Source organism: Lysobacter sp. (assembly GCA_013141175.1).
GTDB lineage: Bacteria > Pseudomonadota > Gammaproteobacteria > Xanthomonadales > Xanthomonadaceae > Lysobacter_I.
On record JABFRN010000001.1, the window covers coordinates 1313149 to 1369173 of the forward strand.

Here is a 56025-nt window from a genome sequence, read left to right on the forward strand (position 1 = left end):
CGCAAGTGGCGTTCGCCGTTGGGGAACAATCTCCAGCCAGCTTCCGACAGCGTGGTGTGGTGACGGATCGCGGTCAGCGTGTCCTGCAACGCTCGACGTCGGCGGACATGCATATGGACATCACCCGTGGCGACCAGCGGCAGCCCATGCCGATGGCCGAACGCACGCAGTATGGCCAATCGCTCTGCATCATCTTCGGCGCGGTGAAGTTCGACGGCGATCCACAGCCGATCTGGGAACAGACTGCGTAGCCAGTGAGCGTCGGCATCCGAAGGCGTGCGCTCAGGCAGCCATAGCGCCAGCAATCCAAGCGGCAGATCGATCAGAACCTCGCGCAGCAGCCGGTACTCGCCTTTGCCAGCGCGTCGACGCGCCACGGTGATGAGCCGGCACAGCGCGATATAGCCTTCGAGGTCTGCGGCGATCAGCACCAGTTTCGGCGCGTCTTCGATCTGCATCTCGCTGCCAATGATCAGCGGCAAATCGAACTCGCGGGCGGCCTCATAGGCACGCACGATCCCGGCCATTGAGCACTCGTCGGTGATTGCGAGCGCACGGTAGCCCAACCGCTTCGCGCGCTCGAACAGTTCCTTCGCCACCGATGCGCCGCGCTGGAAACTGAAGGCCGAGAGGCAATGCAGTTCGGCGTACTCGGGCCATCGCACGTCATCGCTCATGCGAACCAGCCGTGCAACAGGAACGGGCCGTCATTGCCCGGCGCACAGAACACCCAGGCACGTTGGCCTTGCGACGTGCGGATCACGTAGTAGTCGCGCCGCGCGTCGCCTTCGTCCCACCAGCCCGACTCGATCCGCTCCGGCCCGGACAGGATCTCGAAGCGCATGTCGCGCAGTGGAATGGGGCGTTCAAGCAGCCAGCCGGGGCGCTGCGGCAGATCCGGAGGCGTCTGGCGCGGCGTGTCACGCCCCGTGGCGCGTTCGGGGCGATGGTCGGCGTGTAGGCCGATCCCGTGGACCGCATCGTCGCCGAGCCGGGCGCGCAGTCGTTCGCGAAGCTGTTCCCATGGGATTGCGTGCTCCGGCCGGGTGTCGAAAAGATCGCGTCCGGCCGGCACGAACGACGGCAAATCGTCCGCGACGAGGCGCAGCGCGCGCGTTGCCGCCGGCAGCCGGATCTGATCGAGCCGACTGCGTGCGATCTCGAACAGTACGCGGGCGTCGCGCTCGGCGGACAGCAGCCCGATCGCGATGACCGTCGTCGGGTGGAACTCATGGACGAAGTGCAGCGCGAACCGCTGGACGCCGCCGTCGCGACTGGACAGGAATGCGGACAGATCCGATGTGAGCCGACGCAGTGGAAACAAAAGGCCTTGGCTGGTCTCGACCTCGTGGTCGAACTCGATCAACGCCTCGAAACGATCGGGCGGCTGGAAGTAGCGCAGCGGCGGTGCTTCGCGCCCACGGATGGCATCCAGGTGCGGCAGGACCGACTTCGGAAAGCGGCGCGTGATTGTCTCGCGTGGCAGCTCGAACACTGACCGCAGCTGGCGCATGCCCATACGGGAGAACGCGGTGGCGACCTCACCCGGCAGACCGCTGCGCTCAATCGGCATCTGGCCCAGCGCCTGCAACAGGTGCGGCTCATCGATACCGATCTCCTCGTGCGCATTGGCCAGCACGCGCGCGGCGTGCGGGTTGGGTGCGGCCACGATCCGGTGCCTGAAACCGAGGTCGGTCATCTCGGCCCGAAGACGACGGGACAGTGCCGGCCAATCGCCAAACAGCGAGCGGCTCGCTCCGATCTCCAGCACCAGCGCGTGCGCGAAATCCAGACTGACCTGCGAGCTGAAGCTGTAGGCCCAAGTCGCGAGCAGGTCGCGGGCCTGTGCTTCGAGCTTCGGGTCGAACTCGTGGGGAATGAAGGCGCCGGTCAGCGCCTGTGCCGCCGAGACCAGCATGCCGCGACGCAGTCCGAGTGCTGCCGCCGCCGGGCTGACGGAGTGCAGCATGCGGCGCTGCGCCGGCCCCGTGATCAGGACCAACGGACACGTCGGATCCGCATGCGTGCGCAAGACGGCATCCATCGCCAAGTACGGCAGCAGCAGACAGACCCAGCGCATGTGCCGCCACCTCAGCGCGCGGTGGCGGTGAGTGCGATCGCGCGCGCAGGTGGCGTCCCGCCCCGGCACTTCAGCACCCGCACCGACCTGTCGCTGGGTTCGATCGCCAGCCGCAGCGCTGCCGGGGACGGGTTCGCCGCTTCGCGCAGCGGACGGAACGCGATGCCGAGGCACTGCCCGTCGCCAGCAGCGGTCGAGAGACGACGCAGGGTGCGGTCATCGACTTTGTTTGGCCAGCACAGCACCGCACTGCAGGCACCGGAGCGCAGGCACTGTTCGGCGGCCCACATCGCATCGCGCGCTGCCGTCTCGACCACCTGCAGATGCCGCAGCTCCAACCCGGCGGAGTGCCAGGCCGGCGCGTGCGGACGGTAGGGAGGCGCGATCAGGGCCACCCGCTGCCCGGCCCGGGTGAGGCGGCTCAGCGTTGGCCAGACCAGCGCCAGTTCGCCCATGCCGTCGGCCGGCAACAACACCTCGCTCAGGGCGTGTTCGGGCCAGCCACCCGTGGGAAGCGCCAGATCCAGCGCAGCATGGCCGGTCGGCTCGGCCGCCGACACAGGCCGGCCGACTGGCTGGCCACGCCAAACCTGGCGGCTCGCCAGCAAGCCGTCGAGGGCCACCACGGCCCCCATCAGTCCGCTCCTCCCTGAGCGCAACACTGGGTTTGGGAAGATGAACAGGCAGGCATGGATCGGAGTCTCGGGGCAGGACGTATCACGTCGTGAGACAGGCCATGCTACCCGGAATTAGTAGAATTACTAAAACACCAGTCCTGCCCGGGACTTGCCGCAACAACCTCGCGCCAGCGATGCACAATGACTAACGGAAATGACAAACGGATTCGACAGGGGGCAGACGTCGATGTGCTATTCGGCTCAGGTCTGGCAGGCCTACCAGGACTACGTGCGCAAGTTCGGCGCCGAGCTGAGCATCCGCGAGTTCGTGGAGTTGTACGCCAGTCGCGACAAGGGCGCGAAGGTCAAGACGACGAAGGCGATGGACGATGCCTTCCTGCGCGCCAGCGCGCCCGAAACCCGCGCGATCGCCGACCGTATCGAGGCCTGGAACACGCGACAGGCGATTGAGCTGGAACAGCTTCTGTTCCGACAACGCAAGCGCCTCGCCGACGCCGAGCGCACGCTGCACACGAAATCGACGAAAAAGGCGCTCGACGACCAGCGCATCGCCACGAACAAGATCGACTGGGCCAAAAGCAAACTCGCCGACCTGCGACGCACCACACCCGAGGATCGTGATCGCAGGATGTTCCCCGGCGTCTATTCACCCGTCATGGTGATGGAGCAAGGCAGGCGCGTGATCAAACCAATGCGGTATCAATGCCGCCCCGCCGGCAAACCCGCCTTCTACGACACCAAATATCCCGGCACCTACAACGCCCGTCGCGACAACCTCGAAGGCTTTTGGAAAGGTCAGTTCGGCCACACCCATGGCGTCATCGTCTGCGACGCGTTCTACGAGAACGTCAGTCGGCACAAGGTGGAAGGCCGCGAGCTCGCCGACGGCGAGGTCGATGAGAACGTGGTGCTGGAGTTCAGGCCGCAACCGCGGCAGGAGATGCTGGTTGCGTGCCTCTACTCGCACTGGCAGAGTGATGGCGAGGAGTTGTGGTCATTCGCCGCGATCACCGACGAGCCGCCACAGGAAGTCGCCGCTGCAGGACACGATCGCTGCATCATTCCAATCAAGGAGGAACATCTGAATGCATGGCTCGACCCAAGTCCGAAGAAGCTCACTGCGCTGTACGCGATACTCGACGATCGACAAAGGCCACATTACGAATTCAGGATGGCGGCGTGAGGAATTGCGGATATGCCCAATTCGACCCAAAGCGGACAGTAGGAATACGCAAACCTGATCGGTGCTTCAGCTTGTCGGCTAACAATCTGGCCAAGAATTGATTCGATGGCGTTGCGAGTGGGGCTCTATTACTTACAATTCATTCCTAATCGAGGGAATGACTACGGGGGGCGGGATGATTCTCACGGATAATGAGACCAAGATTGATCTCCTGAACAATGAGGCAATCGCAAAAACTATTATTGAGCTGCTGCGCGAAAAGCCAGAGCGTGCTGTGACCATAGGTGTTCACGGAGATTGGGGTGCGGGGAAGTCCAGTATCTTGGAGATGATCGAAAGCGGTGTCGGTTCGGATGAAGACGTCCTCTGCATCAAATTCAATGGCTGGCGCTTTCAAGGGTTTGAAGATGCCAAGATCGCACTGATTGAGGGTATCGTTACCGGCCTTATTGAAAAGCGCCCCTTGCTTACTCGGGCCGGCTTGGCCGTAAAGGATATTTTCAAGCGCATTGATTGGCTGAAGGTCGCGCGTCACGGGGGCGGTCTCGCTTTCACTGCGTTCAGCGGCATTCCCACAGCGGATCAGATCGGCGCGGTAGTCGGCACCTTGAAGGGAATTTTCTCCGATCCAAAACTCGCCACGAAGGAGAATTATGACAAAGCGATCGACGGTGTGCAGGGTCTGCTGAAACCGGGAGAGTCGAAAAATGTGCCGGAAGAGATCGAGGCGTTCCGGAAAGCTTTTGACGATCTACTCAAGCAGGCGGGCATAAAGCAACTGATAGTCCTCATCGATGACCTCGACCGCTGCTTGCCTGATACGGCGATCGAAACGCTCGAAGCCGTTCGGCTATTCGTCTTCACTGAGCGCACCGCATTCATCGTCGCGGCCGACGAGGCGATGATTGAATATTCGGTGCGCAAGCATTTCCCCGAGCTGCCGGACACGACCGGCCCGCGAGACTATGCGCGGAACTATCTCGAAAAGCTGATCCAGATCCCATTCCGGATTCCGGCTTTGGGCGAGACGGAAACCCGTATCTATGTCACCCTGTTGCTCATCGGCGCCGAGCTGGGCGAGGACGATCCCGCTTACTCGGCGCTCATCACCGTCGCGCGTGAATTGCTCAGACGGCCCTGGAAGACCGCAGGGCTCGACGCGCAGACGGTAAAGACCGCCTTGGGCGACAAAGCCGGCCAAGTCCAGAACGCGCTCACCTTGAGCGATCAGATCGGTCCGATCCTGGCCAGCGGCACTCAGGGCAATCCGCGGCAGATCAAGCGCTTCCTGAACACCCTGCTGCTGCGCCATCAGACCGCGCTCGCTCGCGGCTTCGGAGAAGAGGTGAAGCTGCCCGTCCTGGCGAAGCTCATGCTGGCCGAACGGTTCCTCTCCAGATTGTTTGACCAGATCGCAAGCGCGGCTGCCCGCGATCCGGACGGCCGTTGCGTAGATTTGGCGGCGCTTGAAACCGCTGCGTCCGAGGAAAAGCCGGCCCCCAAGGCGAAGCTGGCCGGGCCTAAGATCAGTCCCTCTCATGACGCCAAGCCGACGGCTGTACCGGAGTCCAAGGACAGCGCCATTCTGACGGAATGGAAGGCCGCCGACGCGATACGGGCTTGGGCGCGGCTGTCACCGGCGTTGGCCGAAGTCGATCTGCGCCCCTATCTGTTCGTGACCAAGGATCGAAAGGACTACTTCGGCGCGGCCTCCGTCCTCGGGCGTCTCGCAGCAGTTGTCGAAAAGCTGCTCGGCCCGAAACTCGCTGTCCAGGCGTTCGAAGGTGAACTCAAGCAGCTCGCTCTGGCCGAGGCCGCGCAGGTCTTCGAGGAGCTGCGCGGACGCGTCATGGGCGGAGACGCCTTTGATACTGTGCCGCCCGGTATCGACGGGCTCGCTGTGCTGGTTCGTGCGCATCCGACGCTTCAAGCCAATCTTCTCGACCTGCTCGAAGCCCTACCGGCCAATCGGTGCGGGCCGTGGCCTGCGTCGGGTTGGGAGGGTGTCGTCAAGGATTCCGACGCCGTGGCGCGCTTCGAGAAGCTACTCCAAGGATGGTCCATCTCCGGATCTTCCTTCTTAAAGCCGACGGCGAGCGCCGCGCTTCGCACGCGGAAGGGCGGGCGCTGATGGGCACATCGACCGCATATGGGGGTGCTGGCGGCGGCACGCCGCTCATTCCGAGTTGGTTACAGGGTGATGGCGACGGCGGGAACGGAGCAGGCGCGGGTGATGGCGACGGGGCACAACCCTCGTCGCCTGATGGATCGCCCCCCGCAGTTCCTCCCGCGCCAGGGCCGCGGCCGACCGCGCCGGCAGGGGCGTCGGATCGCTACACATCTGCCCGAAACAATTTCACACGCTTTGTAAGCTCGGGCGGCGGCGACCGTAAGAGTCTCGGCCGCGCTGTCTCGCAATATGTGTCCAAGTCGGCGGGCGGCTCGCGCCAGGCCGCGCAGCGCATGGGCTCATCGCGGGGCGCTGGTGCCGGTCTCGTCCGATTCCTCAACGACGCCAGCGTCAATGGCGTTCGCGAAGCGCTGCGAACGCTAAACCTCGAAAGCCTTGCCGGGCGCCCGATTGAGGAAGTGTTCGCGGGGCTCGCCGATTACATCTGCCCTGAAGGCGGATCGATCGATGAGGGGATCGCGCGAGACGCTTTCGTCGAGACCATTGCCGATCTCGCCGGCGCCGGCATTACCGACATTGATGCGCTGACACCGGGCCAGATCCAAACCGTCTTCGAACTATATGCGACACACGCGATCGAGGCGCGCATCTGCAACGACATCGGCACGAAGGTAGTGACATTGCCTGCCGATCAGCGCGTGGCCGAGAGGGTTCAGGCGCAACTGCGTGATTTCATCCAGCGCGGTGTCAGCGACGCGATCAATGCCGCAGGTGTCAACATCCAGTCGCTGACCCCTGATGCAGTGATGGGCTTCGTGACCAACGTTTATCAATCTGCCTTTGACGTGTTGCAGACGATGGGCGACGGGGAGGCAGCGAAATGAGGCGCCATGTCATCATCGGCCGTTTCGGGCCGGACGATAAGACCCGCACCCCGAAGGCGCGCGACGAGGTTGCTTCGACCTTGCAGTTGGTGGCGGGCAAGCGTCTCGATCATGGGATCGGCCGCGCCTTGGCAGACCTCAAGGCGTTGCACCTGACCCCGAGCGAGATCGGCGCGGACATGCTCGTCGTCGCGGCCCATGTTCACGCAGCGGACACCCGCATCTCTCGTGCCACGGAATCGCAGGACGCCTGGACGCGCGAGATTCGGCTGGTCATCCCCGTAAGCGATCCGGTGCGATGGATGGCCGCGGCGCCCATACTGGTCCGCGCCCTGAACTTCCTGACGGGCGATAGATGGGATGTGGGCTTCCGCAAGCGGGCCAAGGGCTATGCGAAACTCGTTACCGCCGCGGAACCCACCCTTATTCCCGCATCGTTCGATGGAGTGAGTTTGTTCTCCGGTGGCTTAGACAGTCTGATCGGCGCCATGGACAGCTTGAATGCTGGCGAGACGCCGCTCCTAGTGAGCCACGCGGGCGAAGGGCTGGTAAGTAAGTCGCAGGAGCAGTGCTTCGAAGGTTTGAAAGCCGCTTACAAATCATCCGCCTTTGATCGGCTGCGGGTGTGGATGAGCTTCGATAGCGGGCTGGTCGAGGATGTTGGATCGGAAGACACCACGCGCGGGCGCTCGTTTCTGTTCTTCTCTCTGGGCGTCGCCGCCGGCACAGCGCTCGGCCGCGATTTCGTGCTCAAGGTTCCGGAGAACGGCCTGATCGCGCTCAATGTACCGCTCGATCGGCTTCGGCTCGGCGCGCTTAGCACACGAACGACGCATCCTTTTTATATGGCCCGATGGAATGAATTGCTGCAAGCTCTAGGAGTTGGAGGCAAAGTCGAGAATCCTTATTGGAACAAGACCAAAGGGGAGATGGTAGCGAAATGCGCCGACCCTGCCTTGCTAAAACAGCTCGCACCCTTATCGTTATCCTGTTCGTCACCAGCGAAGGGGCGTTGGACGAAGAAGCCGCAGGGGCACTGTGGGTACTGTCTGCCATGCCTTATTCGGCGTGCCTCTTTGAGCGGCATGGATGCAACTGTTTACGGCCTGCCCGACCTGAGAGCTGCGATTTTGGACACTAGGCAGGCCGAAGGTCAGCAGGTTCGATCCTTCCAGATCGCAATCGAGAGGCTTGCTAAGCGCCCGGGAATCGCCAAGGCCCTCATCCACAAGCCAGGTCCGCTCTATGACGATCCCTCCCGCCACGACGACCTGGCCGATGTATACCGCCGCGGTTTGGAGGAGGTTGGGCGTCTACTGACTGGCGTTCGCGCCGCGCCGTTGTAAGGGCTGCTATGCAATCGGGTCTCGTCGATTTCCATTGCCACCTTGATCTCTACCCGGACCACGCAGCCGCGGTGGAGCGTTGCGAGCGCGATGGCATATTTACGCTCGCAGTAACCACTACGCCCAAGGCTTGGCCACGAAACCATGAATTGGCGTCAACAACCCGTCATGTTCGGGCGGCTCTCGGTCTGCACCCCCAATTGGTCGCCGAGCGCGCACATGAGATTGGGCTATGGGAAGAGTTGCTGCCGCGAACGCGGTATGTAGGCGAGGTAGGGCTGGATGCCAGCCCGCGATTCTACAAATCGTTCGAGGCTCAGAAGGAGATATTCGCTCGTGTGTTGTCGCTCTGCGCTGCGGCGGGGAACAAGATCGTCACAGTGCATAGCACCCGTGCGACCAAGATAGTGCTCGATATGCTCGAAAGGCACATGCCACCTGCACGTGGCAAGATAGTTCTACATTGGTTTACAGGAACCGCCGCGGAGACAAAAAGAGCGGTCGACCTAGGCTGCTTTTTTTCAGTAAACATAGAGATGCTCGCGAATGAAAAGCGCGCAGCCATTACAAAGAAAATTCCGTTAGATCGCATACTGACGGAAACAGATGGGCCTTTCGTTCAAATCGATGCACGCCCCGTCACACCAAGCGATGTCTGGATGGCTATCGAAGAATTGGCTCGTATGCACGGAATTCTGCCGGCTGAAATGTCCGTCACTGTAATGCGGAATCTTAGAAGCCTACTCGCAGAACAGCTATAGAATAAGCACTGCTCACTCGTCCCAATGCATAGAACCTTAGGCCCCAAAAACGGGGCTAGGTTCGAATGGCATTTATTTAAGCGCCGCACTCCAACTTTCGTCATCCGTCATCGCCACCTACGCGGGGAAGACGGGACTTAAAGTAAGTGCCATTCAATGTCTGCCCCTGTTCGGTAGAGAACAACCCTTCCGCAAATACCCGCACATTCCCGTTACGCGAAGCGAATACGGGCTGCACGCTTGCGGATGTTTTCCATCCCGTCCGCCCCCCATGCCAGTGCGCAAACCATGCCCCACTTCGACACACGAACAACACCCCAACGAAAGGGGTCAGGTTCAAGTGCCAGCGTCCGCTTCTAGCATTAAGAACCCGTGTCTTCTCGCTGAAGCGTGGTCCCTGCCGGAAATTGAACTAGTCCTTCTTGAGTGCAACATCCCGGCCAGCTATCGAAGCGAATGAGTCAGGCAGTGCGCGATCAAACTATCCGTTGCGCTCGAACCGATTCTTCCTGCGTGGGCTGATTCTGTTGCTGAGCCAGTAGCTGCGTCTGCTGCTGTGTAAACGCATCAACCTTCTGCAGCGACTGTTCGACCGGACGCTCGACGGCTTGCGCCACATCGGTCACGGAACGGCGTGCTGCTGGATCGGATGGGTCCTGTCCTTGCACGACGAATAGCAGGGTTCCGGCTGCGATTTGTGAGCCGTCCTGCTGTCGCTTGCCGGTCTCGTTGATCGCGATATGGTCGGCCGACGTGATGCCAGCGGCCTTGGTATCGCAGAAAGTACACATCATCAATCGCTCGCTGGACTGATCGAATACGCGCCCCTTCTCGGCATCAATACGGGCTACTCCGGTTTCGATCTGTTTGTAGAGGCGATGATCGGTGTGATTCGGATCGCGTGGGTCGGCCAAGCTCAAGGGAGCAGGCGCGGGTGCTGCAGGAGAGACCGCATCGTTGGCAGGCGCGTTCGGTGCATTGGTTGGCGCTTGCGGCGCTGGCGTTGCGGGGGCGGGTTGGCCAGGCGTTGCTGGCTCGGAAGTGCCCTGTTGTTGGCTCTGCACGCGCGGCGCGGGGCCAATATTGAACTCGCCGAAACTACCATCGCGGACCAGCCGATTGAGGCTGACCGTAATCTCCGGGTTACTCGCGTTCCAACTCGCGCCGATGTTTTGATTGCCTTCCCCGACAGCTCGATTGGTGCCATACGGATTGCGCAGTGTGATCAGGGCATCATTGGTTTGCGGGTCGCGCGACACCCCTACCACCATGTGAGCATGGCTTTCCATCAAGCCGTCCCGCACATCTCGGCCCTGCGTGGCCATCGAGACCGGCCGGCCGGTCGCCAGCGCCTGTTCGACTTCGGTATAGGCTTCCTCCACTCCCACCCTGGCGCCGCGAGACACCGCTCGGAACGGCGGCGGCTCCGGGCGCGTGACATGGTCGGGGCCGGTCGGCACCATTGGCGGTGCGTCGGGGTTTCGGATCTGCAGATTGCGGCCTGAGTCTCCGGTCAAAGCGTAGATGCCATCGGACAAGGAGCCGCCGCGAGTCACGCTACCAATGGTCTCGTAGCCCCGGTCAAGGTTGACTCGCCCCTGCGCGTCACGGCCATACAGTTCGGCGAATCCGGCTTCGATAACGGTCGGCCACAAGGGGCCAGTGCGCTCGCGATTGTTGTCGACCGTACCTCCACCTTCTTTGCTGATGTTGTGGCGAATATCCTCTTGGGACACCGTGATCGATTGCTGGATCGGGGTGCTCTGCCCTTGGCTTCTCTCCTGCGCATTCGGTGGGCGATAGAGCGTGACCGTGAAGTCGCCAGCCTCGGGATTGAACCGGATAGCGTCGCGAATACGATCTGGCTGCTGTTCACCCAGCACACCCATCGGTGCCAGGAAATAGCAGTTGTAAATCTCATCCTGACGGATATCCGAAACGCGCGGCCTACCATCCGCACCATACAAATCTGCAGCGACATACTGCCTGTGATCTCTACTCATACCTGATCTTCTATTCCGTAGATGGGTGTCAATTCAAAGCTTCCAAAAAAGCGAATTCTGCACAGGCAGGTTGGAAAAACACTGCTCGGTAGAGCGACCGAGTCAATCTTTGCGTCATTGACAGCACACGATGACCGGCGGTAGCTGGTCACTGGGTATCAGCTCAAGAAACCCCACTAAACGCTGCCCATCCATCTCGGGGAGGGCGTCGCGGGCTATCACAAAGGCGATATACGTCGGCGAGCCATTCGCGCCTCTCTCCTGCTTCCATAGCAGGAGTTGATATTTGCCTTCAGACCATGTGTCCGGCTGCGGTACACCACCCAAGGTTTGTTCGACGTATTGGCCGGCTTTGGCGCCCATCGCTGCCCCATCGGTGAACCCAGGTTTGGCCCAAACGAACTCCCCATAGATCACGTGGTACTCGCTATTCAGATACTTCTCCAGCCACTCCGTCATGGCTAACTTTGCTGGTTGTTGCTCACTCTCTGGCGAAAAGCGGTGAGGTGGCGCAGGCGCAGCCCACTGCTGAAGACGGTCTAGCATGCCGCCTCGCGGCTTGACCGTCTGACAGCCCGCCAGCATGAAACACACCAGCAGAGCCATACACGCCGCATGAGTAGTCGTGAGCGTTGTGCTTTTCCGTGTTCCGTTCATGTTGGTTCTCGTGTCCTTGAATGGCGTGCTTCGCTTCACAGACGTTCGGACGACCCGAACGCGAAGAAGAGCGGGGCAGTACCTTGGCTTCTGATCGAAGGCGTTGACCCAATCCTATCGTCCGCAAGGTGGGAGGCAAGGAGGGCGCCAACGGAGCCGGTAGCTAAAAATTGCGTTTTCTTTCAATACGTTAACGGCTGGAAAATAAAAAGTCCATTTTCCAGCCGCCCTTCCACCTGCTTTCCAGCCGTTCGATGAATAGTGTGTGTCTCGCCCGCTGCCATCGCAGCCTGTCGAGGAACACACCATGCAAGAGCGCAACACAGCGCAGGCCGTCGCCGACGAGCCTCGCGCCTTCGATGAGACCCAACTCGCCCGACGCTGGGACATCTCCGTCCGCACCCTGCAGCAGTGGCGGCGGATGGGAATTGGGCCGATCTACCTGAAGCTCGGCAATCGGGTCAGTTATCGCCGCGAAGACATCGAGCAGTACGAGCGTCAGGCTCTGCGTCGCGGCACCGGCGAGCGTGCGTTCACATGAGCGCAACGTCGATGAGTGAGTCGATGCGCGCGTTGTCGGCATTGGCGGACCTGTCCGTCGCTGAGCTGACGACGCTGACGCCGCTGCAGACACTCCACGCCGTCGAGCACCTTGAGGCGGCGACTGCGGGGCTCGATGCCCTTCGTCGCAAACTCGACGCGGCGCTGAACACGACTTACGGCGAACACGTTCGCCGCGCGTGCGCGGAGGCGTGTCAGGACGTGGGCCTCGTCCACATCGATGCGGGCGAGGTGCGCATTCGCGTGGAGATCACCAATCAGGTGGTGTGGGATCAGACGCAGCTGGCCGCGATGGCCGCGCGCATAGCCAAAGGCGGCGAGCGCGTCGAGGCGTATCTCGACATCACGTACCACATTCCCGAGACGCGTTGGTCGCACTGGCCGCCCACGTTGCGCACGTCGTTCGCCCGCGCGCGTCTCGCAATGCCTGGCGCACCGACGTATCGACTGAGTCCACGCGAGTCCGTCTGACGCGCGTGTGCAGGTTCGCCGATGCGGTCAGCTTTTCCCTCCGTCGCATCTTTTTCCCTCTGCTCGACGACTGGCGCTGCTGACGGCGCCGGCGCTGGAGATCCTCATGTCTCAAGACCCCGTGCATATGCCTGCAGAACCGATGGTTGATGCACGCACCGCGCATCAGACGCTGTGCATTCCGCTGCAGTGGCTCAACGACAAAGCCCAGCGCCGAGCGCGCGGAATCCCGGCGTATCGGATCGGCCATCTGCTCCGATTTCGGCTGAGCGAGTTGGAACGATGGCGTGATCGCACCGCCACGGTGATCGCGCCTGGTCACGCGCAGCCTTCGGAGGCGGACTATGGCCGAGCCTGACTGGACCGACCGCAGTGCGCCCACTACGAGGATGAATGCCTCTGACGCCGACGACACGACAAACGCGCTCCGCCTCGCGTTGCTCGAGCGCTTGGAGACGGTGCTGACGACCCTGTTTCCAGAAGGAAAGACACGTCGCGGCACATTCCTGATCGGCGACGTGCTGGGAAGCGTTGGCGACAGCCTAGAGGTCGTGCTAACGGGCGAGAAAGCGGGGCTGTGGATCGATCGCGCCGAAGGGACTGGCGGTGATGTGTTCGATCTCATCGCCGCGCACCACCGGCTCGATGCGCGGTCCGAATTTCCGCGTGTGTTGGAGGAGGTGCGTCGCCTGCTTGGGCGCGCGCCATCGCAGCCACTGCAGAGGAACAAACCGCAGAAACGACCGCCGGTGGAACCTCTCGGTCCAGCGACGGCGCAATGGGAGTATCGCGACATCGCCGGCCACGTCCTCGCGGTGGTGTATCGCTACGATCCGCCCGGCGGCAAGAAACAGTTCCGGCCGTGGGATGCGATGCGCCGCAAGTGGGCCGCGCCGGTGCCGCGGCCGCTGTATCACCAGGCGTGCATCGCGACCACGGACACCATCTTGCTGGTCGAAGGCGAGAAGTGCGCGCAAGCGCTGATCGAGGCGGGTTTCGTCGCCACCACGGCGATGCACGGCGCAAATGCGCCGGTCGAGAAGACCGACTGGTCGCCGTTGATCGGCAAGGCGCTGTTGATCTGGCCTGATCGCGATCGACCCGGTTGGGAGTACGCGATGGCGGTGGCGCAGGCGGCGTTGGCCGTGGGCGCGACGGCCTGCGACGTGTTGCTGCCGCCGGAGGACAAGCCCGAGGGTTGGGACGCCGCCGACGCGCTGGCGGACGGATTCGATGTCGCCGGTTTCATCGCCAGCGGCCCGCGCATGAGCATCAAACCCGCGACCGCGACGCCGACGCAGGAAGCCTCGGTGTGGGCGACCGACGATGCGCTCGCGCTGTCGTTCACCACCCGCTACGCCGAGGACTGGCGCTACTGTGCCGCCTGGGGCAAGTGGCTGCTGTGGGACGGCCGCCGCTGGCAGGCCGACGAAACCCTCCTGGTCCAGCACCTCGTCCGGGCGGTGTGTCGCGAAGCGGCGCTGAAGGCAGATTCGCACCGCCTCGCGGCAAAACTCGCCGCCAGCGGCACGGTCGGCGGCGTGGAACGGCTCTCGCGGACCGACCGCCGGCACGCGGTGACGGCCGAGGTGTGGGATGCCAACCCCTACGCCCTCAACACCACCTGCGGCATCGTCGATCTGCGCAGCGGCCAGGTCCAACCGCACGACCGCGGCGACCATCACACGCGACTGGCGACGGCGACACCACGCGGCGACTGCGCCCGCTGGCGCGCATTCCTCGGCGATGTCACCGGCGGCGACGCCGCACTGCAGGCGTATCTGCAACGCATGGCTGGCTACTGCCTCACCGGCGCGACGAGCGCACACGCGCTGTTCTTCCTCTACGGCACCGGCGCGAACGGCAAGTCGGTGTTCGTGAACGTGCTGGCGACGATCCTCGGCGATTACGCGACCAACGCACCGATGGACACGTTCATGGAAGCGCGCGGCGATCGCCACCCAACGGATCTGGCCGGATTGCGCGGCGCGCGCTTCGTCGCATCGATCGAGACCGAACAGGGCCGGCGCTGGAACGAATCGAAAGTCAAAGCGATCACCGGCGGCGACAAGGTCTCGGCACGGTTCATGCGCCAGGACTTCTTCGAGTACACCCCGCAGTTCAAGCTCGTCATCGCCGGCAACCACAAGCCCGCCATCCGCAACGTCGACGAAGCGATGAAGCGGCGCATGCACCTGATCCCGTTCACGGTGACGATCCCGCCCGAGCGTCGCGACCTGACGTTGACCGACAAGCTGCTGGCCGAGCGTGACGGCATCCTCGCCTGGGCGTTGGCTGGATGTCTGCAATGGCAGCGCACGGGCCTGCAGCCCCCCGCGATCGTAGTGTCGGCGACCGAGGAGTATTTCGAGGCCGAAGACGCGCTGGGACGCTGGCTCGACGAACGCTGCGTCCGCGAGGCCAACGCCAAGGCGCTGACCGGCGAGCTGTTCAACGATTGGAAGACCTGGGCCGAGGCTGCGGGCGAGTTCGTCGGCTCGCAGCGTCGCTTCTCCGATCTGCTGATCACCCGAGGCATCGAGAAGTGGCGCAATCCGCTCGGTGTACGGGGATTCCGGGGCATCGGACTCAAGGCCGCACCCCGGACCGGCTACACCCCCTATGCCGACGACTGAGCCCTTCACCGCACCCCGTCTGACGCAGACGCCACAGTCCATGATTAAACCCTACGCGTGCGCGCACGCACACATGGGAGATAACCACGCACTGTGGCGACTGCGTCAGGCCCGACTCCCACAGGACCGCACCATGACGCCCACCCTCCCCGCACGCGACCTCGGCACCAAGAATTGCTGGGCCTTGCTCGCCTCCAATCACCACGTCGTGAGCGACACTCAATCGTTCAAGCTCCAACGCCTCATGAGCGGCGGCATGCGCCTTCTGCACGCGGCCATCGGACAGGACGGCGCGGCATGACCGTGTGGACGTTCGATGAGGTCGAGTACCGCTTCCACGAGGCGGCCGTGACCTCGCACCGCCTTCCGCCGGCCCGCGTCGCCGGCTACGTCACGATGTGGCCCGAGATCGCCCGCCAGTCGTGGGAAGGCTATGCAGACGAGCTGACGATCCTGCGCATGCCGGCGACGCCTGTGGCCATCGACCACCTGATCGAAACCACACGCTGGCTGCTGTGGCTCGACGAGTCGCAGCGTCGTCTGGTGTGGGCACGCGCACGCTACGTGCCGTGGAAAGTGATCTGCAAGCAACTCGGCTGCGCGCGGCCCACTGCGTGGCGTCGTTGGCGTCATGCACTGACGTTGATCGTGGTCGAACTCAATGGCCAGCCACCACGCATCGCAGACGAAACCGCAGCGTCGCGCAACGTGACGCAAGCGGTCGCAAGTGAAGGGGCAGGATCGCAAAACCCCTGCGAGACGCATGCAACAACACCCCCGTGATCGGAGTACTTTATCCCCCATGCTGACGCGACGACCCTCAGGCACCCATCAACGCTTGCCGATGGTGCTTGCGGAGAGGATGGATGCATCGCACGAAATCGTAGCGCGTCGTAGCGTGACGCGACGTGGCGAAACCAGCCGCATTGCAGCGTGTTTCGATGCGGATTTGCAGGCTGTTTTCGCATCGCCACCGATGTAGTCTTTGCACCATCACATCGCTGACCCACGAGGACAGATGTAGCCCCACAAGGTCTACGGGTCCTTCCTGCGCCCCTGCCTGAGCGGGGGGCAGCGCCGCAGAACCCCGCTACCGTCAGCACACGAATTGAGGTTTGCAGGGTTTGCAGGGTTTGCGGTTTGCACCCGCCGGTTTGCACTTCGCGGTTTGCACCGCGCAATTTGAATACCACCTTTTTCCAGCCCATCGGCCATTGCGTTCGCGTACCCCCCTGTTCCCGGGCGCGATGGTCGGTGGGCTTCTTTTCGAGTCCACGATGCCCAACGCCCTCACCGTCGAGACCCGCCGGGTCGAGGCGCTGATTCCCTACGCGAGGAATCCAAGAACGCACAGCGACACGCAGATTGCGCAGCTCGCGGCCAGCATCGTGGAGTTCGGCTGGACCAATCCGATCCTGGTTGATGGCGACAACGGCGTGATCGCCGGCCACGGCCGGTTGCTCGCCGCGCGCAAGCTCGGCATGACCGAGGTGCCGGTGATCGAACTGGCGCATCTATCGTCTGCACAGAAACGCGCGCTGGTGATCGCTGACAATCGTCTCGCACTCGATGCCGGTTGGGACGAAGCGATGCTGGTGCTGGAACTGGCGGAGCTTGCGGATATCGGATTCGAGCTGGATCTGACCGGCTTCTCGGCAAACGAAATCGAACGCCTGCTCGATGCAGTCGAAACAACCGAACCGGCTGAACCGGCCGACGGCACAGACAAAGACGCAGACACTAATTCCAGCGAAGACGACGACGTTGGCGATGACGACGATTCGCTGCCGCCCGCAGACCCGGTCTCCCGCATCGGAGATGTGTGGATGATCGGCAAGCACCGGCTGATCTGCGGCGACGCCGCCGATCCGGCCGTCGTCGCGGCGCTGATGCGCGGCGAGACCGCGCACCTGTGCATTACCTCACCGCCTTATGGCCAGCAGCGCCATTACGCCAGCGGCGGCATCGGCGACTGGGATGCGCTGATGCGCGGCGTGTTCGGTGCGGCGCGCGCTGCGCTGCACGACGACGCGCAGTTGCTGGTCAATCTGGGCCTCGTCCACGACGACAATGAAGTCCAGACGTATTGGGACAGCTGGACCACGTGGATCCGTGCGCAGGGTTGGCGGCGTTTCGGCTGGTACGTCTGGGACCAAGGGCCCGGCTTGCCGGGCGACTGGCGCGGTCGTCTCGCCCCGAGCTTCGAGTTCGTCTTTCACTTCAATCGCAATAACCGCAAGCCGAACAAGATCGTGCCGTGCAAGTTCGCGGGGCAGGATATTCACCTGCGCGCGGATGGCTCCTCCACCGCACTGCGGGGCAAGGATGGCGGCGCGCTGGACTGGGCGCATGCGAACCAGCCGACACAGGACATGCGGATTCCCGATTCGGTGATCCGGGTGATGCGCCACAAAGGCAAGCTCGGACGCGGCATCGACCATCCGGCGGTGTTCCCGATTGCGTTACCCCAGTTCGTGATCGAGACGTACTCGAATTCGGGAGAGTTGGTGTACGAACCCTTTGGCGGCAGCGGCACCACGCTACTGGCGTGCGAGCGCACCGGCAGGATTTGTCGCGCGGTGGAGATCGCCGCCGACTATGTCGATGTCGCGATCGAGCGCGTTCGCCAGCAACTGCCGGGACTGCCGATCACGCTCGAAGCGACCGGGCAATCCTTCGACGCGGTCGCGTCCGAACGCCGCAGTGATGCGCGGGCGGCGGCATGAGCTGGGTCGCCGAACGCATCGAGCACTGGCCGCTGTCGCGGCTGTTGCCATACGCGAAGAACGCGCGCACGCACTCGGACGAACAGATCGCACAGATCGCGGCATCGATCGTCGAGTTTGGATTCACGAACCCGATCCTGGTCGGCAGCGATGGCGTCATCGTCGCCGGCCACGGCCGACTGGCTGCTGCCCGGAAACTCGGTCTCGATGGTGTGCCGGTGGTGGTGCTCGATCACCTCTCGCCGACACAGCGCCGCGCACTGGTGATCGCCGATAACCGGCTTGCGGAGAACGCCGGCTGGGACGACGCCATGCTTCGCACCGAACTGGAGGCATTGCAGGACGATGGTTTCGATCTGGACCTGACCGGCTTCGATCCGGACGCGCTCGCCGAGCTGATGGCGGGCGAAGAAACCGACCAATCCGGAGAAGTCGACGACGACGCAATGCCAGACGACGAGGCCATCCCGGTCTCTCGACCGGGCGATCTGTGGCAGCTCGGCGAACACCGCGTCCTGTGCGGCGACGCCACCGACGCAGCGAACTACGTGCGATTGCTGGCAGGCGAAACGGCGGACATGGTCTTCATCGATCCGCCGTACAACGTGAACTACGCCAACAGCGCCAAAGACAAATTGCGCGGCAAGGACCGCGCGATCCTCAACGACAATCTCGGTGAGGGCTTCTACGATTTCTTGCTCGCGGCACTGACACCGACGTTAGCGCATTGTCGCGGCGCGATCTACATCGCGATGTCATCGAGCGAACTCGATGTGCTGCAGGCCGCTTTCCGCGCCGCAGGCGGTCACTGGTCGACGTTCGTGATTTGGGCGAAGAACACGTTCACGCTTGGCCGTGCCGACTACCAGCGCCAGTACGAACCGCTCCTCTATGGCTGGCCAGAAGGCACGCAGCGCCACTGGTGCGGCGACCGCGACCAGGGCGATGTGTGGCAGATCAAAAAGCCGCAGCGCAACGATCTGCACCCGACGATGAAGCCGGTCGAGTTGGTGGAGCGGTGCATCCGCAATTCGAGCCGGCCCGGCGACGTGGTGCTGGATGGTTTCGGCGGATCGGGTACGACTCTGATCGCGGCACACAAAAGCGGTCGACGCGCGCGGCTGATGGAACTCGATCCGAAATACGTCGATGTGATCGTGCGGCGCTGGCAGATCTGGAGCGGCGAGCAGGCGGTGCGCGAGGATGACGGCGTGGCGTTCGACGATCTGGCGGATGCCTGAACGGCTGGGCGACGGGGTTCCCATGGCTGGCCTTGACTGTATCGCAATTGAGATACACGATAGTCGCCAGGAGGACCCCCTATGGCCAGCCAGACCTCAATGCTTCACGTCCGCGTGGACGATGCGCTCAAGACACAAGCGACCGAAGTGCTCGCAGGCGTTGGGCTGACCCTCTCCGATGCGGTTCGCATTCTGCTGACCCGCGTTACCAAGGAGGGCGGTCTGCCAGCGGGCCTGACGGTCGACGCCGATGCCTACGATGCGTGGTTCCGGGCCAAGGTGCAGGAGGCCCTCGCCGATCCGCATCCGCCGATCGCACACCAGCAGGTCATGGATGAGGCGCAGGCCATGATCGACAGGAAGCGTCGTGCTCGCACTTGAGTGGCGATCGACAGCACGTGCCGATCTCCTGGCGATCATCGACTACATCTCCGACGACAATCCCGACGCGGCGCAAGCGTTGAAAGATGAGATCGAAACGAAGGTCGCGATGCTGCTGACCCACCCGAAGGCGTTCCGAGAGGGGCGCGTAGATGGCACCCGCGAGTTGGTCGTTCGACCGAACTACGTGGCGGTTTACCTTGAGGGCCCACACGCCGTTACCGTTCTTCGGGTGCTGCACGCGGCACAGCAGTGGCCGCAGGCCTGAGGGCGCGATCAGATTATGAAGAAGACCGGGCGAGCCCCGGTCCGGATGTCGTCATTCGTCGTCGGCAAACATGAAGCTGCCGGGGCCGTTGCCCTCGTCGTCGCAAAGCAGGATGAGCGTACGCTCCTTGCCGTCACGACACTTGATGACGAAGCCGTAAAGCTCGTCGTCGAGAGGATCGTCGCTCGCGCCGGTGCGGGCGAGCGCGGCGATGGTGCCGCCGACCAAGGGCTGCAGTTGTTTGAGATAAAAATCGGTGGGTGTGGGCATGCGGCACTCCGGTGTTGTCGTGGTGGGTATTCGATTGTCGGCGTGCAATGCCACGCGACGGCGTGACATTGCGTCAGGCTGCGTTGCGCTGCGCTTTCAATCTGCCGACGCGGCCTCGGCGATGCGGTAGATGCGTTCGCCGCCTTCGACCTTGTCGGAGGTGATCGTCAGGCCGAGCTTCTTCTTGAAGGCGCCGGCGAAGGTGCCGCGCACGGTGTGGGCCTGCCACTCGGTCGCTTCGCAGACCTGCTGGATCGTGGCGCCCTCGGGTCGCTTGAGCATGGCGATGACCTGCGCTTGTTTGCTGTTCTCGCGGGTGCGCGGTGCGGATGTCTCGCCATCGCCGGATGCGGCGGCGTCCGGCGTCGGCTTCGCGGCTTTGCGTTCGGTCTTGCGTGCGGCTTTGGGCGTCTTCTTACCCGTCGGCGTCGGCGTCTCGTTCGTTTCGTGTTGGCCGGGACGTTCGCGACCCAGTGCGCCATAGGCTTCAGCGGTGACCATCCAGTCGCCGTCGCTGCCGATGATCATCGCGCGCTTGAACAAGGCTTCGATGACCTTTTGGCGTGCGCCGCCTTTGATGTTCTCGGGGAACCATTCGATCTTGCCTAGCGTGTGATCGATGGCGTGGGTCAGCACGGCGGTCTGGGTCGGGTTCAACGCGATTAGCTTGGTGTTCGTTTCGGTGTTCATGGTGTGTGTGCTCCTGAGTGGGTGTGCGGTGTTGGATGTGGTTGGCGCGACGTGATGAACGCGCTGTTCCAAACCAAAGCCAAGCGGTGTTCCGCACAAGCGCAGCGCGTTAAGCACACAGATGGGATGACGTCGGCGCATGCGCTGTGCGCGTGCGAAGTCAAGTCGATCGTCATACAGAGCAATCATCCGAATGGGACTTTCGATCCGCGCCTATGCGCGTCATCGCGGCGTGACCGACACTGCGGTTCACAAGGCGATTCGCGCGGGGCGCATCACGCCGGAGGCCGACGGCACCATCGATTCGGCAAAGGCTGACGCCGAGTGGACGCGCAACTCGGCGCCTGCGCGCACAGGAACGCAGACGCGCGCAGCACGCGTAGCGGTGCCGGAAACGGTCGAGGCGACGCGCGAAAGCGGCACCACGGCGCTGCCTGCGGGCGGCGCGTCGCTCTTGCAGGCGCGCACCGTCAACGAAGTCGTGAAGGCGCAGACGAACAAGGTGCGGTTGGCGCGGCTCAAGGGCGAGCTGGTCGAACGCTCGCAGGTCGTAGCGCACGTCTTCAAGTTGGCGCGCGACGAACGAGATGCGTGGCTCAACTGGCCGGCGCGCGTGTCGGCGCAGATGGCAGCGACACTGGAGGTCGACCCGCATGCGATGCACCTGGCGCTGGAAGCAGCGGTACGTGATCACTTGCGAGAACTGGGCGAGCTGCGCCCACGGATCGATTGACGATGTTCGATTACGAAGGCGCGGATGCCATCGAGCGCGCTTGGCATGAAGGACTAACGCCAGATCCCCTGCTGTCGGTGTCCGCGTGGGCCGACCAGCATCGGATGCTGTCGAGCAAGGCGTCTGCGGAACCGGGACGTTGGCGCACGTCGCGCACGCCGTATCTGCGCGAGATCATGGATTGCCTCTCGCCGGCATCGCCGATCGAGCGCGTCGTCTTCATGAAGGGCGCGCAGATCGGCGGCACCGAAGCGGGAAGCTGCTGGATTGGTTACGTAATCCACCACGCGCCCGGGCCGATGATGGCGGTCTGGCCGACGGTGGAGATGGCCAAGCGCAACTCCAAGCAGCGGATCGATCCGCTGATCGAGGAGTCGCCGGCACTGGCCGAGTTGATCGCACCGGCGCGATCACGCGATGCGGGCAACACCATCCTCGCCAAGGAGTTCCGCGGCGGGGTGCTGGTGATGACCGGCGCCAACAGCGCAGTCGGTCTGCGCTCGATGCCGGTGCGGTACTTGTTCCTCGACGAGGTGGATGGCTATCCGCTCGATGTTGAGGGCGAAGGCGATGCGATCTCGCTTGCGGAGGCGCGGACGCGAACCTTCACCCGGCGCAAGATCTTCATCGTCTCCACGCCGACCATCGCGGGCGCCAGCAGCATCGAGCGCGAGTACGAGGCGTCCGACCAGCGTCGGTACTTTGTGCCGTGTCCGCACTGCGCGCATGCGCAGTGGTTGCGCTTCGAGCAATTGAGGTGGGAGCGCAGGCGACCTGAGACTGTGGCTTACATCTGCGAGTCTTGCGAGATGCCCATCGCCGAGCACCACAAGACGTCGATGTTGGAGCAGGGCCAGTGGCGGGCGACGGCACCAGGGAACGGCCGAACGGCCGGGTTCCACCTGTCGTCGCTGTACAGCCCGGTGGGCTGGCGCACGTGGCGCGAGATCGCGGCGGCGTGGGAGAGCGCGATCGACAAGACCACGGGCTCCGCGTCCGCGATCAAGACCTTCAAGAACACCGAGCTGGGCGAGACCTGGGTCGAGGACGGCGAAGCGCCGGACTGGCAGCAGTTGCTGGAGCGACGCGAGGACTATCGGATCGGCAGCGTGCCGCGCGGCGGCCTGCTGCTGGTCGGTGGCGCCGACGTGCAGAAGGACCGTATCGAGGTCTCGGTCTGGGCCTTCGGTCGAGGCAAGGAAGCGTGGCTCATCGAACATCGCGTGTTGATGGGCGATACCGCGCGCGAGGGCGTGTGGAAGCAACTCGCCGCGATGACCGGTGAGACCTGGACGCACGCCTGTGGTGCGCAGTTGCCGCTCGCGCGTTTCGCGATCGACACCGGCTTCGCGACGCAGGAGGCGTATGCCTTCGTGCGCGCCTGCCGCGACAGCCGGGTGATGGCGGTCAAGGGTGCGGCGCGTGGCGCGGCGCTGATCGGCACGCCGACAGCGGTGGATGTCTCGGTCGGTGGTAAGAAGCTGCGCCGGGGACTGAAGCTGTACACGGTTGCGGTCGGCCTCGCCAAGCAGGAGTTTTACAACCACCTGCGCAAGCAGGTGTCGGTCGGCGAGGACGGCACCACGCTGGTGTATCCGCCCGGTTACATCCACTTGCCGAAAATCGACGCCGAGTTCCTACAGCAGCTGTGCGCGGAGCAGTTGGTCACACGGCGCGACCGTAACGGCTATGCGGTGCGCGAGTGGCAGAAGCTGCGCGAGCGCAACGAAGCGTTGGACTGCGCGAACTACGCACGCGCCGCAGCGGCAGCGGCGGGACTGGATCGTTTCGAGGAGCGCCACTGGCGCGAGCTAGAACGATCGCTGGGACTGCCGCCACCCGACGCACCGACGCCGATGTCGGGTCCTTCCACCAACGAGGCCACCGATTCCGGTGGCCTTTCCACATCTGCGCGCCCGACCCGTCGGCGCGTGGTCAAGAGCCGCTGGCTCCACCGCTGAACCCCATCGAGTCAATGCCGCATGGCCTACACCCCCGAACAGCTCGCCGCGCTGGAACGTGCGCTTGCAACCGGCGAGCAGCGCGTCACCTTCGGCGATCGCACCGTCGAGTACCGCTCGGTCGACGAATTGATCGCCGCCATCGGCGTCGTGCGACGCGGATTGGAGGAGCAAGCGATTGCGGCAGGCACCGCACGCCGTCGACCGCGCCGTGTCGTCGTGAACACCGACAAGGCGACGTGACCGGATGAGTTGGTTCACTCGGCTGCGTGCACGTGTGTTTGGCGCGTCGCCGACTTACGACGGTGTCGGCGGCGGACGACGCGCGCGTTTCTGGCAGGTCGGCAATCCCGGTGCAGTCGCCGCGCTTGCCTATGCGCAGGACGAGTTGCGCGCCAAAAGCCGCGATCTGGTCCGTCGCAACGCCTGGGCGGCGACCGGCGTCGAGGCGTTTGTCGCCAATGCCATCGGCACCGGCATCAAGCCGCAGTCGATGCTCGAGGATCTCGCGCAGCGCGAAGCCGTGCAGGCGCTGTGGCGCGACTGGTGCGAGGACGCGGATGCGGCGGGCCTGACAGACTTCTACGGCCTCCAGGCACTCGCCTGCCGGGCGATGCTCGAAGGCGGCGAGTGTCTCGTGCGCTTGCGCTACCGACGCCCGGAGGATCGGCTCGCGGTCGGCCTGCAACTGCAGTTGCTCGAACCCGAGCACCTGCCATCGACGCTGCACCGCGAGCTGCCGAACGGCAACGTCATCCGCGCCGGCATCGAGTTCAGCGCGCTCGGCAAGCGCGTGGCGTATCACCTCTACAAGAGCCATCCGGGTGACGGCATGCTCGCGCCGATGTCCGCGCATGGCGGCCTGGACACCGCACGGGTTCCGGCCGATGAAGTGCTGCATCTGTTCCGGCCCCTCCGTCCGGGCCAGATCCGCGGCGAGCCGTGGCTGGCGCGGGCGCTGGTGAAGCTGCACGAACTCGACCAGTACGACGATGCCGAGCTGGTGCGCAAGAAGACTGCGGCTATGTTCGCCGGCTTCATCACCCGCAGTGCGCCAGAAGACCCGCTGCTGGGTGAGGGCGAGGCGGACGCGCAGGGTGTGTCCATGGCGAGCCTAGAGCCAGGGACGATGCAGTTCCTGGAGCCGGGCGAGGACGTGACGTTCTCGCAGCCGGCCGATGTCGGCTCGAGCTACGACGCCTTCATGCGTCAGCAGTTCCGCGCCGTCGCGGCGGCGATGGGCATCACCTACGAGATGCTCACCGGCGATCTGACGCAGGTGAACTACTCCTCCATTCGCGCCGGCCTGCTGGAGTTCCGCCGCCGCTGCGAGGCGATCCAGCACGGCGTGATCGTCCACCAGTTGTGCCGCCCGCTGTGGCGCGCATGGATGACGCAGGCGGTGCTCGAAGGCGCGCTGGTGCTATCGGGTTACGCGCGCGGTGGCGTTGCGCGTCGCCGCGCCTACCTCGCAGTGAAGTGGATCGCGCAGGGCTGGCAGTGGGTCGATCCGAAGAAGGAGTTCGACGCGATGATCGCGGCGATTCGTGGTGGCCTGCTCTCACGCAGTGAGGCGATTTCCAGCTTCGGCTACGACGCCGAAGACATTGATCGCGAGATCGCCGCCGACAACGCCCGCGCCGATGCGCTCGGGCTGGTGTTCGACTCCGACCCTCGCCACGACAGCGGCCCAGCGCAGGCCGCAAACGCACCCTCTCCACAGGCCTCCTGATGACGTCTCTTGTCCACCTGGCGTCCCGTCTCTACGGGACACCGCTGCTGATTGCGCGCGCCAAACTCGACACAATCCTCGCCGTGCTCGGCCCGCGCATCGGGCTGATGCACACCGAGCTTGCGGTGCCGATCACCGTGCCGACGCACTCCGAAGCGATGCCGTCGATGCCGGGCATCGCGGTGATCCCGATTCACGGCACGCTGGTGCGGCGCGCAGTTGGATTGGACGCGGCATCGGGTCTGACCTCCTATGCACGGATCGCGGCGGACATTGACGCGGCGCTCGCAGCACCCGAGGTCGCAGGAATTCTGCTCGATATCGACTCGCCCGGCGGCGAGGCCGGCGGGGTGTTCGAGTTGGGCGCGCACATACGTGCGGCGAACGCCATCAAGCCGATCTGGGCGCATGCCGGTGACAGCGCGTTCTCGGCGGCTTACGCCATCGCGTCCGCCACCCAGCGCGTAAGCGTGTCGGCTACCGGCGGCGTCGGCTCGATCGGCGTGATCGCGCTGCACATCGACCAGTCGGTGCGCAACGCACAGGCGGGATTGAGCGTCACCGCGCTGACGGCCGGCGCGCACAAGAACGATGGCACCCCGCACGCGCCGCTGACCCCGCAAGCGACGACCGCGCTGCAAGCGGAGATTGATCGTTTGTATGACCTGTTCGTCGATCACGTCGCACAGATGCGCGGACTCGACGCCGAGCGCGTGCGTGCGACCGAAGCGGCGCTGTTCTTCGGCGACGACGCGGTGGCATCGGGGCTCGCCGATGCCATCGCGCCCTTCACCACCGCGCTCACCGACTTTTCCGCCGCCCTCAGGCGCGGGCGTTCGCCCGGTTCCAACACACCGCTCGCTCTGTCGACGCGGCTTGCCCATCCCCCCACCCCGGAGTCCTCCATGACCTTGCCCACCGAGGCTGCGCCCGCGCAGCCGACGCCGACTGCTGCACAACCGGCGGCAGCGATCGTCACCCCGCCGACGGTGACCCCGCCGACAGCCGCACCGCTCGCGTCCCCCGCGCTCGCGGCCGCACCGAACGCCGATGTCCACGCCGAAGCGACGGCCATCGCCGAGCTGTGCCTGCTCGCCGGCTGCCCTGAGCGCACCACCGAGTTCCTCGCTGCGCGCATGACCGCCGCCCAGGTCCGACAGGTGTTACTGCAGGCGCGCGCCGACCAGGTCGAGATCGCCTCGCACCACCTCGGGGATGCCGCGCCAGCCGCTGCGGCGACCGCCGCCAATCCCGTCCTCGACGCCGTGCGCAAGCGCATCGGCGCCACGCGCCCGCAGGGAGCCTGAGCCATGACCGTCCTCCACGAACCGGTCCACCTGAGCGATCTGCTCAAGTACGAGGCGCCGAACCTGTACTCGCGTGACGAAGTCGTCGTGGCATCCGGTCAGAGCCTTGCACTCGGCGCCGTGGTCGGTCGCGTCACCGCGAACCACGAGATCGTCGCACTTGATCCAACCGCCAACGACGGCCGCGAGACCGTCGCCGGTGTGCTGATCGAAGCGGTCGTCACCGCTGCTACCGAACGCAAGCGGAGCGTGATCGTGTCTCGCCACGCAATCGTCCTCGGCGGCTCGCTCGTTCTGCCGACCACCCTTACCTCCGAGCAGACCACGGCCGCCCTCGCGCAGCTGACCGCGCTCGGCGTCCTCGTCCGCCAGTTCCCCCAGAGCACGACCAATGCTGAATCCATTCTCTAATTCCGCCTTCTCGATGGCGGCGCTCACCGCCGCGATCAATCTCATCCCCAACCGCTATGGCCGGCTGCAGGAGCTGGGCCTGTTCCCCGACAAGCCGGTGCGCCTGCGTCAGCTGCTGGTCGAAGAGCGTGCGGGCGTACTGACCCTGCTGCCGACCCGGCCGCCGGGTGCGCCGGGCACGGTCAGTGCCAGCGCCAAGCGCCGCATGCGCTCGTTCGTGGTCCCGCACATTCCGCATGACGACGTGATCCTGCCCGAGGACGTCAACGGCCTGCGCGCGTTCGGCTCGGAGACCGAACTCGAATCGGTCGCCAGCGTCGTCGCCGAACGCCTGGAGACGATGCGCAACAAGCACGCGATCACCCTGGAGCACCTGCGGATGGGTGCGCTCAAGGGTCAGATCCTCGATGCAGACGGCAGCATTCTCTACGACCTGTTCGAGGAGTTCCGGATCGCGCAGCAGACCGTCGTCTTCGACATCGACAACCCGAGCAACGGTACCGATGTGAAGCAGAAGTGCATCGAGACCCTGGCGCTGATCGAGGAAGGCCTGCTTGGCGAGTTCATGACCGGCGCCCGCGTGCTGTGCTCGCAGGAGTTCTTCGCCGCACTCACCTCGCACAAGGACGTCAAAACGGCCTATGCGCAGTGGCAGCAGGGCGCGGTGCTGATCAACGACGTGCGCAAGGGCTTCAACTTCGGCGGACTGGTGTTCGAGGAGTATCGCGGCAAGGCCTCGGATCTCGACGGCACCGTTCGGCGTTTCATCGCGCCGGGTGAAGCGCACGCCTTCCCCCTGGGCACGATCAACAGTTTCGCGACCCACAACGCCCCGGCGGATTTCAACGAGACCGTGAACACGCTCGGTCAGCCGCTGTACGCCAAGCAAGAACCGCGCAAGTTCGAGCGCGGCACCGACCTGCACACCCAGTCCAACCCGCTGCCGCTGTGTCTGCGCCCTAGCGTGCTGGTGAAGCTCTCGATCAACTGAGTCAAATCCATGACCAATACCAACAAGCCGGCGGCGTCGCCGCCGGCCGGGGACCGCTTTGCCCGCGCGATCGAGCGCGTGCTCGAACACGAAGGCGGCGATGCGGACGATCCGCGCGATCCCGGCGGCAAGACGCGCTGGGGCATCAGCCAGCGCGCCTATCCGTTCTTGGACCTATCCACGCTCACCCGCGAGGGGGCGATCGCGCTTTATCGCCGAGATACGTGGACGCCGATCCGCGGCGATGCGCTGCCGGAAGCCATTGCCTTCCAGGTGCTCGACGCGGCCGTGAACCACGGCGTCCTGCGCGCGGTTGGCTGGCTGCAGCAGGTGCTCGGCGTGCGCGTGGATGGCGTCGTCGGGCCGCTCACGCGGGCTGCAGCAAGCGAGGCCGATCCCGTCACCCTGATCCTCGCCTACAACGCGGCGCGGCTGGACTTCTACGTGCGGCTTCGGACGTTTCCGACGTTCGGTCGCGGCTGGACGCGCCGGATCGCCGCCAACTTGCGCTTCGCGGCGCAAGACCTCGCATGAGCCGGAGTGATCCCGCCTTCGAGGCCGCACACGATGCCTTGTTCGCCGTGTTCGGTGAGCCTGCACAGGTGCGTCGCAAGCGCAGTCGCACGGTGCCGGTGCGCGTGGTCGTCACCTACAACGTGCGCGAGCTGGGCGACTACAGCCAGGGCCAATCGCGAGTGACCACCGTGAAGTTCCTCAATCGCGAGTGGCGCCCGCGCGCGGGCGACCGATTGCAACTGCCCGCAGGCGCGTTCCTGATCGAACGCATCATGGTTGACGACGGCATCGTGACCGAAACGGTGCTGCATGGGTGAGACGCCGATTCCGTGGGCGATTCTGGAGCTGGTGCAGACGCGATTGCGCACCGTGCGCAAGGCCGGCGGATATCGCACAGATGCCGGCCGCGATGTGCGTGTGGAACCTGCGCCTTTCGATCCGAACGACACCGCGCGCCTGACGCTGTATCCGTTGACGACGCTCTATCCCGACGATGCGCGCAGTGCCAGCGAGCGCGGCTACACCTTCGTCGTCGAAGCCCTGGTGCCAGTAAAACTCGACAACGCGCAGCAGCGCATCGTCGAGACGATCGCCGATATCGAGGACGCGCTCGACGGTTTTGTGCAGGCGCCGCTGGCGCTGCCGCTGCAGTTCCAGGAATCGGTGCTGCTCGATCGCCCCGATGGCGTCGCCGCGATGGCGGCGCAACTGCTGTTCGGCACGCGTTATCGCCGGAGCGTGCCGCGATGACGTTGCTGCACGCCGATCTCGATGGCGTGTTGGCCGCCTCGCGCAATCTCAGCGCGCTGGCCTCGCGACTGCCGACCCTGCACACGCGCGCCATCGGCACGTTGCGTCGCCGTCTGCCGGTGGAAGCCCGACGCGATATCCAGGCCGAGTACCAGATCGGCGCACGTCGGCTAGCGCAAGACCTGCAATCGCGCGCCACCGATGACGGTGTGCGCCTCGTCGGCCGTTTCCGTGGGATCGGCTTGCGGAACTTCGCGGCACGTCAGACCCGGCGCGGCGTCACCGCCGCCGTCCTGCGCGGCAAGCGGAGCCTGCGTGAGCACGCCTTCCTTGGCGTCGGCGTCAATCGCAATGCGCAGGTGTTCCGCCGTGAAGGCGCCAAACGCGAGATGCAGCAGGGGCGCTATGCCGGCAAGAAACGCCAACCACTGGTGGCCGAGTACGGCGCCACCGCCGCACAAATGCTCGCCAAGGGCCGCCGCCCCGAACGCCTCATCGATTACGCGCGCGGCGTGCTCGCCGCCGAGTCCGAACGTCTCCTGCGGCTCGCTGCCGCGTCATCCACCAATTCTTCCGCCACTGGACCCTCGTCGTGAACACGATCCGTCTCTATCACCCGCACACCCACGAGGGTGTGGCCTACACGCCGCCGCCCGAAGGGGTCGAACTGACCGTCAACGACGCCGATGCCGCCTTCCTCAAGGCGCTCGGCCTGACCACGCCACCGCCCACGCTTGTCGATGCGCCCACCGCGTCGACGCAGACCGACACGCACACCACCGACACCGACGACCACACGCACGTCGATGTCGCCGACAGCGAGGACACCGTCGCATGAAAGATTTTTCCTTCCAGGGCGGGCTGTATCTGGGCACTCGTCTGCCGGGTGGCCGTCCCGGCGCGCTGCGCTGGGTCGGCGATGCGCCCAAGTGCGACCTGACCCTCAAGACCGAGACCGAGACGCGCAAGGAATCGTACTCGGGCAATCGACTGACCTCGGCGGTGCTGCAGAAAGGCAAAGAAGCCGAACTGTCGATCGCGATCAACTGGGCCGATATCGACAACCTGCTGCTCGGCCTGTACGCGACCAAGGCCTCGATCGCCGCGGGCACGCTCACGGGCGAGGCCTTGCCGGTGCCGCTGGCCGCCAACGATCTGATCGCGCTCGATCACAGCACGATCAGCCAACTCGTGATCACCGACAGCAACGCCGCGCCGGTGACGCTTGCGGCGAACACGCACTACCGCATCCAGAGCGCACGCGCCGGCCTGATCAAGCTGCTCAACCTCGCGGCCTTCACCATGCCGCTGCGCGCGGCCTATCGCTACGGCGCACGCGTCAGCGTGGCGATGCTCACCACGTCCGCGCCCGAACGCTTCCTGTTCCTGGATGGCACCAACACCATCGACGGATCGCCCGTGCAGGTGCGTCTGTACCGCGTGCAGTTCAATCCGGTCAGCAACCTTGGCCTGATCCACGAGAGCTTCGGGCAGTTCGAGATGACCGCCTCGGTGCTGTTCGATCCAGAAGCCGCCGCCGATCCTCTGCTCGGCGGATTTGGGCGACTCGATCTGCCGGAGGTGGCGTGATGGCCACGAGAATTCCCGCTGCGCTAGCGGACGAGGCGACTTCAACGGCCGACGATCTCGCGGTATTGCATCCCGATCGCACGCTCACCATCGGCGGACGCGACGTGACGATCCGCGAGTACGGCTTCTTCGAGGGACTGGACGTCGCGGATCGTGCGGCGGCCTTCATCGCCGATCTGGTCGCCGCAAGCGAAGACGGCACCCTGCGCTACACGCAGGTCCGTCGCCTGTTCGGTCGCCACCGTTCGGTGGTGCCATCGATCGCAGCGCAGGCGGGCGATGTCGAGGTCGCATGGTTGGAAGCGTTGGCACCCGACGACCTGGAGATCTATCTCGCCACATGGTTCGCGGTCAACGCCGCTTTTTTCGTGCGCGAGGCGCTGGCGGAACTGCGCGAGACCGGGCTGCGCGAGACGCACGCCCTCGCGGCCGGCGCCTCGGCTGGAGCGAGTGTTTCCTCCGACTTGCCGGGGCCGGACTCGGCGATCTCGATCGGCTCGGACGCATGACCGAGCGCCAACTCAACCTCGCCTTCGATGCGCTGGAACGCGACGACCGTCGCCGCCGCGCCGACTTCATCGAGGACGTGGCCACTGCCGTGTGGGGCGGCGATGCGGCCGAGGCGCGCGTGAAGGTCCTGCGCGGCCCCGACTGAGTCCACCGATCGCACCATGAACCAGGACACCGTTCTTAACCTCAAGGTCCGCGGCGACTCCACGCAGGCCGAAGCGAGCCTTGCGCGCGTCGAAGGCGCGCTCGGCCGCGCCGACCGTGCGGTCGCCCAGCTCAATGCGACCAGCACGACGGCCGCGCGCACCAGTGCGACCCAAGCGCAGACGCAGGACGCCGTCGCGGGCGCACATCGCCGCAGCGCGAGGGCGACCGATATCGGTGCGCGTGCGGTCAATGAATACGGCGTCTCCGTCGGCCAGACCCGGCAGGCGATGCGGATGCTGCCGGCGCAGATCACCGACATTTTTACGTCGCTCGCGGGTGGACAAAAACCATGGCTGGTCGCGATCCAGCAAGGTGGTCAATTGAAGGATTCCTTTGGCGGCATCGTGCCCGCCGCACGCGCGCTGCTCGGCGCGATTACGCCGCTCGCCGTCGGCATCGGATTGACCGCCGTCGTGATCGGTGGGTTCGCGGTCGCGACGGTGTCCGGCTATCGCGAGACGCAGGCCTACGAGCGTGCATTGATCGCCAGCGGCAATGCTGCGGCAACCACAGCCGGGCAACTCGGTGTCATCAAGGACACGGTCGGCGCGGCGACGGGCGAGTATGGCGATGCGCAGGTCGCGCTGACCGCGCTCGCCGCCGCAGGCACCGTCGCAGGCGACACGCTTGCGCTGGCCGCCAGCGCGGCGGTCAATCTCGCGACGTTGACCGGCGCGTCCGTCGAGGAGACGACGCAGAAAGTCATCGCGCTGGCGCGCGCGCCGTCCGCGCAACTGATCGAACTCAACCAGCAGTACCGCTTCCTCTCGGTCGAGGTCTACCAGCATGTGCGCGCGCTCGAAGCGCAGGGGCGTGCGCAGGACGCCGCGCGCCTGGCGATCGAGACCTTCGCCCGTGTCCACGAGCAGCGGGTGCAGGAGGCGTATGCACGCGCCGGCTCGCTGGAGCGGGCGTGGATCGCACTGGGCAAGGTCATCGGCGGCGTCTGGCAAACGATCAAGAACATCGGCCGCGACGATCTTGCCTTCCGGCTGTCGAAAACCACCGACGAACTGGAGCGCATCGGCAACGAGTGGAAGCAACTCGGCGGGATCAACTCGCTCGATGCCGTGCTCGCCAGTCGCGATGTCGACGCCGGCACCAAGGACCGCATCCGGGCGTTGCGTCAGGAACAGGCCGCGCTGCAACGCGAGGCCAACGCCGAGCAGGCGAAGGCAGGCGCGCAGGCCGCCACGCAGGCGACGCAGACGAACGCGATCAACGCCCTTGGCCGCGCACAGGCAGCACTCGGCCAGGACCGCGCCGTCGCCAAAGCACAGCAGTTGCGCGCACTTGAGCGCGATATCGCAGCACTGCGGGCGGGCGGCGTGAAAACGGTGGAGGGCATCGGTATCGATGCCTTCGAAAAATCGCGCCGGGCGCAGATCGACGAGCAGTTCAAGCCGGCGAAGGGGCCGCGTCCGTCGAAGCCGAAAGCCACCGATGCAGACCGTGCGCGCGAGGCCGCCGAACGCGAACTCGAGTCGCTGCGTCGCGAGATCGCGCTACTCGGCGAAGTCGAAGCTGGCCAGACCCGCGCGGGCGAAGCGGCGCGGATTCGGTATGAGACCACGCAGGGCGCGCTGAAGACGCTGGCGCCTGCACTGAAGGCGCAACTCGTCAATGAGGCCGAAGCCCTCGACAAGGCCCGCGCCGCTGCGGAAGCCGAGCGCGAGCGCAAGGCCGAGATCGAGAAGACGACGCGCGCCTATGAAGCGCTCCGCGCCGGACTGCGCACGCCGACCGAAGTCGCGCTGGAAGACGCGCGCGAACAGGTCCAGTTGCTCAACGATGCGCTGCGCGACGGGATCGCAACCAAGGATGCGTTCGATGCGGCGATGGCGCGCGTGGCGCAAACCTCGTTCCGTAAACCCGACGCCGTGCCCGGCGCCGCGCCAGACCTTGGCGACACCGGCGACGAGCTGGCGCAGATTGAACAGTCGCGCGTGAGGTTGCAGGCGTGGCACGCCGAACAACTGGCGTTGCTCGCACAATTCCGCTCACAACGCGCCGATCTGAATGCGCAGTGGGATGCGCAAGAGGAGACGATTGAACGCCAGCATCAAGCCGCGCTCGCACAACTGCAGTCGGCGCAGACGCAAGTGCTGCTCGCGGGCGCGTCCGCGACCTTCGGCCAGCTCGCCGAGATCGCCAAGTCCTTCGGCGGCGAGCAGAGCGCGACCTATCGCGCGCTGTTTGCGCTATCGAAGGCGTTCGCCATCGCCCAGGCCGCACTCGCGCTCGCCAACAACGTCGCCGAAGCGAGCAAATACGGGTTCCCGCAGAACATCCCCTTCATTGCCGGTGCCATCGCGCAGGGCGCGACTATCGCTGGCCTGATCGCGCAGGCCACGTTCAACGGTGGCGGCGGTTACGCGACCGGCGGCCACGTGCGTGGGCCGGGCACGGCCACCTCCGACAGCATCCCGGCGTGGCTGTCGGATTTCGAGTTCGTGACCCGCGCGGCCGTCGTGCGTCAGCCCGGTGCGCTTCCGTTCTTGGAGGACTTCAATCGGCGCGGTATGCCGGCCGTGGAGGCGTGGCAGGCACGTCGCTTCGCCAGCGCCGGGCCACCATCCGTCTCGCTGCCGCGCGCCCCGCGCGTGAACTTTGCCGAAGGCGGCCTCGCTCGCGCCGCCGCAGGCCTGAACCCGCAACTCAACCTGCGCCTGATCAACGCGATCAACACCGATGCGCTCGCCGATTCGATGGCGCAGAGCCGGGGCATGGAGCAGACCATTCTCAACGTGATCGACCGCAACGGCAGTTTCCTGCGCCAGCGCCTCGGTGGTGGCTGATGGCCTATGCGATCGACACCCTCGTGAAGGCCGGTGGCGACGATGCCCACTATCGTTTGCTTGGGGCGATTCAAACGCTCGCAGAAAGTGTCGGCTGGACGACGCTGCGCTTCGACACATCAATGTCCGAACGCGAACTGATCCTGCGCTCCACCGGCACCACCGGCGAGGAAGAGATCACCGTCGGCTTCAAGGCATACCAGAACCTCGCGGCGGATTACTACAACCTGCTCGCCGCGACGATGGTCGGCTACGTGCCGGCGGCGCCGTTCGAGGCACAGCCCGGCATCAAGACCAGCGGCGTGCCGGGCCACAACCAGGCCGTGACGTACTTCTTGACCGCGAATCCGCGCCGGATCGTCGGCGCGTTCAAGGTCGGCTCACCGATCTATGCGCACGTTTACGTCGGCAAGGCGCTGGCGTATGCGCGGCCGAAGGAGTTTCCATCGCCGCTGATCGTGGCCGGGCACTTTGATGGCCGCGAAGCGAAGCGCTACAGCGATCTGCACTGGTTTCCGTACAAGGGCCGCAAGGGCAGCGGCGACGCGAACTACAACGATGGACATCTCTATCTTCGCGATGCCGGCGGCACCTGGAAGAAGGTGCAGATCTCGCCCTTCGGCAACGGCCACGCGAACGAGGTCACGTATGCGAGCCTCGCCGGCGAGTACGTCGGCCGTAACGGCAGCGGCAATCGTTGTCTCGTCCCCGCCGGCACCCTGCACCAGCCGCAGCCGCTCGAACTGTATGACATGCAGTTCGGCGCCTACGACAACGACGTGCGCGGCTATCCGAGCAGCGGCAATCTCTACGGCGTGCTCGATGGGGTGAGCTTCGTCTCCGGTTTCAACAACGCCTCCGAGAACGTGCTCCAGCTCGAAGGCAGCGCGGTCATCGACCAGACCGGCCTGAGCGTGCGTCAGGCGGTCGATGCGATCCGTGCGGTGAACGGCCGGGCGTTCGTGGTGCTGCAGGACGGCGCACGCACGACGTGGCGCGATTACGTCGCGGTGGAGATGAGCTGATGGCGACGTTCACGGGACAGGTCGCGAGTTTTGCAGCGCTCAAGACCACCATTGAGACCACACTTTCGGCACGCGGCTGGACCTTGGAGAACGGTATCCTGAGCAAGAGCATTGCGTTCGTACAACTGATCGCAACCGCGACGGAACTGCGCCTGCAGGCCGGTACCGGCCAAGCGGCCGCAGCGCTCACTGGCGCGTGTCCGCAGTCGGTGAAACTGCTGTCGTTCACCAACGCACCGATCCAGTGGCCGGCGGTGTACCTGCTGCACGTGTTCGATACGCCCGACGAGATCTACGTGGTGCTGCGCTACAACGTCGATCGTCATCAACACCTCAATTGGGGCGTGTCGTCGATGCTGCAGATCGGCGGGTCAGGCCTGTGGTGCTCGGGCACGTTCCGCGGCGATGTCGACGGCACGCGCGCGGGCGTCAAGGTGTACATCGACACCAATACCGGCACCCAGCTCGGCGCAGCGCCCTACGACGGCTTCGGACTCGGGTTCTTCTTCGCCAGCATCGCGGGCACGTATCACTCGTCCTTCATTCACTGCGGGCTCGAAGGCGCGCCCGCGTGGCGCACCAACGTCGGCGGCAACACCGGCGATCTGCTCGGTGTCTCGCACAAGGCCGGCCTGCTGCATGCGCTGCCCTCGCAGTTCAACCAGGCCACCGTCCTGCTGCCGATCGACGTGTTGATGGCGCGTCAGGCGCAGGGCCAGACGATCGTCGCCACGCTCGCGCACGCCCGCTACTGCCGGCTCGATCACCTCGATCTGAACGCTCCGCTGATCTACGGCCCCGAACGCTGGATGGCGTATCCGCTGCATGCGCTCCATCCGGTGCAGCGCAACGGCGTCGGCTGGCCCATCGGCGGGCAGCACACCGGCACCTTCGGCATTGCCCTGCGGGAGTCGCCCTGATGGCCGCGCTGCTGGGCATCGCGCCCACACCGCGCCTCTTCGGCGCGATCAACTCGGCGCTCTCGGTCGAACTGAACGCCCTCGGCGAGGGGGCGTTCGCCCAAGCGACCTATGCGCGCGAACGTCTCACCGCGCGCGCGGGTGCGTTTCGCCCATCCGACGCGCTGCGCTGGCCCGCGACCGGGCGGCTGGCGCACCGTTTCGCCGAGGATCTCTTCGACCGCATCCATGTCCTGCCGACCGCACTCTCGCTGGGCAACGTCGTCTCGGAGCTGACCCGCGAGATTGCGGTGTGGAACGCCTGGCGCGCGACACCGCAAACCCTGACAGCCCTGCGCCTGATTGGCGATGCCGGCAGCACGCTCGCCGCACCCGTTGCGCTGCCGATGTCGCTGCGACCGATGCAGGAGCGGGTGCTGACGCTCACCGTCGGTCTCGACGGGCCGCCGGTGATCGATGCGGCAGCGGTGCTGTCCTTCGCGGACGGATCAACCTGGTCGATCCGCATCGATGGCCTGCGTCTGATCGCATGGTCGCTGCCGCCGGACTGGACGGAACCCGTGATCGAGACGCTGGCGTGGCTCACCGATGTGCAAATCGCCGTGGCCGGCACCGTCACCCGCACGCCGCTGCGCGATGCGCCGCGTCGGTCGTGGGAGTTCGCCGTCCTCGCCGATCGCCGCGAACGGCGCTGGGTCGAGCACGCGTTGTTCGACTGGACCGGCCGCGTCTGGGCGCTGCCGGTGTTCGTGGACACGACGTGGTGTCGTGCAGCGGTGCCAGCAGGCGCGACCGAGATCCCGGTCGCAACCGTAGGGCTAGACTTCGCGGTCGGCAGCCTCGCCATGCTCTGGCGCGACGTGGCGACCTACGAACTCGTGGAAGTTGCGCAGATCGCGAGCGATCGCATTGGTCTGCGCGCGCCAACCCGTCGCGCATGGTCGATCGGCACCCGCCTGTTCCCTTGCCGCACTGCGCGCCTGACCGACGCGCCAGAACTGCGACGGCACAACGACCGGCTGATGCAGACGCAACTGCGCTTCGAGGCGACGGAATCCTGCGACTGGCGAGCGGCGTTGCCGGCCACGCGCTATCGCGGATTCCCGGTGCTCGAACACCGTTCGGATGAGAACCGCGATCCTTCCGCGAGCTTCGCGCGGCGCTTCGATCTGCTCGATGGCGAGGTCGGGCGATCGCACCTGGATGATCTGTCGGGGCTGGCGTGGACGACGCAGTCACACGCGTGGCGGCTGATGGGCCGCGCCGAACGTGCTAGCCACCGCAGTCTGCTGTACGGGCTGCAGGGGCGTGCGGAGGCCCTGTGGTTGCCGACCTGGACCGATGACCTGGAGGTGATCGAAACCATTGGCGAGAGCGCAGTGACGCTCACCGTCGCCGCCTGCGGCATCAGCCGCAGCCTGCGCCAGCAGGCGGGCCGCCGCCACATCCGCATCGAACTGCTCGATGGAAGCGTCTTCTATCGCGCCATCGAAGCCTCGTCTGAAATCGCACTCGCCAATGGCGAAACAGGCGAACGCCTGCGGATGGATGCGGCGTTGGGTCGATTCGTCGCACCCGAACGGGTGAGACTCGCCTGCTGGATGGCGCTGGTCACGCTCGCGGGCGACACGGTCGAACTGCAGCACCACGCCGACAGCGAGGGCCTGCTCGATTGCGCGGTGACCTTCGCGGGCGTTCCCGCCGAGGAGCCGTAACCGTGGGCCTGCTCTCGCGCGAGATCGAGCTATACGACTTCTCGATCGGGTTGCACCACTGGCGCTACACCGATGCCGGCCGCGAGGCGATCGTCGAGGGCCAGCGCCACGCGCCGGTTGCGCTCACGCGCGGGCGCATTGCGCAGTCGGCGGAAGAGGCGAAGAACACGCTCGAGATCACCGCGCCGCTCGATCTGCCGTTGCTGAACCTGTTCCGGCCGGTGCCGCCGGGCCTGCGCGTGCGTCTGGACCTCAAGCGTGTGCGGGTGCGTGATGGGCTCGTGCGCTTGGGCTGGACCGGGCACGTCGCGGACCTCGACGAAACCCACAGTGTCGCCAAGCTGCGCTGCCAGTCGCTTGCCGCCGCAGTCGAGACCCTCGGGCTGCGCCGCAGCTGGCAGTCCTCTTGTCCGCTGGTGCTCTACGGCCAAGGACCGGGCCTGTGCAATGCCGATCCGGATGCACACGCCGTCGCCGCGGTGCTGAGCGACGCGACCGGCTACACCGTCGCCTCGGCAGCGTTCGATGCGTTCGATGACGGCCACTTCGATGGCGGCGTGCTGCAGTGGACGGCCAGCCTCGGCATCGAACGCCGCTTCATCGTCAGCCACAGCGGCGCCACCTTGCGCCTGCTCACCCCGGCCGCGCTCGCACCCGGCGCAGGCGTAACGGCGCTGCCCGGCTGCGATCGCACGATGGGGCCGCGCGGCTGCGCGAAATTCCGCAATGAACTCAACTACGGCGGTCAGCCGACCTTGAAGGGCCTGCGCAATCCCTTCGGCAGCGACCCGCTCTTCTGATGCCGCTCCCTCGTCCACCCGCTCGGTGCGCTTCGCGTGCCGGCATCACCGTGCCTCCGCCATGTGGCTCTACGTCATCGTCCTCATTCTTGCCATCGCGATCAGCGTCGCGATGCGCCCCAAACCGCAATCGCAGAAACCACCCTCGCTCGCCGACTTCTCGGTGCCGACCGCCGAAGAAGGGCGCGAGGTGCTGGTGATCTTCGGCGAGGTCTGGATCGACGATCCCAACGTGCTCGCCTTCGGCGATCTGCGCACGACGCCGATCAAGGCCAAAGGTGGCAAGTGATGGATGGCTTGCGCATCCATTTGCGTCACGTGCGCGCCGTCGATCCGGCCGCCGGCCCGCTGTGTACACCCAGCATTCGCGCGTGGTGCCGCCAGCACGGCATCGATCTTCGCACGCTGTGCGAGGACGGCATCGTCAGCGATGACCACCCGCACTTGCACGACGATCCCTTCGTCGCACGCGCGATCGTGATCGCGCGTGCCGAGGCGGAGACGCAAGCAACCGAGAACTTCGATGCGTCGTGAGGTTGTGTATCGCGGTTGGATCGTCTTCGCCTGCGTCTTTTCGATCCTTTCCGGCGGCATGCTGTGGATGTCAGGCGAACGCCTGTTCGCCGTGTTCGGCATTGCGGCCGGCATCTTCCACGCGCTGTGGGGGCTCGATGCCCACGCACTCGTGCGGGGTCGCTGGCGGCGACGCGCGATCGTGATCCCGCAGTTGCGTCCGATGGTAGTCTCGCCGCCGAAAAGAAGCCTAGCACAGCGCCTGTGCGCGTGGTGGAGGCGGCATGGGTAAGTCGAGCAAGCCAACCATCGGCTACCGGCACTTCATGTACCTCTACATGGGCGAGAGCATCGGCCCGAACGACTATCTCGCCGGCATCAAGGTCGGCGGACAACATGTCTTCGAGGGCGAGCTCGCCGGCAGTCGCACGCTGCTGATCAACCTGCCGCAGTTGTTCGGCGGCGACAAGAAAGAAGGCGGCCTCGTCGGCAACCTGCAGATCCGTATGGGCGAGGCGACGCAGCTCCCCGATCCGTATCTGCAGCAGCAAGTGCCGGGACCGTGGCCGGCGGGGCGTGGGCTTTGCACCACGCTCTATCGCGGCATGGTCGGGGCGATGAACCCCTACCTGAAGCTGTGGGCGAAACGGTGGGGGCGCTTCACGCAAGGCTGGTCGACGCCGGTGTGGCAACCATCGCTCGCGCGCATCGGTCGCGGCATGAACGCAGCGCACATCCACTACCAGTGCTTCACCGACACTGTTTGGGGTGTTGGCCTCGACCCGGCGCTGATCGATGCGGACAGTTTCCTGCGCGCGGCGCAGCGATTGCACGATGAGCAGTTCGGGCTGTGTCTGGGCTGGCGACGCGGCGACTCCATCGGCAGTTTCCTGCAGATGGTCAACAACCACGTCGGCGGGCTGTGGGCCTTCGATCCGATGCTCGGCAAGTTCGTCTACCGGCTGTTCCGGCCGGACTACGACGTCGCGACGCTGCCGCTGCTTGATGAGACCAGCGTGCTGGAACTGGAAAGCTGGCAGACGCCGCTGCTCGACGGCAGCGTCAACGAGGTCACCGTGCTCGGCCGCGACTGCGTCACCAACCTCGACATCGCCGCCACCTTCCAGAACATGGCCAATGTCCAGGCGCAAGGCCGTGTCGTCGCTGACCGGCGCTCCCTGCCGGGCCTATGGAACCGCAGTCTGTGCGAGCGCGTGGCCGCGCGCGAGACCGGCGCCGCGAGCAGCCTGCTGCAGCGGATCAAGCTCACCGTCGACCGCCGCTGGTGGGGCGTGAAGCGTGGCGACGTGCTCGCCCTATCCTGGCGGCGCAAGGGCGTGCAGCGGATGCCGGTGCGGGTGCTGGAGGTCGACGAAGGCACGCGCACCGACGGCGCGCTCGCACTGCTGCTGATGCAGGACCTCGATGGCATGGCGGCGACCACCTACCTGCGGCCGGTGATCGGGCCGTGGACGCCGCCGGACACCCGCCCGCAGCCGCTTCCGGCGCAGCGGCTCGTGGAGGCGACTTACCGCGATCTCGCCGGCCGCCTGCGCCCGGCCGATCTGGCGCTCGTCGAGGACGACGCCGGTTTCGTGGTCGCGCTCGGCGCGCGACCAAATGGGCCGGCCTACGGGTACACGCTCACCACGCGGACGACTGGGGGCACGTTCGAGGAGGTCGCCAGCGGCGATTTCTCCGCAGTCGCCACGCTCGCGGGCGCACTGGGTCCGACCGATACCCGCGTCCAGCTCGCCGACATGCGCGATCTGGATCTGGTCGTCGTCGGCACTGAGGCGCTGATCGACGAAGAACTGGTGCGGGTCGATGCGATCGACGTCGTTGCCGGAACGCTCACGATCGCGCGCGGCTGCGTGGACACCGTGCCGGCAGCGCACGCCGAAGGTGCGCGAGTCTGGTGTACAGACACTTACGTCGGCGCCGATCCCACCGAATATCTGGCCGGCGAAACCGTCGAAGCAAAACTGCTCACCCGCACCCAGCAGGGCTCGCTCGATGCCGCACTCGCGCCCATCGCACAGGTGCGCCTCGATGCGCGTCACGCGCGTCCCTATCCGCCAGGGCGGGTGCGGATCAACGGCAGCGCTTGGCCGCCGACCAGCTTCGCGCGACTGGCGATCGCGTGGGCGCACCGCGACCGCGTGCTGCAGGCCGACCGCCTGATCGAACATGAGGCCGGCAGCATTGGCCCGGAGCCGGGGACGACGACAACGGTGCGCATCGTCCACGCGCTCAACGGTGCAGTGCTGCACGAAACCACAGGCATCGCCGGCACCAGTCACACCCACGATCTGCTGCTTGCGAACGACGCAACGATCCGCGTTGAGATCGAGACCCGGCGCGGGGCGCTCTCCAGTCGCCAAAAGCACGTCCGTGTCCTCAATTGCGAGTGCGGCGAAAAACTGGCGAACGCTGACTTCGACACACAGGCGGCCTGGACGCTCGGCACCGGCTGGTCGATCGTCGGTGGCGCCGCAATCAAGGCCGCAGGCATCGTCTCCGATCTCGAACAGCCGTTCGCGTTCGTCGATGGTGGTCTCTACCGCATCGAAGTCGCGTTGAGCCAGGTCACCGCCGGCAGCGTGCGCGTCCGCCTTGCCGGTACCACGCCCATTGACGGCGTGGCACCCAACGCCAACGGCACCTCCATCGACACGCTCACCGCCGCTGGACACACCGCACTGCGCATCACGGCGGACGCGGCGTTCGCCGGTCGCATTGAGCGCGTGAGTCTGCGCCGATTGGCGTAGTCCGGGCACGACGTCAACGCTTGTTTTGAAGCCTGTACGACAGGTGTCTGCTTGTCGCAGCGCGACATCGAACAGTGCTTGGCTTCCATCGCGCACAGCGCGTTCATGTCCTCGTCGGATCGACGACGCCAACACACAGGAAAGCACATGCCCACCATGACCCTCACCATTGAGCGAACACCGCGCACCGTGAAGTTCCGAGGACAAACTCTTCACGTCGAGCAACTCGGCGTGCGACTGCCCTTCGCGTGCAAACCCGATCGACTGCGCGATATGTGCGCCACTGGCGAGCACCGCATCTATGTCACCGAAACGATCGAAATGACCATCGCGGAGTTTGATGACTTCACGACGGACATGACCCGGCCGCAACCGTGGCTCGCGGGCAAAGGCGGCAACGTCGCCGATGGCTGTCTGTGCATCGAGGTCCACGCGCCCGGCCGCCCTTTCCTCTACGTCGATCCATCGGGCTACGACTACGCGCGTTATGTCGCACGTCTCGGATAGACGAATCCATCGCGAACAGAAGTCAAGCATCCGCTTGGCTTCCTCCCCGGAAGCGCGTTCATGCGATCCGCGACAAGGAAATCGACGACTCATGCAACCCAAGAACTCCAGAAAGCAACCCAAGCGAGTCAAGGAATTTTTCCTCGCTTCGCTCCTCGTGCGCATCTCCGGCAAACGCGGTCGCCATGCCTGGCGACGCGACGTGCTGCGGGCCGCCACACCGCGCGCATTGTTGCGCCGCATCGACGGGCGGAAGCACATCGCCTACGCCAGCAACGGCATTGATGTCATCCGCATCGAGCTGATCGACGTCGGCAGCACGATTCTCGCACCTATCGCGGATGGCGCGCAGGCCGAACCGCTGCGAGATTTGATCGAACGCATCCACGCCCGACCCACCGGTCTGGTGTGGTGGGCCTGAGCGCGTCACGAACTCGCACGCCTTCCGCGCAATCACGATACCCATTCGCGCATCGCACGCGACCGCGTCGCCGCAAAGGCTGTACGTCGTCTGTCTCCGCGCCACAGCACGGCCATGTCGTCGCTTGGCTTCACTTGCGAACAGCGCGTTCATGGATGCACACCCACGCACTAGGACAATTCGCATGAATACTGAAATCAACCGACTCGATCTTGAAACGCACCTCGCCTTGCGCAACGGCGCAGATGCCCTGCAGTGCATGCGCGAAGCGATCGAACGTGCTGCGCAGGAGATCGCACGTTATGAGGCGCATTTTCAGAATGCCGACGGCCTCGACCAGAAAGCAAAGGTGCTGAACTGGGCGATCAACCACGTCTGCACCAGCATCATGGGAAACGCGCGCATCGACCTCGCCGCCGGTGCGCAGGCCGAGTTGCACGCCCTCGCCAAGCGAGCGGAAGCACCATGAGCGCAATCCGCACCTCGACGGACAACGCGCGCGATCCGCTTGAAGCGATCCGCGCGATCGATTCTCGGCTACCGCATGCCATGCAATGCGCAGATCTTCAATTGCTGGACGCTGTTCGCTGCGACCTCGCGCAACGCTGGGGCGACGGCGACACAGCGGACGGAACAGACCGCCGACCCTAGTCCGTGCGCCTGAGACTGCCACACGGCGCTCACTGTCGCGACGTGTGTGACGTGTGCGCATCTAGCAGGGAAACGTGCGGTCATCGGCCTAGCGCGCCACTGACGCAACGTCTGCTGCGAGCGCACCGTTTGCCGAATCCGTACCGAACCTGTCAGTCCTTCAATCCTCGAAGCGAACGCTTGGCTTCGGTGCCGAACAGCGCGTTCATGCGGACATCATCCACACCACCGCAGGACATAAAATGAACAAGGTCGATGCACTACTGACTCAAATTGCACAGCGCATATTACGTATCGAAACGCTCGAGTCCCGCCGCCGGGATAGTCTGGACTTCCACGATGTTTCCGTGTTGGAACTGCGAGATGCGCTTGAGGCGGCCTACAACGCCGGAATCGAGCAGGGGCGCAAGGCCAAAGGCGCAGGCAAATCCGCCAGCTGATCGAACATATCGGAAGTCGAGCTCTGGGTGCTTGGCTTCCATTGCGAACAGCGCGTTCATGCCGTCACGCGAAGCACGGCGCGACGCGCGAATCCACTCACACAGGAACGACACACCATGAACCGCACCACGGAAACCCTCGAAGACGAAATCAAGTTCGCGCGCGCACGCGGTGCGGACAGCCTGCGCATGATGCGCATGTCCGTCGCGCATGCCCTGCATGCCGTTGAGGACAGCATCGAGCGATTCGACGGCACAGACGACCTGAAGACGCAGGCCGAATGCATCAATCTTGCGATGATGTGCATTTGCAACGATCTGCTTCCCAAGCTCCGCCTCGACACTGCCGCCGACGCACAGGCAGCCCTTTTGCTTGTCTCCGCACGGAGGGCAGCAGCATGAGCGCCGAACGCATCACGCAGGGCATCGACCGCGATCTGGCTGAGCATTTCCAAATTCTCGACACCCGGTTCCTCGTGGCGATCCATCATGGTGACGTGGATGTCGTGCATCTGGCTCGGCAGGAACTGATGAATCGCGGGCTCAACGGCGAGGGCCGCTGGGTCGGCTTCGCCAAGGCGGGCGAGTTGCTCGGGGTATAGCGCAGCCGCCATGCCTGCTCCATGGCGCCGGCCACATTCCGAATGCTGTTTCACACGCCCGGTGCAGCCAACGCTGCTCCGAGCATTTTTTGCGTGTATGGCGTTTGCCGGTTACTCATCGGAGTCTTCTTGCAGGCATGGAGAACCAGAGAAGGCAGTCCAGTTCACACCAGCAGATGTAGCGTGATAGTGCGACGAAAATCGCGTGCAAGGCTTCGCCTCAAATTTCCGTAGCAATGCCAGCGGTCATGCACTTGGCTGTGCAAGGGAATAGTGCGTTCATACACGTAGACCCGTGCACACGGAAATACCAGTGAATATCGACGTGGACAAGTACGAACGTCTGAATCCGCGACGCCATCAGGCGCGGCGAACAAGTGAACGCCGACAGCCGGCAAACGCTCGAATGCAGGCTGCACTCGATCACCCGCACACAGGAAGCGCAAGCATTTCCGGACCCCCAAGAAGGACAAGGGCCTGGGACGGCACCCGAAACAGATTGCACATCGGCATCGATAGGATCGTGCCTATGCGGCGTTAGGCATCCGGCGTATGCCGGTAAGAAGCGGACGGCCGAGGTGCTGAAACACCCCGGCCGCCCTGACCACCACCGTTCGATTGGAGAACGACAATGGCTGCAAATACTCTATCAGGCCCGAATCGGGCCGAACATCGTCCGTCGCGCTTTGCGGCTGTTGCTGCTACTGGAGCGCGGACATGACCGAAACCACGCGCGAGATCCCGTTCCGGGACATCCCTGTCGAACAGCGACCCTTGCTGTTGATCGCCTCCGGCGTAGGAGTCGCTACCGCGCTCCGAGAAGCTGCCGACCTTGAAGACGCGGTTCGTCGTCTGCTGTTGATGGGAACAGAGACCGGCCTTGACGGAGGCGTCGCATACCTCTGCGAGTTCGCTCTGGAGATTGCTGGTGCACTGCGAAAATCGACCACTGATGAGTGACGGCGAACGCATCTTGCTACTGCGACAACTCGATTGATCGAGTTTTCTGCGGTTTCGCCCAGTTATCCTGCTCACTACGTCACTCTGCGATACAGCAACCGGATTGCATTGGGACACTGCCCGCTGGTTTGAATGTCCAGCGGACACCCCATGACAACGATCCAACTTAGCGACGCGGCACACATGACGCCGCCGCGGCGGCGCATGGAGGTGGCCGCACTCCTCGCCCTGGGCCTGCATCGTCTTCGCGGCGGTGGCGCGCACGCCGGCGCAGTTGCCGCACCCTCTCCGGTTGACCTTGGCTTTGGCGGGGAACCACGCGTACATGCCAACCCCGCTCACCGGAGTCCACAGGCATGACGCAACAACACCCCGCGGCAACGCCCGCATCGATGGCTACGCGCATCGCGCGCCTAACCGACTGGTCGTGGCCAGATCTGTCCAAAGAATGGCGACGACTCTTCAGCACTGACCCATTGGTGATCAATCGGCGTTTCGTCGAGAAACGAATCGCGTATCGCTGGCAGGAGATCGAGTTCGCGAAGACAAATCCTGGTTTGCTCGCGCGCAACCAACATCGCATCGACGAGTTAGTCGCCACCGGCCAATTGAAGCGCCAGCCCGTCGGCGCGATTCCAGTCGCAGGCACCGAACTGATCCGCATCTACGCCGGCATCGAACACCGCGTGCTCGTGCTGTCCGATGGCGAGTTCGAGTATGCCGCCAAGCGATATCCGAGTTTGTCGATGATTGCCCGCGCGATCACAGGGACTCGCTGGTCCGGTCCTGCCTTCTTCGGCCTGCGCAAGGCGGGTGGCCGATGAACGCCACAGCACCCAAGCGCTTGCGCTGCGCCGTCTATACCCGCAAGTCCACGGAGGAAGGACTGGAGATGGCGTACACCTCGATCGATGCCCAGCGCGATTCGGGTGCGGCCTACATCGCCAGCCGTCGCGCCGAGGGATGGATTCCGGTCGCCGACGATTACGACGATGGCGGCTTCTCCGGCGGCACCCTCGAACGCCCTGCCCTGCAGCGGCTGATGGCGGACATCGCGGCGGGCCAGATCGACATCGTCGTCTCCTACAAGATCGACCGCCTCAGCCGCTCCCTGTTCGACTTCGCCGAATTGGTGAAGATCTTCGACAAGCACGGCGTGACCTTCGTGTCGGTGACCCAGCAGTTCAACACCACCGACGCGATGGGACGGATGCTGCTGAACATCCTTCTGACCTTCGCTCAGTTCGAGCGCGAGCTGACCTCCGAGCGCATCCGCGACAAGTTTGCGGCCAGCAAGAAGAAGGGCATGTGGATGCACGGCATCACCCCACTCGGTTACGACGTCAAGGATCGCCGGCTGGTGATCAATGAAGCCGAGGCCGAACAGGTCCGAACGCTGTTCCGCCGCTTTCTCGAAGTGGGTTCGATGATGAAGGTGGCGCAGGAAGCCCGCGCGCGCGGCTGGCGCAACAAATCGTGGACGGCGAAGACAGGACGGCAACATATCGGGAGGCCGCACGATCGCAGCACGATCTTCAAGATGCTGCACTGCCGAACCTATCTCGGCGAACTCAAGAACCGGGATCAGTATGTCGAGGGCACGCACCCGCCGATCATCGACCGGTCCCTGTGGGACGAGGTGCATGCGCGCCTTCAAGTCAGTGGCACCGTGCGCGCAGGCGCGGCCCGTCAAGGCAAGGTGGCCTTCCTGCTGAAGGGCCTGCTGACCGGCCCGGACGGCCGTGCCCTGACGCCGTGGCACACGACCAAGGCCAACGGGCGCACCTACCGCTACTACCTCAGCACGCGCGACATTCACGAGGGGCGGAAGGCGTCCGGCCTGCCGCGCCTGCCGGCCGGAGAACTGGAGGCGGCCGTGGTCGCGCAGCTGCGGCGCCTGCTCCGCGCACCGGAGATGGTCGCAGCCATGATCCCGCAGGCCATCGCACTGGATCCGACCTTGGACGAAGCACAGGTCACGGTGGCGATGACGCAGGTCGAGCGGGTGTGGGACCAGTTGTTTCCGGCTGAGCAGCAGCGGCTGGTTCGCCTGCTAGTCGAGAAGGTCATCGTGACGCCGACGAATCTGGAGCTGCGGCTGCGTCCCGGTGGCGTTGGCGCCCTCACAGCCGAATCACGGCAGACCGCCGAAGAGATTGCAGCATGAGCAGCCCGACGCTGACCGTATCCGGCCCGGCGGCCGAGGTGGTCGCCAGCGACGGGGGAGTCGTACTGAACGTCCCCATAGCCCTGAAGCGGCGCAGCGGCCGGCGGGTGGTGACGGTCGCTGGCGCGGAGCCCGTGGCGGCAACCCGCGCCGGGGCCACCCCACTGCAACTGGCGCTGGCCCGTGGCCACCGCTGGCTGCGGATGCTGGAAACCGGCGAAGCGGCCTCGATGTGCGACATCGCCCGCCGCGAGGGCACCAACCACAGCTATGTCGCTCGGCACATCAACCTGACTCTGCTGGCGCCGGACATCGTCGCCGCGATCCTGGACGAGACCCTGCCGGAGGGCGTCCAGCTCCTGTCCTTGGCGATCAACCCGCCGATGCTGTGGGAGGACCAATGGAGATGGCGCGTGGGGATGACGACATAAGCCTCTGCTCCGCCGCAGGAATTCCGTGCTTCTCGGTGCGCGCGCGATTGCGCTACGCTGCAATCTGGCAGGTGAAACATGAAGTACATCGACAAGTACAGCGACGCGCCGTAGTCGCCTGATCGAGGTGCCGTCTCGCTCCTGGAACCGTGTACCGGGGCGTTCGCCACTTGACGCGCCCCTCGCGAAGGCGTTCCATAGTCGACATGGCATTACTGCGATTCAGACGCACACGTGTCCGCCGAACCATGGCGGCGTGCGCCTTGTTTTGCATGCTGTACCTGCAAGTCGCGGTGGCCGCGTATGCCTGTCCTGTCCAGGTACCGCCATCGGAGCCCGCACCGACGATGGTTGAATGCGAGGATATGACGATGCCGGACCCCGAGGCACCGGCGCTGTGCATCGCGCACTGTCAGGACAGTCAGATCGCGACCCCCGATCTCAATCCCTTGCAGGTGCCGCCATCGGCCCTGCCTCCATTGCACTTCGCCTTGACCGAGGCCTTGCTGCCGCCGGTGCGCGCGCAATACTACGAAGACGTTCCCGTCTGCCAGTCGGACCCACCGACCGCGCAACGCTTCTGTAGCCTGCAGATCTAAGCCCCGACCGCGACTCGCTCTCGCGCTGCCGATACCGGCGGCGCGCTCGTCGTTGCGTGTTCGGAGGTCTTATGTCCGTTTTCTGTTCGCTGTACCGCCGGTGCAGCTTCCGCCATTGGGCGGCGCTGGTGCTTGCCCTGACATTCGTGGCCGCACCTGCATGGTCGGCTGCGCCCATTGCGTTCGATGATGCCGTGCGCTTGGCGGTGGAGCACGCGCCCGCGCTCCAGGCGCGGCGATTGCAGACCGAAGCCGCCCGGGAAGACGCGGCGCGTGCCGCTGCGCTGCCTGATCCCAGGCTGACGCTGGGACTTACCAACGTCCCGGTCACCGGCACGGATGCGTTCGACCTGCGCGCCGATGACATGACCATGAAGCAGGTCGGTGTCATGCAGGAATTCCCGGCGTGGGCCAAGCGCCAGGCCCGCCGCGCGGTGGCCGATCGCATGATCGAACAGACGCAGGCGCTGACCTTGGTCGAACGACTGGCCGTCCGCCAAGCCGCCGCCCAGGCCTGGATCGCCTTGTGGACCGCCCAGCGTGAAATCGAGGCGCTGCAGGCCCAGCGGGAGCAATCGGCTCTTGCGATCAGTATCGCCAAGGCACGGTTGGCCGGCGGGACAGGTACCGCGGCCGATGCCTTGGCAGCCCAGTCGGCGGCGCTGGAACTGGACAATCGCATCGATGCGGCCGAGGCGGACGTCGCGGCGGCCCGCGCCACGTTGGCGCGCTGGCTGGGCATCGAACCCGAAGAGCTGACGATCATCGGTGCATCGCCGGACCTGACCGTGCTGTCCGTCGACGAGTCCTCTTTGCTGACGTCGGTGGCTCGCCAAGGCCCGCTGCTAGCGTGGCAGTCGCGCGAATCGGTAGCCGAGGCTGCCGTGGCCGCCGCCGTGGCCGAAACGCGCCCCGACTGGAGCGTGAGTGCGATGTACGGCCAGCGTGAGCGCACGTCGGGTGGTATGCCGCGCAGCGACATGCTGAGCATCGAGTTCTCCATTGGCCTGCCGCTGTTGACGCGCAATCGTCAGGATCGCGGCGTCGCGGCGCGACGCGCGGAGTTGGATGCGGTCGCGGCCGAGCACGAGGATGCACGCCGCATGCAGGTCGAAGCCGTGCGCCGTGGCCTCGCCGAATGGCATGGACTGAAGCGTCAGATCGCACGCAAGGAACAACAGGCGTTGCCGCTGGCGCACGATCGCTCGCAGGTCGCATTGGCGGCCTATCGCGGCGGCGGCTCATTGCAGCCGTGGCTCGACGCCCGCCGCGACGAACTTGAACTGCACATCGAACACGCTCGCCATCTGGGCGAACTCGGGCGCGTCTGGTCCGCGCTCGCCTACCTGCTCGACGATGAGGAAAAGCAGCCATGACCCGCAAGCAAACGTATGCGATCGCGATGTTGCTTGCCGTCGGCCTGTTGGCCGTCGGTCTATTCGCAGGCCACTGGTGGGCGCGACACCATGCCGGGGACGGCAAAGGGATGGTCGCCGATACCGAATCGACCGCCGATGCGCGCAAAGCCCTGTACTGGTTCGATCCGATGGTGCCGGACCAGCACTTCGACAAGCCGGGCAAGTCGCCCTTCATGGACATGCAGTTGGTGCCCAAATATGCCGACGAGGTGACCTCGTCCGACGTGCGCATTGCGTCGGGTGTGCAGCAGAACGTGGGTATGCGCACGGCCCCGGTCGAAACCGGCACGCTCGCGTCCGAGATCCGCGTGCCGGGCACCTTGACTTGGGATCTGCGCCAGGAATTTGTGGTCAGCGCCCGCGTCGAGGGCATCGTGACGCGGGTCGAGGTGAAGGCACCGTTCGAGCCGGTCCGTCGCGGCCAGCCGCTTGCGACCTTGCTGGCCCCCGAGTGGAGCAGCGCGCTGGCCGAAGCGCAGGCGCTGGGCGATGCGCGCTCGGCATCCGCACGGGAGTTGCGCAGCGCAGCGCAACAGCGATTGCGCGTGCTGGGGGTGTCCGGTCGCAGCGGCAGCGGCGGTGTGGTGTTGACGGCGCCGGGCGATGGCGTGGTGAGCGAGGTGCTGGTACGCGAAGGCCAGACGGTGATGACGGGAACGCCGCTGTTCCGTATCAACGGCACGGCCACGTTGTGGCTGGAGGCCGCGATTCCACAAGCCGGCGTGGCCGGCATCCGGCCCGGCACGCCGGTCGAGGCGATGATCGATGCATTGCCCGGGCAGATATTCGCCGGCGAGGTGGAAGCCCTGCTGCCGCAGATCGACTCGATTAGCCGGACCCAGCGCGCGCGCGTCGTGCTGCGCAATCCGCAAGGTCAGTTGGTGCCGGGCATGTTCGCCGAATTGCGTCTGCGCCCGGAAGGTGGCCAAGCGGTGCCGCTGGTGCCGAACGAGGCATTGATCGCAACGGGTACCGACAGCCGCGTCATCGTGGTCGGCACGGACGGGGCGTTCCAGCCGGTGCGCGTGCGCACGGGCCGCAGCAGCGGCGGCAAGACGGAAATCCTCGCCGGCCTGCAAGGGGGCGAGCGCGTGGTCGTCTCCGGCCAGTTCCTGATCGACTCCGAAGCCAGCCTCTCTGGGGCGTTGCAGCGTCTGCAAGCCCCGGAAGCACCTGCACCGATTACGAAGCCGATGCAGGACATGGAGACGTCATCCAAGGCGATATCGACAGCATCAAAACCGACGATGCCGAAAACGACAGTCCACAAGCCGAATGCCGGCAAGCCGTCCGATAGGGCACGGCGCTCATGCACGGTGGCGTACTGGTACGACCCGATGGTGCCGGACCAGCATTTCGAGCAACCGGGCAAGTCGCCCTTCATGGACATGCAGTTGGTGCCGAAGTTTGATTCGGGCGCGGATTCCAATTGCACTGTGCGCGATGTCGAAGCCGCGGCCACAGCGGAGCCACGGCCATGATCGCCCGGCTCATCCGGATTTGTATCGCCAACCGTGGCTTGGTGCTGTTGATAGCCGTGCTGCTGGCGGCAGGGGGTATCTCGTCCGTGCGGCAGACGCCATTGGACGCGCTGCCGGATCTGTCCGATACGCAGGTGATCATTCGTACGCAGTGGCCCGGGCAAACGCCGCGCATCATCGAGGATCAGGTCACCTATCCGCTGACAACAACAATGCTCTCCGTCCCGGGCGTGCGCGCGGTGCGCGGCTACTCCTTCTTCGGCGACTCCTTCGTCTACATCCTGTTCGACGACGACACCGATCTGTACTGGGCGCGTTCGCGGGTCCTCGAATACCTCAGCCAAGTACGCGGCCGCCTGCCGGAGGGCGTGAATCCCGCGCTCGGCCCCGACGCCACCGGCCTGGGCTGGATCTACGAGTACGCGCTCGTCGATCGCAGTGGCCAGCACGACCTTGGCCAACTGCGGGCGCTGCAGGATTGGATGTTGCGCTACGAACTGAAGACCATCCCCGATGTGGCCGAGGTCGCGAGCATCGGCGGCATGGTCCGCGCCTGGCAGATCGTGCCCGAGCCACAGGCGCTGGCGGCCCGGGGTATTACCGTCGCGCAGCTGGTGGATGCGGTGGAAGCAGCCAATGGCGCCACCGGCGGTTCGGTGATCGAACAGGGCGAAGCCGAGCTGATGGTACGCAGCGAGGGTTATCTGCGCACGACCGGGGACTTCGAGCGGGTGCCGGTGACGACCGCCGCCGGTGGCGTGCCGGTGCTGCTGGGTGAGATCGCCACCGTGCAGCGCGGCCCGACGTTCCGTCGCGGCATCGCCGAGTTGGATGGCGAGGGCGAAGTCGCCGGCGGCGTGATCGTGCTGCGTACCGGCAAGGATGCGTTGACGGCCATCGACCGCGTCAAGGCGAAGCTGCAGGCATTGCAAACCAGTCTGCCAAAAGGCGTGGAGATCGTGCCGGTCTACGACCGTTCCGAACTGATCCGCGAGGCGGTCGGCAATCTCACGCGCAAGCTCGGCGAAGAGTTTCTGGTCGTCGCGCTGGTGTGCGCGGTGTTCCTGTGGCATCTGCGTTCGGCGCTGGTGGCAGTGATCACATTGCCGCTGGGGGTGCTGGCAGCGTTCATCGTGATGCGTTATCAGGGCATCAGCGCGAACTTGCTGTCGCTCGGCGGTATTGCGATCGCGATCGGCGCGATGGTCGATGCGGCGGTGGTGATGATCGAGAACGCGCACAAGCATCTGGAGCACTGGCGCGACGCGCACGGTGAAGACCCGGCGGGTGAGGCGCGCTGGCGGTTGATGGCGGACGCGGCCAGCGAAGTCGGCCCGGCGCTGTTCGCCAGTCTGTTGGTCATCACCCTGTCGTTCGTGCCGGTGTTCGCGCTGCAGGCCCAGGAAGGTCGGTTGTTCGCGCCGCTGGCCTATACCAAGACGTATGCGATGGCGGCGGCGGCCGGCTTGTCGGTCACGTTGATTCCGGTGTTGATGGGATATCTGATCCGGGGGCGCATCCGACCCGAGACGGCCAACCCGCTGAACCGGATGCTGATCGCCGGCTATCGGCCGGTGCTGAACACGGTGTTGCGGCATCCACGTCTGACGCTGATCGCCAGCAGCCTGCTGTTGTTGCTGACCGTGATCCCGTATACCCGCATCGGCAGCGAATTCATGCCGCCGCTCGACGAAGGCACGTTGCTCTATATGCCGACGGCGTTGCCCGGGCTCTCCTCGGGCAAGGCCGGCGAACTGCTGCAACTGTCCGATCGCATGATCAAGACCGTGCCCGAGGTCGCGCATGTGTTCGGCAAGGCGGGCCGTGCCGAAACCGCCACCGATCCGGCGCCGATGGAAATGTTCGAGACCACGGTGACATTCAAGCCGCGCGATCAGTGGCGACCCGGCATGACGCCGGACAAGCTGCGTGCGGAACTGGACGCGGCGGTGAAGGTGCCTGGCCTCACGAACCTGTGGGTGCCGCCAATCCGCAATCGCATCGACATGCTCGCCACCGGCATCAAGAGCCCCATCGGCATCAAGGTGTCCGGCCCGGACACCGAGGTCATCGAACGGCTCAGCGCGCAGATCGAAGGTGTCGCCAAGACCGTCGGCGGTGTCAGTTCGGCGTTGGCCGAACGTGTAACTGGCGGACGCTATGTCGACGTGCGCATCCGCCCGGAGGTCGCGGCCCGCTACGGTTTGAGCCAAGCGGATCTGCAGCAGCTGATCGCCATCGTCGTCGGTGGCGATGCCGTCGGCGAGACCATTGAAGGCCGCGAACGCTATCCCATCGTTATCCGTTACCCACGTAGCCAGCGCGATTCGTTGACCGCGCTGGTGCAGTTGCCGCTTGTAGCTCCGGACGGCGCACAACTGACGCTTGGCCAAGTGGCTGACCTCTCGCTCAGCCCGGGTCCACCGATGCTCAAGAGCGAGAACGGCCGACTGGTCGGTTACGTCTACGTCGATGTCGCCGGCCGCGACCTCGGTTCGGTGGTCGCCGATCTGCAGCAACGCATCGGCGCGGACGTGAAACTGCCGGCGGGCTATGGCATCGCCTGGTCGGGACAGTACGAATATCTCGAACGCGCACTGTCCCGCCTGCGATGGGTCGTGCCGGCCGCGCTGGCGATCATCTTCCTGCTGATCTACCTCGTGTTCCGCAGCGCCAGCGAGGCCGCCATCATCATGCTCAGCCTGCCGCTGGCGCTGGTCGGCGGGTTGTGGCTGATCTGGACGTTGGGTCACGCGGTCTCGATCGCCACGCTGATCGGCTTCATCGCCCTGGCCGGCGTCGCCGCCGAGTTCGGCGTGATCATGCTGCTGTACCTGCGTCAGGCTTGGGAGCGGCGACTGGCGGCCGGCGAGCCCGCCACCCTCGACACGCTGGAAGCAGCGATCCGCGAAGGCGCGGTGCAGCGCGTGCGCCCGAAGGCGATGACCGTCGCGGTGATCCTCGCCGGCCTGTTTCCGCTGTTCGTCGGCGGTGGGGCCGGTTCGGAGGTCATGCAGCGCATTGCCGCGCCGATGCTCGGCGGGATGCTCACCGCGCCGCTGCTGTCGATGCTGGTCATCCCGGCCGCGTTCCGGCTGTTGCGCGGCCGAGCGCTGTCGCATGCATCGGCGATCGCACATGAACCCCGCTGAGAGATCACATCCCTCGTCCCCGGTCGCGACGGCAGTCGAACTGCAGTACCGCCGCGCCATCCGTAGTCACCTGCCCATCAACCGCGAGACATCCTCATGAAAATGATATCCCCGATCCTCATCTCGACAGCCTTGTTGCTCGCCGGCTGTTCACAAGCCTCCAGCCCCGACAGGACCACCGCCGAGGGTGGGGCGGTGGAACACAAGCCGATGACGGCTACCGAGCATGCGGCAATGGCTGGGCCGACGAAACCGGTATCGACGGAAATGCCGCAGTCGGCCCGAACCGCTTCAGCGACCGGCACTGTCGAATCCGTCAACGCCGCTGCCGGCACGATTACGCTCGCTCACGGCCCGGTCGACGCATTGGGCTGGCCAGCGATGACGATGGGGTTTAAAGCCACACCCCAGCAGATCGCGTCGGTGAAGGCCGGTCAGCTGGTGCAGTTTGAGTTCGCGTCCCAGGGTATGGACGCGACCATCATCGAAATTGCCTTGGCGCAGCAGTAACGGGGCAGTTGGCCAGGCCGTCACGATGTGGGGGCCTTGCCAGCATCCAGTCAATTGCATCGGGACACGCAATTTCTGCGCGCCTCACGCAGCGAAGAGATCCCGCTTGGAGATGTATTCCTACGTCAACATCTGCAGCATGCCGAACCCAATTCAGTGCGCTTCATCGCCACGCCGCTCCGCACGGGCATCGCGCAGGATTTCGACCGCTTCCTTGATCACATACAAGCCGATCAACGCGCCGATAAAAAAATCCGGATACGGCGACCGCAGCCAGAGCACCAGCATCCCAGCCAAGATGACGCCAAGATTGGCCACCACATCGGCACGCGTGAACAGCCACGTCGCCCGCAGATGCACCTCGCCTGACTTCAAGGGAGCGAGCATACGCAACACGGTGACATTAACTGCCAACGACAGCAGTGCGGTACCGATCATCCAACCACTAAGCGGCTCAGCGCCGAAGACGACGCGGCGACCTACTTCGACCAGAATACCAATGCCCAGTA

The 56025-nt window shown here is 65.0% G+C and carries 62 protein-coding genes and 1 pseudogene (2 of these 63 cut by a window edge); 55 read left to right on the plus strand and 8 right to left on the minus strand.

Going from position 1 to position 56025, the window contains the following annotated elements; genetic code table 11:
• The 3 genes in view from HOP03_05910 to imuA are tightly spaced (at most 11 nt apart) and all read right to left on the minus strand, a layout consistent with a single transcriptional unit that may run on beyond the window.
• Positions 1-677, minus strand: the 5' end (the start) of a protein-coding gene (locus HOP03_05910; GenBank protein ID NOT87698.1) for an error-prone DNA polymerase. Its footprint begins 2422 nt before the window's first position; the window shows 677 of its 3099 coding nt (coding positions 1-677); its start codon is at positions 675-677; its stop codon lies off the left edge, out of view.
• Complete coding sequence (locus tag HOP03_05915; protein ID NOT87699.1) at positions 674-2080, minus strand: DNA polymerase Y family protein; 1407 nt, start codon at positions 2078-2080, stop codon at positions 674-676. The genes HOP03_05910 and HOP03_05915 overlap by 4 nt, the downstream gene beginning before the upstream one ends.
• 11 nt (positions 2081-2091) lie before the next feature.
• The gene (gene imuA / locus HOP03_05920; GenBank protein NOT87700.1) at positions 2092-2715 is read right to left on the minus strand and encodes a translesion DNA synthesis-associated protein ImuA; all 624 of its coding nucleotides are present in this window, start codon (positions 2713-2715) and stop codon (positions 2092-2094) included.
• A 229-nt stretch (positions 2716-2944) separates the two neighbouring features.
• On the opposite strand from imuA, the gene HOP03_05925 reads away from it, so the two are divergent.
• The 5 genes from HOP03_05925 (at position 2945) to HOP03_05945 (ending at position 9023) form a co-directional block, all read left to right on the plus strand.
• Complete coding sequence (locus HOP03_05925) at positions 2945-3901, plus strand: hypothetical protein (protein ID NOT87701.1); 957 nt, start codon at positions 2945-2947, stop codon at positions 3899-3901.
• Positions 3902-4076: 175 nt separating this feature from the next.
• Entirely contained in the window at positions 4077-6032 is a 1956-nt protein-coding gene (locus tag HOP03_05930; protein ID NOT87702.1) for an NTPase KAP, read from the plus strand.
• A complete protein-coding gene (locus HOP03_05935) occupies positions 6032-6916 on the plus strand; it encodes a hypothetical protein (GenBank protein ID NOT87703.1) in 885 nt (294 codons plus the stop codon). Before HOP03_05930 ends, HOP03_05935 begins: the two co-directional genes overlap by 1 nt.
• Positions 6913-8262, plus strand: a complete 1350-nt coding sequence (locus tag HOP03_05940) for a hypothetical protein (GenBank protein ID NOT87704.1) — start codon at positions 6913-6915, stop codon at positions 8260-8262. The genes HOP03_05935 and HOP03_05940 overlap by 4 nt, the downstream gene beginning before the upstream one ends.
• A gap of 8 nt (positions 8263-8270) precedes the next feature.
• Entirely contained in the window at positions 8271-9023 is a 753-nt protein-coding gene (locus tag HOP03_05945) for a TatD family hydrolase (protein NOT87705.1), read from the plus strand.
• 476 nt (positions 9024-9499) lie between these two features.
• On the opposite strand, the gene HOP03_05950 is transcribed toward HOP03_05945, so the two are convergent.
• Both HOP03_05950 and HOP03_05955 read right to left on the minus strand, forming a co-directional pair.
• A complete protein-coding gene (locus tag HOP03_05950; protein ID NOT87706.1) occupies positions 9500-11026 on the minus strand; it encodes a hypothetical protein in 1527 nt (508 codons plus the stop codon).
• Positions 11027-11140: 114 nt separating this feature from the next.
• Positions 11141-11632 (minus strand): hypothetical protein, encoded by a 492-nt coding sequence (locus HOP03_05955; protein NOT87707.1) that lies wholly within the window; start codon positions 11630-11632, stop codon positions 11141-11143.
• Between the two features lie 358 nt (positions 11633-11990).
• Between HOP03_05955 and HOP03_05960 the strand changes: the two genes are divergently transcribed.
• The 10 genes and pseudogenes from HOP03_05960 (at position 11991) to HOP03_06005 (ending at position 19967) form a co-directional block, all read left to right on the plus strand.
• Positions 11991-12224: a DNA-binding protein gene (locus tag HOP03_05960; protein ID NOT87708.1), complete on the plus strand. Its 234-nt coding sequence runs from the start codon at positions 11991-11993 to the stop codon at positions 12222-12224.
• An 11-nt stretch (positions 12225-12235) separates the two neighbouring features.
• The gene (locus HOP03_05965; protein NOT87709.1) at positions 12236-12715 is read left to right on the plus strand and encodes a hypothetical protein; all 480 of its coding nucleotides are present in this window, start codon (positions 12236-12238) and stop codon (positions 12713-12715) included.
• Positions 12716-12836: 121 nt separating this feature from the next.
• The gene (locus HOP03_05970; protein ID NOT87710.1) at positions 12837-13073 is read left to right on the plus strand and encodes a DNA-binding protein; all 237 of its coding nucleotides are present in this window, start codon (positions 12837-12839) and stop codon (positions 13071-13073) included.
• Positions 13074-13104: 31 nt separating this feature from the next.
• Positions 13105-15351, plus strand: coding sequence for a hypothetical protein (locus tag HOP03_05975; GenBank protein NOT87711.1), 2247 nt, complete (start codon positions 13105-13107; stop codon positions 15349-15351).
• 133 nt (positions 15352-15484) lie between these two features.
• On the plus strand, positions 15485-15652 hold the full coding sequence (locus HOP03_05980) for a hypothetical protein (GenBank protein NOT87712.1): 168 nt from the start codon (positions 15485-15487) through the stop codon (positions 15650-15652).
• A pseudogene (locus HOP03_05985) lies at positions 15649-16017 on the plus strand (helix-turn-helix domain-containing protein). The gene HOP03_05980 and the pseudogene HOP03_05985 overlap by 4 nt, the downstream one beginning before the upstream one ends.
• A gap of 611 nt (positions 16018-16628) precedes the next feature.
• Positions 16629-18077 (plus strand): site-specific DNA-methyltransferase, encoded by a 1449-nt coding sequence (locus tag HOP03_05990; protein NOT87713.1) that lies wholly within the window; start codon positions 16629-16631, stop codon positions 18075-18077.
• Positions 18074-19318, plus strand: a complete 1245-nt coding sequence (locus HOP03_05995; protein NOT87714.1) for a site-specific DNA-methyltransferase — start codon at positions 18074-18076, stop codon at positions 19316-19318. The genes HOP03_05990 and HOP03_05995 overlap by 4 nt, the downstream gene beginning before the upstream one ends.
• A gap of 81 nt (positions 19319-19399) precedes the next feature.
• A complete protein-coding gene (locus HOP03_06000) occupies positions 19400-19699 on the plus strand; it encodes a type II toxin-antitoxin system RelB/DinJ family antitoxin (GenBank protein ID NOT87715.1) in 300 nt (99 codons plus the stop codon).
• Positions 19686-19967: a type II toxin-antitoxin system RelE/ParE family toxin gene (locus HOP03_06005; GenBank protein ID NOT87716.1), complete on the plus strand. Its 282-nt coding sequence runs from the start codon at positions 19686-19688 to the stop codon at positions 19965-19967. Before HOP03_06000 ends, HOP03_06005 begins: the two co-directional genes overlap by 14 nt.
• A 51-nt stretch (positions 19968-20018) precedes the next feature.
• Here the strand turns inward: HOP03_06005 and HOP03_06010 are convergent, their stop codons facing one another.
• Both HOP03_06010 and HOP03_06015 read right to left on the minus strand, forming a co-directional pair.
• A complete protein-coding gene (locus HOP03_06010) occupies positions 20019-20237 on the minus strand; it encodes a hypothetical protein (GenBank protein ID NOT87717.1) in 219 nt (72 codons plus the stop codon).
• A gap of 96 nt (positions 20238-20333) precedes the next feature.
• Positions 20334-20927 (minus strand): DUF3489 domain-containing protein, encoded by a 594-nt coding sequence (locus HOP03_06015; protein NOT87718.1) that lies wholly within the window; start codon positions 20925-20927, stop codon positions 20334-20336.
• 193 nt (positions 20928-21120) lie between these two features.
• Here HOP03_06015 and HOP03_06020 point away from each other — a divergent pair, with 193 nt between their 5' ends.
• The 40 genes from HOP03_06020 to HOP03_06215 all read left to right on the plus strand — a co-directional run bounded on the left by HOP03_06020 (position 21121) and on the right by HOP03_06215 (position 55516).
• Positions 21121-21660 carry an elements of external origin gene (locus HOP03_06020; protein ID NOT87719.1) on the plus strand — a complete coding sequence of 180 codons (540 nt, stop codon included), beginning with the start codon at positions 21121-21123 and terminating at the stop codon, positions 21658-21660.
• Between the two features lie 2 nt (positions 21661-21662).
• A complete protein-coding gene (locus HOP03_06025; protein ID NOT87720.1) occupies positions 21663-23621 on the plus strand; it encodes a phage terminase large subunit family protein in 1959 nt (652 codons plus the stop codon).
• 21 nt (positions 23622-23642) lie between these two features.
• Positions 23643-23864 (plus strand): hypothetical protein, encoded by a 222-nt coding sequence (locus tag HOP03_06030; GenBank protein ID NOT87721.1) that lies wholly within the window; start codon positions 23643-23645, stop codon positions 23862-23864.
• A gap of 4 nt (positions 23865-23868) precedes the next feature.
• The gene (locus tag HOP03_06035) at positions 23869-25353 is read left to right on the plus strand and encodes a phage portal protein (protein NOT87722.1); all 1485 of its coding nucleotides are present in this window, start codon (positions 23869-23871) and stop codon (positions 25351-25353) included.
• The gene (locus HOP03_06040; protein ID NOT87723.1) at positions 25353-26660 is read left to right on the plus strand and encodes a S49 family peptidase; all 1308 of its coding nucleotides are present in this window, start codon (positions 25353-25355) and stop codon (positions 26658-26660) included. The genes HOP03_06035 and HOP03_06040 overlap by 1 nt, the downstream gene beginning before the upstream one ends.
• A gap of 3 nt (positions 26661-26663) precedes the next feature.
• Complete coding sequence (locus tag HOP03_06045; GenBank protein NOT87724.1) at positions 26664-27071, plus strand: head decoration protein; 408 nt, start codon at positions 26664-26666, stop codon at positions 27069-27071.
• Positions 27052-28062, plus strand: a complete 1011-nt coding sequence (locus tag HOP03_06050) for a major capsid protein (GenBank protein ID NOT87725.1) — start codon at positions 27052-27054, stop codon at positions 28060-28062. Before HOP03_06045 ends, HOP03_06050 begins: the two co-directional genes overlap by 20 nt.
• Before the next feature lie 9 nt (positions 28063-28071).
• Positions 28072-28596: a glycoside hydrolase family 108 protein gene (locus HOP03_06055; protein ID NOT87726.1), complete on the plus strand. Its 525-nt coding sequence runs from the start codon at positions 28072-28074 to the stop codon at positions 28594-28596.
• Entirely contained in the window at positions 28593-28895 is a 303-nt protein-coding gene (locus HOP03_06060) for a hypothetical protein (protein NOT87727.1), read from the plus strand. Before HOP03_06055 ends, HOP03_06060 begins: the two co-directional genes overlap by 4 nt.
• Positions 28888-29328, plus strand: a complete 441-nt coding sequence (locus tag HOP03_06065; protein ID NOT87728.1) for a hypothetical protein — start codon at positions 28888-28890, stop codon at positions 29326-29328. Before HOP03_06060 ends, HOP03_06065 begins: the two co-directional genes overlap by 8 nt.
• The gene (locus tag HOP03_06070; protein NOT87729.1) at positions 29325-29924 is read left to right on the plus strand and encodes a hypothetical protein; all 600 of its coding nucleotides are present in this window, start codon (positions 29325-29327) and stop codon (positions 29922-29924) included. The genes HOP03_06065 and HOP03_06070 overlap by 4 nt, the downstream gene beginning before the upstream one ends.
• Entirely contained in the window at positions 29921-30166 is a 246-nt protein-coding gene (locus tag HOP03_06075; GenBank protein NOT87730.1) for a hypothetical protein, read from the plus strand. Before HOP03_06070 ends, HOP03_06075 begins: the two co-directional genes overlap by 4 nt.
• Positions 30163-30918: a hypothetical protein gene (locus HOP03_06080; protein ID NOT87731.1), complete on the plus strand. Its 756-nt coding sequence runs from the start codon at positions 30163-30165 to the stop codon at positions 30916-30918. Before HOP03_06075 ends, HOP03_06080 begins: the two co-directional genes overlap by 4 nt.
• Positions 30918-31427: a hypothetical protein gene (locus HOP03_06085; GenBank protein NOT87732.1), complete on the plus strand. Its 510-nt coding sequence runs from the start codon at positions 30918-30920 to the stop codon at positions 31425-31427. The genes HOP03_06080 and HOP03_06085 overlap by 1 nt, the downstream gene beginning before the upstream one ends.
• On the plus strand, positions 31424-31573 hold the full coding sequence (locus HOP03_06090; GenBank protein ID NOT87733.1) for a hypothetical protein: 150 nt from the start codon (positions 31424-31426) through the stop codon (positions 31571-31573). Before HOP03_06085 ends, HOP03_06090 begins: the two co-directional genes overlap by 4 nt.
• A gap of 16 nt (positions 31574-31589) precedes the next feature.
• Complete coding sequence (locus HOP03_06095; protein ID NOT87734.1) at positions 31590-34433, plus strand: DNA-binding protein; 2844 nt, start codon at positions 31590-31592, stop codon at positions 34431-34433.
• Positions 34433-35458 (plus strand): hypothetical protein, encoded by a 1026-nt coding sequence (locus tag HOP03_06100; GenBank protein NOT87735.1) that lies wholly within the window; start codon positions 34433-34435, stop codon positions 35456-35458. The genes HOP03_06095 and HOP03_06100 overlap by 1 nt, the downstream gene beginning before the upstream one ends.
• The gene (locus HOP03_06105) at positions 35458-36378 is read left to right on the plus strand and encodes a hypothetical protein (protein ID NOT87736.1); all 921 of its coding nucleotides are present in this window, start codon (positions 35458-35460) and stop codon (positions 36376-36378) included. Before HOP03_06100 ends, HOP03_06105 begins: the two co-directional genes overlap by 1 nt.
• Positions 36378-38093 carry a hypothetical protein gene (locus tag HOP03_06110; GenBank protein NOT87737.1) on the plus strand — a complete coding sequence of 572 codons (1716 nt, stop codon included), beginning with the start codon at positions 36378-36380 and terminating at the stop codon, positions 38091-38093. Before HOP03_06105 ends, HOP03_06110 begins: the two co-directional genes overlap by 1 nt.
• 2 nt (positions 38094-38095) lie before the next feature.
• A complete protein-coding gene (locus HOP03_06115; GenBank protein ID NOT87738.1) occupies positions 38096-38893 on the plus strand; it encodes a hypothetical protein in 798 nt (265 codons plus the stop codon).
• A 61-nt stretch (positions 38894-38954) separates the two neighbouring features.
• Positions 38955-39182: a hypothetical protein gene (locus tag HOP03_06120; protein NOT87739.1), complete on the plus strand. Its 228-nt coding sequence runs from the start codon at positions 38955-38957 to the stop codon at positions 39180-39182.
• A 29-nt stretch (positions 39183-39211) separates the two neighbouring features.
• Positions 39212-39427, plus strand: a complete 216-nt coding sequence (locus HOP03_06125; protein NOT87740.1) for a hypothetical protein — start codon at positions 39212-39214, stop codon at positions 39425-39427.
• Complete coding sequence (locus tag HOP03_06130; GenBank protein ID NOT87741.1) at positions 39417-39698, plus strand: hypothetical protein; 282 nt, start codon at positions 39417-39419, stop codon at positions 39696-39698. The genes HOP03_06125 and HOP03_06130 overlap by 11 nt, the downstream gene beginning before the upstream one ends.
• On the plus strand, positions 39691-42177 hold the full coding sequence (locus tag HOP03_06135; GenBank protein ID NOT87742.1) for a hypothetical protein: 2487 nt from the start codon (positions 39691-39693) through the stop codon (positions 42175-42177). The genes HOP03_06130 and HOP03_06135 overlap by 8 nt, the downstream gene beginning before the upstream one ends.
• Before the next feature lie 147 nt (positions 42178-42324).
• Positions 42325-42684 (plus strand): hypothetical protein, encoded by a 360-nt coding sequence (locus HOP03_06140; GenBank protein ID NOT87743.1) that lies wholly within the window; start codon positions 42325-42327, stop codon positions 42682-42684.
• Positions 42665-43105 carry a hypothetical protein gene (locus HOP03_06145; GenBank protein NOT87744.1) on the plus strand — a complete coding sequence of 147 codons (441 nt, stop codon included), beginning with the start codon at positions 42665-42667 and terminating at the stop codon, positions 43103-43105. Before HOP03_06140 ends, HOP03_06145 begins: the two co-directional genes overlap by 20 nt.
• A 184-nt stretch (positions 43106-43289) precedes the next feature.
• Positions 43290-43574 carry a hypothetical protein gene (locus HOP03_06150; GenBank protein ID NOT87745.1) on the plus strand — a complete coding sequence of 95 codons (285 nt, stop codon included), beginning with the start codon at positions 43290-43292 and terminating at the stop codon, positions 43572-43574.
• Positions 43571-43756, plus strand: coding sequence for a hypothetical protein (locus tag HOP03_06155; protein NOT87746.1), 186 nt, complete (start codon positions 43571-43573; stop codon positions 43754-43756). Before HOP03_06150 ends, HOP03_06155 begins: the two co-directional genes overlap by 4 nt.
• A 242-nt stretch (positions 43757-43998) precedes the next feature.
• Complete coding sequence (locus tag HOP03_06160) at positions 43999-44196, plus strand: hypothetical protein (GenBank protein ID NOT87747.1); 198 nt, start codon at positions 43999-44001, stop codon at positions 44194-44196.
• Positions 44197-44313: 117 nt separating this feature from the next.
• The gene (locus HOP03_06165) at positions 44314-44598 is read left to right on the plus strand and encodes a hypothetical protein (protein ID NOT87748.1); all 285 of its coding nucleotides are present in this window, start codon (positions 44314-44316) and stop codon (positions 44596-44598) included.
• Positions 44595-44798 carry a hypothetical protein gene (locus HOP03_06170; GenBank protein NOT87749.1) on the plus strand — a complete coding sequence of 68 codons (204 nt, stop codon included), beginning with the start codon at positions 44595-44597 and terminating at the stop codon, positions 44796-44798. Before HOP03_06165 ends, HOP03_06170 begins: the two co-directional genes overlap by 4 nt.
• A gap of 717 nt (positions 44799-45515) precedes the next feature.
• Positions 45516-45758: a hypothetical protein gene (locus tag HOP03_06175; protein ID NOT87750.1), complete on the plus strand. Its 243-nt coding sequence runs from the start codon at positions 45516-45518 to the stop codon at positions 45756-45758.
• Positions 45759-46114: 356 nt separating this feature from the next.
• Entirely contained in the window at positions 46115-46582 is a 468-nt protein-coding gene (locus HOP03_06180; protein ID NOT87751.1) for a DUF2924 domain-containing protein, read from the plus strand.
• Positions 46579-47925, plus strand: coding sequence for a recombinase family protein (locus tag HOP03_06185; protein NOT87752.1), 1347 nt, complete (start codon positions 46579-46581; stop codon positions 47923-47925). The genes HOP03_06180 and HOP03_06185 overlap by 4 nt, the downstream gene beginning before the upstream one ends.
• Complete coding sequence (locus HOP03_06190; protein NOT87753.1) at positions 47922-48356, plus strand: LacI family transcriptional regulator; 435 nt, start codon at positions 47922-47924, stop codon at positions 48354-48356. Before HOP03_06185 ends, HOP03_06190 begins: the two co-directional genes overlap by 4 nt.
• 206 nt (positions 48357-48562) lie before the next feature.
• On the plus strand, positions 48563-48955 hold the full coding sequence (locus HOP03_06195; protein NOT87754.1) for a hypothetical protein: 393 nt from the start codon (positions 48563-48565) through the stop codon (positions 48953-48955).
• Between the two features lie 71 nt (positions 48956-49026).
• Positions 49027-50331: a TolC family protein gene (locus HOP03_06200; protein ID NOT87755.1), complete on the plus strand. Its 1305-nt coding sequence runs from the start codon at positions 49027-49029 to the stop codon at positions 50329-50331.
• Positions 50328-51854 (plus strand): efflux RND transporter periplasmic adaptor subunit, encoded by a 1527-nt coding sequence (locus HOP03_06205; protein ID NOT87756.1) that lies wholly within the window; start codon positions 50328-50330, stop codon positions 51852-51854. The genes HOP03_06200 and HOP03_06205 overlap by 4 nt, the downstream gene beginning before the upstream one ends.
• Entirely contained in the window at positions 51851-55006 is a 3156-nt protein-coding gene (locus tag HOP03_06210; GenBank protein ID NOT87757.1) for an efflux RND transporter permease subunit, read from the plus strand. Before HOP03_06205 ends, HOP03_06210 begins: the two co-directional genes overlap by 4 nt.
• Positions 55007-55240: 234 nt before the next feature.
• Positions 55241-55516, plus strand: coding sequence for a copper-binding protein (locus HOP03_06215; protein NOT87758.1), 276 nt, complete (start codon positions 55241-55243; stop codon positions 55514-55516).
• 153 nt (positions 55517-55669) lie between these two features.
• Here the strand turns inward: HOP03_06215 and HOP03_06220 are convergent, their stop codons facing one another.
• Positions 55670-56025, minus strand: partial view of a cation transporter gene (locus HOP03_06220; protein NOT87759.1) — the 3' portion only. It continues 256 nt past the right edge of the window; only the last 356 of its 612 coding nucleotides appear in the window; the start codon falls outside the window, past its right edge; it ends in the stop codon at positions 55670-55672.

Bases quoted from the DNA above. Each gene is read 5' to 3' on its own strand.
- HOP03_05915 (NOT87699.1), bottom strand. From the start codon at position 2,080: ATGCGCTGGGTCTGTCTGCTGCTGCCGTACTTGGCGATGGATGCCGTC.
- imuA (NOT87700.1), bottom strand. From the start codon at position 2,715: ATGGGGGCCGTGGTGGCCCTCGACGGCTTGCTGGCGAGCCGCCAGGTT.
- HOP03_05925 (NOT87701.1), top strand. From the start codon at position 2,945: ATGTGCTATTCGGCTCAGGTCTGGCAGGCCTACCAGGACTACGTGCGC.
- HOP03_05930 (NOT87702.1), top strand. From the start codon at position 4,077: ATGATTCTCACGGATAATGAGACCAAGATTGATCTCCTGAACAATGAG.
- HOP03_05935 (NOT87703.1), top strand. From the start codon at position 6,032: ATGGGCACATCGACCGCATATGGGGGTGCTGGCGGCGGCACGCCGCTC.
- HOP03_05940 (NOT87704.1), top strand. From the start codon at position 6,913: ATGAGGCGCCATGTCATCATCGGCCGTTTCGGGCCGGACGATAAGACC.
- HOP03_05945 (NOT87705.1), top strand. From the start codon at position 8,271: ATGCAATCGGGTCTCGTCGATTTCCATTGCCACCTTGATCTCTACCCG.
- HOP03_05950 (NOT87706.1), bottom strand. From the start codon at position 11,026: ATGAGTAGAGATCACAGGCAGTATGTCGCTGCAGATTTGTATGGTGCG.
- HOP03_05955 (NOT87707.1), bottom strand. From the start codon at position 11,632: ATGGCTCTGCTGGTGTGTTTCATGCTGGCGGGCTGTCAGACGGTCAAG.
- HOP03_05960 (NOT87708.1), top strand. From the start codon at position 11,991: ATGCAAGAGCGCAACACAGCGCAGGCCGTCGCCGACGAGCCTCGCGCC.
- HOP03_05965 (NOT87709.1), top strand. From the start codon at position 12,236: ATGAGTGAGTCGATGCGCGCGTTGTCGGCATTGGCGGACCTGTCCGTC.
- HOP03_05975 (NOT87711.1), top strand. From the start codon at position 13,105: ATGAATGCCTCTGACGCCGACGACACGACAAACGCGCTCCGCCTCGCG.
- HOP03_05980 (NOT87712.1), top strand. From the start codon at position 15,485: ATGACGCCCACCCTCCCCGCACGCGACCTCGGCACCAAGAATTGCTGG.
- HOP03_05990 (NOT87713.1), top strand. From the start codon at position 16,629: ATGCCCAACGCCCTCACCGTCGAGACCCGCCGGGTCGAGGCGCTGATT.
- HOP03_05995 (NOT87714.1), top strand. From the start codon at position 18,074: ATGAGCTGGGTCGCCGAACGCATCGAGCACTGGCCGCTGTCGCGGCTG.
- HOP03_06000 (NOT87715.1), top strand. From the start codon at position 19,400: ATGGCCAGCCAGACCTCAATGCTTCACGTCCGCGTGGACGATGCGCTC.
- HOP03_06010 (NOT87717.1), bottom strand. From the start codon at position 20,237: ATGCCCACACCCACCGATTTTTATCTCAAACAACTGCAGCCCTTGGTC.
- HOP03_06015 (NOT87718.1), bottom strand. From the start codon at position 20,927: ATGAACACCGAAACGAACACCAAGCTAATCGCGTTGAACCCGACCCAG.
- HOP03_06020 (NOT87719.1), top strand. From the start codon at position 21,121: ATGGGACTTTCGATCCGCGCCTATGCGCGTCATCGCGGCGTGACCGAC.
- HOP03_06025 (NOT87720.1), top strand. From the start codon at position 21,663: ATGTTCGATTACGAAGGCGCGGATGCCATCGAGCGCGCTTGGCATGAA.
- HOP03_06030 (NOT87721.1), top strand. From the start codon at position 23,643: ATGGCCTACACCCCCGAACAGCTCGCCGCGCTGGAACGTGCGCTTGCA.
- HOP03_06035 (NOT87722.1), top strand. From the start codon at position 23,869: ATGAGTTGGTTCACTCGGCTGCGTGCACGTGTGTTTGGCGCGTCGCCG.
- HOP03_06040 (NOT87723.1), top strand. From the start codon at position 25,353: ATGACGTCTCTTGTCCACCTGGCGTCCCGTCTCTACGGGACACCGCTG.
- HOP03_06045 (NOT87724.1), top strand. From the start codon at position 26,664: ATGACCGTCCTCCACGAACCGGTCCACCTGAGCGATCTGCTCAAGTAC.
- HOP03_06050 (NOT87725.1), top strand. From the start codon at position 27,052: ATGCTGAATCCATTCTCTAATTCCGCCTTCTCGATGGCGGCGCTCACC.
- HOP03_06055 (NOT87726.1), top strand. From the start codon at position 28,072: ATGACCAATACCAACAAGCCGGCGGCGTCGCCGCCGGCCGGGGACCGC.
- HOP03_06060 (NOT87727.1), top strand. From the start codon at position 28,593: ATGAGCCGGAGTGATCCCGCCTTCGAGGCCGCACACGATGCCTTGTTC.
- HOP03_06065 (NOT87728.1), top strand. From the start codon at position 28,888: ATGGGTGAGACGCCGATTCCGTGGGCGATTCTGGAGCTGGTGCAGACG.
- HOP03_06070 (NOT87729.1), top strand. From the start codon at position 29,325: ATGACGTTGCTGCACGCCGATCTCGATGGCGTGTTGGCCGCCTCGCGC.
- HOP03_06080 (NOT87731.1), top strand. From the start codon at position 30,163: ATGAAAGATTTTTCCTTCCAGGGCGGGCTGTATCTGGGCACTCGTCTG.
- HOP03_06085 (NOT87732.1), top strand. From the start codon at position 30,918: ATGGCCACGAGAATTCCCGCTGCGCTAGCGGACGAGGCGACTTCAACG.
- HOP03_06090 (NOT87733.1), top strand. From the start codon at position 31,424: ATGACCGAGCGCCAACTCAACCTCGCCTTCGATGCGCTGGAACGCGAC.
- HOP03_06095 (NOT87734.1), top strand. From the start codon at position 31,590: ATGAACCAGGACACCGTTCTTAACCTCAAGGTCCGCGGCGACTCCACG.
- HOP03_06100 (NOT87735.1), top strand. From the start codon at position 34,433: ATGGCCTATGCGATCGACACCCTCGTGAAGGCCGGTGGCGACGATGCC.
- HOP03_06105 (NOT87736.1), top strand. From the start codon at position 35,458: ATGGCGACGTTCACGGGACAGGTCGCGAGTTTTGCAGCGCTCAAGACC.
- HOP03_06110 (NOT87737.1), top strand. From the start codon at position 36,378: ATGGCCGCGCTGCTGGGCATCGCGCCCACACCGCGCCTCTTCGGCGCG.
- HOP03_06120 (NOT87739.1), top strand. From the start codon at position 38,955: ATGTGGCTCTACGTCATCGTCCTCATTCTTGCCATCGCGATCAGCGTC.
- HOP03_06130 (NOT87741.1), top strand. From the start codon at position 39,417: ATGCGTCGTGAGGTTGTGTATCGCGGTTGGATCGTCTTCGCCTGCGTC.
- HOP03_06135 (NOT87742.1), top strand. From the start codon at position 39,691: ATGGGTAAGTCGAGCAAGCCAACCATCGGCTACCGGCACTTCATGTAC.
- HOP03_06140 (NOT87743.1), top strand. From the start codon at position 42,325: ATGCCCACCATGACCCTCACCATTGAGCGAACACCGCGCACCGTGAAG.
- HOP03_06145 (NOT87744.1), top strand. From the start codon at position 42,665: ATGTCGCACGTCTCGGATAGACGAATCCATCGCGAACAGAAGTCAAGC.
- HOP03_06150 (NOT87745.1), top strand. From the start codon at position 43,290: ATGAATACTGAAATCAACCGACTCGATCTTGAAACGCACCTCGCCTTG.
- HOP03_06155 (NOT87746.1), top strand. From the start codon at position 43,571: ATGAGCGCAATCCGCACCTCGACGGACAACGCGCGCGATCCGCTTGAA.
- HOP03_06160 (NOT87747.1), top strand. From the start codon at position 43,999: ATGAACAAGGTCGATGCACTACTGACTCAAATTGCACAGCGCATATTA.
- HOP03_06165 (NOT87748.1), top strand. From the start codon at position 44,314: ATGAACCGCACCACGGAAACCCTCGAAGACGAAATCAAGTTCGCGCGC.
- HOP03_06170 (NOT87749.1), top strand. From the start codon at position 44,595: ATGAGCGCCGAACGCATCACGCAGGGCATCGACCGCGATCTGGCTGAG.
- HOP03_06175 (NOT87750.1), top strand. From the start codon at position 45,516: ATGACCGAAACCACGCGCGAGATCCCGTTCCGGGACATCCCTGTCGAA.
- HOP03_06180 (NOT87751.1), top strand. From the start codon at position 46,115: ATGACGCAACAACACCCCGCGGCAACGCCCGCATCGATGGCTACGCGC.
- HOP03_06185 (NOT87752.1), top strand. From the start codon at position 46,579: ATGAACGCCACAGCACCCAAGCGCTTGCGCTGCGCCGTCTATACCCGC.
- HOP03_06190 (NOT87753.1), top strand. From the start codon at position 47,922: ATGAGCAGCCCGACGCTGACCGTATCCGGCCCGGCGGCCGAGGTGGTC.
- HOP03_06195 (NOT87754.1), top strand. From the start codon at position 48,563: ATGGCATTACTGCGATTCAGACGCACACGTGTCCGCCGAACCATGGCG.
- HOP03_06200 (NOT87755.1), top strand. From the start codon at position 49,027: ATGTCCGTTTTCTGTTCGCTGTACCGCCGGTGCAGCTTCCGCCATTGG.
- HOP03_06205 (NOT87756.1), top strand. From the start codon at position 50,328: ATGACCCGCAAGCAAACGTATGCGATCGCGATGTTGCTTGCCGTCGGC.
- HOP03_06210 (NOT87757.1), top strand. From the start codon at position 51,851: ATGATCGCCCGGCTCATCCGGATTTGTATCGCCAACCGTGGCTTGGTG.
- HOP03_06215 (NOT87758.1), top strand. From the start codon at position 55,241: ATGGCTGGGCCGACGAAACCGGTATCGACGGAAATGCCGCAGTCGGCC.